The following is a 56519-nucleotide window of genomic DNA, read 5'->3' as shown; positions in this document are numbered from 1 at the left end:
ACTGCCTTAAGTCAAGGAAACCGGCTCTTCGAAAAGATCACGCTTAAACAACAAATTAAACCGCGATCGCAATTCAGCCCAAAATGATCGTACCCGCCACATTCACAGCCCCCTGCCCGACCGGCCGGAATCGCATCATCATCTCTTTGTCGGAGCACGATCTTTTCGAAAGACCGGTTTCCACTTTGCGCTAACGCGGCCCTTCGGGTCCGGATCATGCGCGAGCAACTTTTCCGCCTCAGAAGGCGTTTGACTGGCTTGGACTGGGCGGAACTGGCTTGGACTTGACGGAAATGAGGTGCTATCCAGCCCCGACTTTCCCGTTGCCCGTCAGGCTTTCGCCCGCACGGCAATTTGCATCTCCATCCAGGCGCCAAGCACCTCATTTTCAGGCGGATTTTCATCATGACGAATGTCGATCACTCCCGCATGGCCAACGCGATCCGGGGGCTCGCGATGGACGCCGTCGAGAAGGCGAAGTCCGGCCATCCCGGCCTGCCGATGGGCGCGGCCGACGTCGCCACGGTGCTGTTCACCCAATTTCTGAAATTCGATGCCGCCGATCCGAACTGGCCGGACCGCGACCGCTTCGTGCTTTCGGCCGGCCACGGCTCGATGCTGCTCTATGCGCTGTTGTACCTCACCGGCAATTCACAGATGACGCTGGAGGAGATCAAGCGCTTCCGCCAGGTCGATTCGCTCACCCCCGGACATCCGGAAAATTTTCGCACCAAGGGCGTCGAGACCACGACCGGGCCGCTCGGCCAGGGCCTTGCGACGTCGGTCGGGATGGCGCTTGCGGAACGGATGCTGTCAGCCGAATTCGGCAAGAAGATCGTCGATCACCGTACCTATGTTCTTTGTTCCGACGGCGACCTCATGGAAGGCGTGTCGCAGGAAGCGATTGCGCTCGCCGGCGTGTGGCGGCTCAACAAGCTGATCGTGCTCTACGACGACAACGGCATCTCGATCGACGGTCCGACCTCGATCGCCGACAAGGTCGATCAGGTGAAGCGGTTCAAGTCGGCCGGCTGGGCGGCCGAGCTGATCGACGGCCAGGATCAAAAGGCAATCGCCGCGGCGATTGCGCGCGCGCAGAAATCCAACAAGCCGTCGCTGATCGCCTGCAAGACCACGATCGGCTACGGCGCGCCGCACAAGGCCGGCACAGCCAAGGCCCATGGCGAAGCGCTCGGCGCCGATGAGCTGAAAGCCGCCAAGGAAAACCTTGGCATTTCGCTCGAGCCGTTCTCCGTGCCCGACGACGTTCTCAAGGCCTGGCGCGAGGTCGGGCGCCGTGGCGTTGTGGCGCACCAGGAATGGCAAGCGCGTTTTGCCGAACTGGGAAGTCGCAAGCGCGCCGAGTTCGAGCGCCGCCTGCGGCACGAGCGCCCCGCTTCGCTGGCAAAGGCGCTGCGGGCGCACAAGAAGGCGCTGCTCGAAAATCCGCTGAACGTCGGCACCCGCAAATCCTCCGAGGCCGCGATCGAGGCGATCGCCGCCGCGATGCCGATGGAATTCGTGGCAGGCTCTGCCGATCTCACCGGCTCCAACAACAACAAGGCGAAATCGGCGGTGGATTTTTCGGCCAAGACCCCGAAGGGCCGTTTCATCCATTACGGCGTCCGCGAGCACGGCATGGCGGCGGCCTTGAACGGCATCTTCCTGCACGGCGGCTTCGCCCCGAACGGCGCCACCTTCCTGATCTTCACCGACTATGCCCGGCCTGCGATGCGGCTCGCCGCACTGATGGGTACCGGCGTGGTCTATGTGATGACCCACGATTCGATCGGGCTCGGCGAAGACGGCCCGACGCATCAGCCGGTCGAACATCTCGCCGCGTTGCGGGCCATTCCCAATATGCGGGTGTTCCGACCGGCCGATGCCGTGGAGGTCGCCGAATGCTGGGAACTTGCGCTCAACCGGACCAGCGGACCCACCGTGCTGGCGCTGACCCGCCAGAACCTGCCGCAACTGCGGACCTCCGCGCCTGCGGACAATCCGTGCAGCCATGGCGGCTATGAGCTGGTTGCGGCACAAGGCGAGGCCAGGGTGTCGCTGTTTGCCACCGGTTCCGAGGTCGAGATCGCGGTCGCCGCGCAGAAACAGCTGGCCGAACGCGGCATTCCGGCGCGGGTCGTCTCCGTGCCTTCGCTCGAGCTGTTGCTCGAACAGCCCGCCGAGCGTCGTGAAGCTGTCATCGGCAAGGCGCCGGTCAAGGTTGCGATCGAGGCGGCGGTGCGCTGGGGATGGGACGCCGTGATCGGCCAGGATGGCATTTTCATCGGCATGCACGGTTTTGGCGAAAGTGGACCGGCCAAGGACCTTTTCAAGCATTTCGGCATTACCGCGGAGGCGGTGATCAACGCAGTTCAAAAGCGCTTGGGTTAAGCATGATGAGGTGAGGCTTTCGCCAGGTTTGAGATCCACCTCTCCCGTGGGAGAGGTCGATTTGCGCAGCAAATCGGGTGAGGGGACAAGGTTCCTCGATAGAGCGTACGCCCTCACCCGGCGCTGCGCGCCGACCTCTCCCCCGGGAGAGGTGAAGTGGAGCCGAAACACCGCCCGAACGGTTGAGCTTGCCGGCAAAAAGGACTAGCTAACTTTTATCTAGTCCAGCCTCGTCCGGCCGAACCGGGCGATCCGCCGTCCAAATCTCCGAGGGAAAGCGTATCCCCCCGGGGACGACACCACTTTAGAGGAGAAACGAGCCATGGCAGTCCGGGTCGCGATCAACGGATTTGGCCGCATCGGCCGCAACATTCTGCGGGCAATCGCCGAGGCCGGCCGCAAGGATATCGAGGTCGTCGGGATCAACGATCTCGGTCCGGTCGAGACCAACGCGCACCTGTTGCGCTACGACTCGGTGCATGGCCGCTTCCCCGGCACGGTGACGGTCGAGGGCGATTCGATCAGCCTGAGCAACGGCGCGACCCACAGCGGCAAGATCAAGGTTTCCGCCGAGCGCGATCCCTCAAAACTTCCGTGGAAGCAACTCGGCGTCGACATCGCGCTGGAATGCACCGGCATCTTCACGGCGAAGGAAAAGGCTTCCGCTCATCTGGCCGCGGGCGCCAGGCGCGTGCTGATTTCGGCGCCGGCCGAAAACGCCGATGCGACCATCGTCTATGGCGTCAATCATGACCGGCTTACCAAGGATCATCTCGTCGTCTCTAACGGCTCCTGCACCACGAATTGCCTCGCCCCCGTTGCCAAGGTGCTCCACGACACTGTCGGCATCGAGAGCGGGTTCATGACCACGATCCACGCCTATACCGGCGACCAGCCGACGCTCGACACCCTGCACAAGGATCTCTATCGCGGCCGCGCCGCCGCGATGTCGATGATCCCAACCTCGACGGGAGCTGCCAAGGCGATCGGCCTGGTGCTGCCGGAACTCAACGGCAAGCTCGACGGCGTTGCGATCCGGGTGCCGGTCCCCAACGTCTCGGTGGTCGATTTGAAGATCGTGGCCTCGCGCAAGACCAACAAGGAAGAGATCAACGAGGCGATGAAGCGCGCCAGCGAGCAGCAGCTCAAGGGCATCCTCGGCTACACAACCGCGCCCAACGTCTCGATCGACTTCAACCACGACCCGCATTCCTCGACGTTCCACATGGACCAGACCAAGGTGCAGAACGGCACGCTGGTGCGGGTGATGTCCTGGTATGACAACGAGTGGGGTTTCTCCAACCGCATGGCCGACACCGCCGTGGCGATGGGAAAGAAGCTGTAGGGAAGAATCACCTCTCCCATAGGGAGAGGTCGATTTGCGCAGCAAATCGGGTGAGGGGTTGAGGTCTTCCGCGAGAATAGCTCCCCTCACCCGGATTGCTTCGAAATCCGACCTCTCCCCGCTGGGGAGAGGTGGACCGAATTCCGCAGATCGACTGTCGGGCCGCCTCGGTCCTCCGTAATCGTGGTATCCAATGAAGCAATTCCGCACTCTCGATGACGTCGACGTCAAGGGCAAACGCGTGCTGCTGCGCGTCGACCTCAATGTCCCGATGGAGAACGGGCGCGTGACCGATACCACGCGTCTGGAGCGCATCGCGCCGACCATCCTCGAACTCTCCGCCAAGGGCGGAAAGGTGATCCTGCTTGCGCATTTCGGCCGGCCGAAGGGGCGCGATCCCAAGGAGTCGCTCAAGCCGGTTGCAGCGGCGTTGTCGCAAGTGATCAAGAAAGAGATCGCGTTTGCCGGCGATTGCATCGGCGAAGCCGCCGAAAAGGCGATCGCTGCGATGAAGGACGGCGATGTCCTTTGCCTGGAAAACACCCGCTTCCACAAGGAAGAAGAGAAAAACGATCCGGCCTTTGTCGCCAGTTTGGCAAAACTCGGCGACATCTGGGTGAATGATGCCTTCTCGGCGGCGCACCGCGCCCACGCCTCGACCGAAGGTCTCGGCCACAAGCTGCCCGCCTATGCCGGCCGCACCATGCAGGCCGAACTCGACGCACTGAACAAGGCGCTCGAGGCGCCGACCAAGCCCGTCATCGCGATCATCGGCGGCGCGAAGGTTTCCACCAAGATCGATCTGCTTGAAAATCTGGTCAGCAAGGTCGATGCGCTGGTGATCGGCGGCGGCATGGCCAACACCTTCCTGCATGCGCAAGGCGCAGGCGTCGGCAAGTCGCTGGCCGAAAAAGACCTCGCCACCACGGCGCTGCGCATCGTCGAGAAAGCGGCCGCCGCCAATTGCGCCATCATCCTCCCCGTGGATGCGGTGGTGGCGTTTCAATTTGCCGCCAATTCGCCATCTCACGCCTATGGTCTCGATGCCATACCGCCCGACGGCATGATTCTCGACGTCGGGCCGCAATCGGTGGCGCGAATTCGCGCAGCGATCGATGATGCGGCAACCCTGGTCTGGAACGGCCCGCTCGGCGCGTTCGAGATGACGCCGTTCGACCGCGGCACCGTACTCGCGGCAAGACATGCAGCCGAGCGGACCAGGGCGAAAAAGCTGATTTCGGTGGCCGGTGGCGGCGACACGGTGGCGGCGCTGAATCAGGCCGGGGTGGCCGCCGATTTCACCTATGTTTCGACCGCTGGCGGGGCCTTCCTGGAATGGATGGAAGGCAAACCCCTGCCCGGCGTTGAGATTCTAAAAGTACGCTACCTCGGGATGAAATGAGGTCAGACCCACAACGTCGGAGGTGCATACCCTCTCCCCTTGCGGGAGAGGGTGCCGCGCGAAGCGAGGCTGGTGAGGGGTCTCTATCACGGTGACAAACCCCTCACCCGGCTCGAATTTCGCTGCCGCTCATTCTCGCCACCCTCTCCCACAAGGGGAGAGGGTGGCATGTCCACCGCCCTTTTTTCATGCCCGTCTCGTCACGCGCTGATCCAACGAATATTGCACGTCAGCGCCAACACGGAGAACAGTACCTATGGCTAGGATCACGTTGCGCCAATTGCTCGATCACGCGGCGGAGCACGAATACGGCGTGCCGGCCTTCAACATCAACAACATGGAACAGGCGCTCGCGATCATGGAGGCCGCCTCCAGCCTCGACGCTCCCGTCATCATCCAGGCCTCGCGCGGCGCGCGCTCCTATGCCAACGACGTCATGCTCCGGCACATGATGGACGCCGTCACCGAAATCTATCCGCAGATTCCGGTTTGCGTGCATCTCGACCACGGCAACGAACCGGCTACCTGCATGACCGCGATCCAGGCCGGCTTCACGTCGGTGATGATGGACGGCTCGCTGAAGGCCGACGGCAAGACGCCGGGTGACTGGGATTATAATGTCGGCGTCACCAGGAAGGTCACCGACATGGCCCATCTCGGCGGCATCTCGGTGGAAGGCGAGCTTGGCGTGCTCGGTTCGCTCGAGACCGGCATGGGCGACAAGGAAGACGGCCATGGCGCCGAAGGCAAGCTCTCGCACGATCAGCTTCTGACCAATCCGGACGAGGCCGTGAAATTCGTCAAGCAGACCCGGGTCGACGCGCTGGCGATCGCGATGGGCACCTCGCACGGCGCCTACAAATTCACCCGCAAGCCGGACGGCGATATTCTCGCCATGAACGTGATCGAGGAAATTCACCGCAAGCTGCCGAACATGCATCTGGTGATGCACGGCTCATCATCGGTGCCGCAGGATCTGCAGGACATCATCAACGCCAATGGCGGCAAGATGAAGCCGACCTGGGGCGTGCCGGTCGCCGAAATTCAGCGCGGCATCAAGAACGGCGTGCGCAAGATCAATATCGACACCGACAACCGGATGGCGATGACCGGGCAAATCCGAAAGGTGCTCAAAGAGCACCCGGAGGAATTCGATCCGCGCAAATATCTCAAGCCCGCGATGGAAGCGATGACCAGGCTGTGCAAGCAGCGGCTTGAAGAATTCAATACCGCAGGCCAGGCCAGCAAGATTCGGAAGGTGCTCACCCCTGCCGAGATGGCCAAACGCTACGCCAAGGGCGAACTCGATCCGAAAGTTGCCTGAGTCGGCGGCTCTCTCCTGTCCCTCCCCCTTGCGGGGAGGGTCGGCGAGCGAATGCGAGCCGGGGTGGGGGTTTTCAATCACCCCTCTCAGCATTAAACCTTCTCGATGACGTTGGCACCCCCACCCGACCGTCGCTTCGCGCATAGCCGATGCGAAGCAGCGGCGTTCTTGCTATTTAAGGACGGCGACCGAAGGTCGCCTATGCACCCTCCCCGCGCCGCGGGGGAGGGATGAACTTGCGTCTATTTTATCGGGCAAATGCACCCAACCCACCGGAGGATGTTCCAGATGAATATCACCGATCTCAACAAAATCGCTGTCGCCATGGTAACCCCGGGCAAGGGCATCCTTGCCGCCGACGAATCCACCGGCACCATCAAGAAGCGCTTCGACGCCATCAAGGTGGAATCGACTGAGGACAATCGCCGCGACTATCGCGAGATGCTGTTCCGCTCGCAGGAGGCGATGAGCAAATATATCTCCGGCGTCATCCTCTACGATGAGACCATCTGGCAGAACGCCAAGGACGGCACGCCGCTGATCAGGCTGATCGAGCAGGCCGGCACCATCCCCGGGATCAAGGTCGACGAAGGAACGCAGGCACTGCCGAACTGTCCGGGCGAACTCGTCACCGTCGGCCTCGACAGGCTCGCCGAACGGTTGAAGAAATATTACGAGCGCGGCGCGCGCTTTGCGAAGTGGCGTGCGGTGATCGATATCGGCAATGGAATTCCCAGCAAGACCGCGATCCGCGTCAACGCCCATGCACTGGCGCGCTATGCCGCGCTGTGCCAGGCCGCGCAGATCGTGCCGATCGTCGAGCCGGAGGTGCTGATGGACGGCGATCACGATATCGACCGCTGCTATGAGGTGACGAGCTACGTTCTCAACAGGACGTTCCAGGAGTTGCGCGTGCAGCGCGTCGCGCTCGAGGGCATGGTCCTGAAACCCAACATGGCGATCGCCGGCAAGAAATCCGCCAGGCAGGCTTCTGTGCAGGAAGTCGCCGAGAAAACCGTCCGCCTGCTCAAGACTTGCGTGCCGGCGGCCGTGCCCGGCATCGCCTTTCTTTCCGGCGGACAGTCGGACGAGGAGGCGACCACGCATCTCAACGCCATCAACGCGATTCCCAATCTGCCGTGGCCCGTCACCTTCTCCTATGGCCGCGCGCTGCAAGCCGCGCCACAAAAGGCATGGTCGGGCAAATCCGAAAACGTCGCCGCCGGACAGCGGGCCTTTGCCCATCGCGCGCACATGAATGGGCTGGCGAGTACCGGTAAATGGGCGAGCGATCTCGAAAGGAAGGCGGCCTAGTGGAGTGGATTTGGCATTCGTTAGGTACCTGGCCGCAGACTCGCAATGCGAATGTCAAATCCGAAACTCCACTGGAAACTTATATTGCTAATGGTCCTATGATTCTAACATTGGCAAAAGTGGCCGCCAAAACGGGAGGCGAATGTTAGAATCGGGGCCACCAATGCGGCTAATTTGAAGTTCCTGCCGGTTTCTCCGCAAGTTCGTCACAGGAACTTCAAATTCAAAGCCACACTGGAAACAATTAGTTGCTGGAGCTCCTGTGATTCCGAAGTTCGCATCAGAGGTGCCCCAATAGTGTGCGAACTTCGGAAATCGGAGCCCTGGATTTGGCTGTAAAGCCTGTTTCGTCCCGTCCCCAGCCGCGCCTTTATCTCGCAACGCCGCTTGTGGAGGATCCGCAAGCCTTGCTGGAAAGCCTGCCGCAACTGCTTGCGCAAGCCGATATCGCCGCCGTGTTGCTGCGGCTGAAACTTGTGGACCAGCGCAGCATGATCTCCACCGTCAAGGCGCTTGCGCCCGCGATCCAGGATGCGGGCGCGGCGCTGTTGCTCGATGGAAATGTCGAACTGGTGGCGCGTGGTGGCGCCGATGGCTCACACGCACGCGGCATCGAAGCGTTGAAGGATGCCTTGCCGACGCTGAAGCCAAACCGCATTGCAGGCTGCGGCGGACTGAAGACACGGCACGATTCGATGACGGCGGGCGAACTCGGTGCCGATTACGTGCTGTTCGGCGAGCCCGATGAACGCGGGCAGCGGCCGTCGGTCGATGCGATCGCCGAGCGGCTGCAATGGTGGGACGAACTGTTCGAGCCGCCCTGCGTCGGTTTTGCGGAAACTCACGAAGAGGCCGGCGAATTCGCCCGCGCAGGCGCGGATTTCGTGCTGGTCGGCGACTTCATCTGGGCCGATCCGCATGGCGCTGCGGCCACGCTGAAACAGACCGAGCAGACGATCCGGCAAGCGCATGCGGCGGTTTTCGCAAATGCCAGAGCAGAGCGGGGATGACGCCGGAATGAACATGCTGCGCCCGATCCTCGCGCTCGCATTCGTCCTGGCATTGACGGCAGGCGCGGCGGCGCAAACGCCGCCAGCCAACCAGGCGCCACCGGACTCGAGCAAGCCCGCGGCAAGGCCGAAGGCAAGTCCGGCACCGGCTGCAAGGAAGCCCGCCACGCCGCCACCTGCCTCGCCCGCCGCAACGGCGACGCCTGCCCCCGATGATCCCAATGCCGATCTCGTCTATGGCGCCTATCAACGCGGTTTCTACAAGACCACGTTTGATCTTGCGACCAAACGCGCGCAGGAGAATGCCGACCCCAAGGCCATGACCATGCTCGGCGAGCTCTACGCCAACGCGATGGGCGTCAGGCGCGACGATGCGAAGGCTGCCGAATGGTTCAAGCGCGCCGCCGACCTCGGCGATCGCGAGGCCATGTTTGAACTCGCCATGCTTCGGCTCGCCGGCCGCGGCGGCGCGGTCGATCGCGAGGAAGCGGCGAAATTGCTGGCCTCCTCCGCCAAGCTCGGCAATCCAAAGGCGGCCTATAATCTCGCCTTGCTCTATCTCGACGGGCAGACGCTGCCGCAGGACCTGCGCCGCTCGGCGGAACTGCTTCGCATCGCTGCGGATGCGGGCAATCCCGAAGCCCAATACGCGCTCGCAACGTTTTACAAGGAAGGCACCGGCGTGCCCAAGGACGCCGAAAGGGCGGCGAGCCTGTTACAGGCGGCTTCGCTCGCCGGCAATGCCGATGCCGAAGTCGAATATGCGATCGCGCTGTTCAACGGCACCGGCACGCCGAAGAACGAGGTGGCCGCGGTCGCGCTGTTACGAAAGGCGGCCAAACAGAACAATCCGGTCGCCCAGAACCGCCTCGCCCGCGTACTTGCCAGCGGACAGGGCACGCCGGTCGACAGGGCCGAGGCGCTCAAATGGCACACCATTGCGAAAACCGCCGGCAAGGGCGATCCCGAACTCGACAACGCGCTTTCCAATCTCAGCCCGGAGGAACGCGCCCGGGCGGAAGTAGCGGTGCGCAGATGGTTCGGCAGCAAATGATCTACCTTGACGCCGCCGCAGCCACAGGGCACGCACATCTCTCATTAGCTCTCCCCGCCTGGGAGACGTCGGTGAGGGGTCTCGAACCTCACTGAAACCGCGACCCTCACCCGAGCCCTCTCCCGAAGGGAGGGCGCACCAATTTCGCTGAAACAAGTTGCCGAGATCATGCTGCACTCAGCCCTTATCAACGTCATGGTGAAAGCCGCGCGCCACGCCGGCCGCAGCCTCAAGCACGACCTGGGGGAAGTGGAAAATCTCCAGGTGTCGCTCAAGGGGCCGGCCAATTTCGTCTGCCGCGCCGATCGCCGCGCCGAAGAGATCCTTTACGAGGACCTCGCCAGGGCGCGGCCGGGTTACGGCTTCATCGGCGAGGAAGGCGGCACGCGCGAGGGCGCCGACAAGACCCACACCTGGATCGTCGACCCGCTCGACGGCACCACCAATTTCCTGCACGGCATCCCGCAATTCGCGATCTCGATTGCGCTACGGCGCGAGGACACGGTGATCGCGGGCGTGATCTACAATCCCGCCAATGACGAGCTTTACATCGCCGAGCGCGGCAAGGGCGCCTTCCTCAACGATCAGCGGCTGCGCGTCGCCGGCCGGCGCAAGCTCTCCGATTGCGTGATCGCATGTGGATTGCCGCATATCGGGCGCGGCGACCACGAACTGTCGCGCGCCGAGATGGCCGAGCTCCAGAACCGGGTGGCCGGTCTGCGCCGGTTTGGCGCAGCCTCGCTCGACATGGCCTTCGTCGCCGCCGGCCGCCTCGACGGCTACTGGGAACGCAACCTTCAGCCTTGGGACATGGCCGCGGGGCAGATCATGGTCCGCGAGGCCGGCGGCATCGTCTCCGGCATTGCCGGCGATGACGACCCGCTCGTCACCCGCAACGTGATCTGCGGCAACGAATTCGTCCACGCGGAGCTGGTGAAGATTTTAAAGCCGCTGGGAGGCTGACAAACCGCCGACCGATGAATGTCCGCTGATAGCGCGGAAAAGCGGACGTCCTGATTCAGGCGAGCACGGTCCACATTCCGGGCTCCTTCAGGAAAAATACGCGTCCCACATCATGTTGCGGAACACGAGCGAGGGATCAAACCGGCGCTTTGCGGCAACGAATTCCTCCGTGCGCGGATAGATCGAGCGCACCTGATCACGCCGCGCATGAAGACGGTAAGGAAGATAGAAGCTGCCGCCCAGACCTTTCACGCCTTCGATGAGCGCCTCCGTCATCGTTATCATGTCGGCTTCCCCCTCTGGACTGATCTCCTGCGAGAACGACATGACGGCTGCGATGCGCTTCTGCGGCGCGTAGGCCAGCACCGCAACCGGATCGGCATCGACGTATCGCAGCGTGGCGTTGAGGAATTCGGCCTTCGCCTTCGGAACGATGGCCCGGCACAGATCGACAAAGCCGGTGAAGCGATCCGGCGGAATGAAGTATTCGTGCAGGATATCGGTCCGGCTGGAATCCCCCGAAGCAAGGTTGACCACCGGCTCGATCATCAACGCGTTGCGGGTAGCCGGGCTCGAGATCGACGGATTCACGGAGGCCTCGATGAACCAGCGAAAATTCTTGGCCCATTCGCGCCCAGTCTGGAACCGGTAGAGATTGCGCGAGACCCCGGTCAGCGCACCGTGATCAACCACGGCCGGAAGGGGTGAAGGCTGTTTGGCGGCCGGGCGAAACACGATCATCAAGGCCTCGTCGAACAGGCTTTCGCGCGCCACCGACAGCCGCCCATAGGCCATCCGCACGGTGGGGTCGTTCTCCACCGCATTGATGAAGGCTTCAGCGAACCGCGACGGGTTCATCCGAACATAAGAGGGCTCCAGAAGCGCGTTCGGTACCATGTCGAGCTCGAGATCGACGATCGCGCCGAATAGCCCATAGCCTCCGAGCGCGAGCGCAAACAGTTCAGGTTCCTTGGTGCGCGAGCATTCGGCCAACTGTCCGTCGGCGAGGACAATCTGCGCCGATCGCACTGTCGAGCCGAACGGACCAAACCGCGTAGGCCAACCGTGTGAGTTGACGCAGAACGTGCTGCCGACCCCGAAGTCGCTATTGGACTGCATCACGGCCGGAGAGAAGCCATGCGCATCGAGCGAACGGATCACCTCGAACCAGCGCATCCCCGCGCCGACGCGATACGTCATCCGCGCACTATCGATGTCGATGTGCCCGCCGGTGAGCGTAATGGCGATGCCATCCTTCGGGATCGACTGGCCACCCATCGAATGGCGAGCCGTTCCGATCGCGAAGGAACGCTTCTGGGCCACGGCGGCAGCAATCTCCTGACGGATTCGGCCGACCAGATCGTCAGAGGGGGCCGCCTTCAAGGCGATATGCCTCGCCACCGGCGTCGGGTTCAGCCGGCTGGCGTCGTTGATGATAGACCTTGGAGAATACTCGGCACGGGCCGGCAGCCTGCCACAAACCAGTGCCGTCGCAAGTCCTCCCTTGAGGACGGATCGTCTCGACAGCGTCAATCGAAATCTCTCAAAAAGTCCCGGCTAAGTCACGGCTAGCCTAGCTCAGCAATCCATGACGGCAATAAAGCGGGCCTGCGATCCTGCGTCGATGAGAAAGACAACGTCGGCTAGTTTACTATTTCCAGAAAACCCGTCTAGGTTGAGTGAAAGGGAACGTCGGGTTGCCTTTCGAAAACGGTTTGGCCGCTTCCGATTCGATGCCTGCCGTCGGTATCGCGATATGCAGCCCGAGCCGGAGCGACCGGATCATCGCTAAGGCCGCGCGCATCTATTGCCTCGCGTTTGGTCCCAATCCCATCGGCCACAGCGCGCTCGCCGCGCCGACGAGTCCGATTGCGAAAGTCCAGATCGTATCGACCCGACCGGCGTTGCCGGTGCGATGCTGGACCAGCCATCCGCCCGCAATGGTAATCGAAAGCAAAAGCGCAATCCCCGCGAGCGCCGCGGGGCCGGAAATCATCCAAAATCCCTGTTAACCGCCTGAGGCTTCAAAGCTTTGCACCAATACGCGCGAGACGCCGGCCTGGCTTCACGCGGAAGTTCCAGGCGTTTCTTTCGATCTACCTTAAGCGGCCTTTTTTCTCGGGCGCGCTGTGCCATATTGTTGCCACCCCAAAAGCGGCTTCTCGCAAGGAAGATACCAGCAATGGCTCAAGGCCCCTCCACCCGCGCCTCGATGGAAATCGAATTGACGAAGCTTTCCTTCCCCCGGATTTTCCTGGTGCGGATGCTGGTGTTCCTCGTGCTGTGCGCGTTGATCACGATCGTACTCTACAAGCAGATCGTCGCGGCCTTTTTCGCCAACCCCGGCCTCAACGCGCTGATCTGCGCGGTGCTTTTGATCGGCATCATCCTGTCGTTCCGCCAGATTATCCGCCTCTATCCGGAAGTCGCCTGGGTCAATAATTTCCGAATCGCCGATCCCGGGCTTGCCATCGACCGCCATCCGACACTGCTGGCGCCGATGGCCGCGATCCTGGGTGGCGAGCGCAGCGGGCGGATGACCATCTCGCAGCAGACCATGCGGCACCTGCTCGATTCCATCGCCACGCGTCTCGACGAAGCGCGCGACATCTCCCGCTACATGACCGGCCTTCTGGTATTCCTCGGACTGCTCGGCACCTTTTGGGGCCTGATCGAGACCGTGGGCTCGGTCGGCAAGGTGATCGATGGTCTGAAGGTCGGCGGCGACGCCGGCGCGCTGTTCGACACGCTGAAGGAAGGCCTTGCCGCGCCGCTCGGCGGCATGGGCATTTCGTTTTCATCCTCGCTGTTTGGTCTTGCAGGTTCGTTGATCCTCGGCTTTCTCGACCTGCAGTCGAGCCAGGCGCAAAACCGCTTCTACACCGAGCTCGAAGACTGGCTGGCTTCCACGGTACGCAACTATGCCGGCGAGAAGGGATCGAGCGGTGAATTGCAAGCCGCGGTCGACCGGTTGCGGCAGTCGCTGGAAGAAGGCGGTGCAAGCCGCGGCACCACGGCTGCGATGGCCAATCTGGCCGAAGCCATTCAGGGCCTCGTCACGCACATGCGCACCGAGCAGCAGATGATCCGGGAATGGGCCGACGGACAGGGCGAGCAGAATCGCGAGATCAAGCGGCTCCTGGAGCGACTCGCAAGGCAGCCCGAGAAAAGTTAGAGCATGATCCGAAAAAGTGGGAAGCGGTTTTTCCTCGCGACAAACACAGAACGCGTTTGCGCGGAGATCATGCTCAAACAAAAATAGTAACGGAACCCGAGCATGCTGGACCATGTCACGATCGGTGTCAGGGATGTCGGTCGGTCGAAGGAGTTCTATGACCGGGCGTTGCGTCCGCTCGGGATCACGCGCCTTTATGCAGAAGGCGATCGGTTCGCCGGCTATGGCGTGCAGCCCAAAGCTTTCTTCTGGATCGGAAGGCGTGGAACTTCCCAGACCGGCGCACACATAGCCTTTGCGGCGGATGACCGCGCAACCGTGGACCGGTTTTACGAGGAAGCGATCGCGGCAGGTGGCAAGGACAATGGACCGCCGGGAATGCGCCCGAATTATCACCCGAACTACTACGGCGCGTTCATACTCGATCCCGACGGTCACAATATAGAGGCCGTTTGCCACGCTCCGAATAAGAGGTAGATATGATTTCTTGCCGCATCGCAAGAGTGGCGCCCCCTCGCCCGGATCGCTATCGCGATCCGACCTCTCCCCGCTGGGGAAAGGTGGTGCGAACCTGGGATAGATTCCACGCCGGAGAAAACTAAATGGCCCTGGCACGTGTGCGACGCGAATCCGGTTTCAACTACTGGCCGGGCTTTGTCGATGCCTTATCGACGCTCGTGCTCTCGATCGTGTTCCTGCTGTCGGTATTCCTGGTGGTGCAGTTCTTCTTGTCGCAGGAGGTCAGCGGCAAGGACAAGGCGCTCATGCAACTCAATGCCAAAATCGCGGAGTTGAACGATCTGCTTTCGCTGGAGAAGCTCGGCAAGATCAACCTGGAGGACGCGCTCACGCAGGTGCGGGCAGGTTTGGCTTCGGCCGAATCCGAGCGCGATCGCGTCAAGGGCCTTTACGAAGGCCTTGCGGGAGCCGGCAACGACGCCGCGGGTCGCGCCGGCGAACTCAACAAGGCGCTGGACTCCGAAAAGCAGGTAACGGCGCGCGCGCTGGCACAGATCGAGGTCTTGAATCAGCAGATCAGCGCGTTGCGCCGTCAGCTCGCCGCGCTCGAAGAGGCGCTCGACGCGTCCGAGAAACGCGACAAGGAATCGCAAACGCGGATCGCCGATCTCGGTCAGCGGCTCAACGTCGCGCTGGCGCAGCGCGTCCAGGAATTGTCGCGCTACCGCTCCGAATTCTTCGGCCGGCTGCGCGCCATTCTCGGCAACCGCCCCGATATCCGGATTGTCGGCGACCGCTTCGTGTTCCAGTCCGAAGTGTTCTTCGACACCGGACAGGCGCAGCTTTTGCCCGAAGGCCGCGCCGAGCTCGACAAGCTCGCGGCCGCGCTGATCGACCTCGACAAGCAGATCCCGAGCGAAATCGCCTGGGTGCTGCGGGTTGACGGCCATACCGACGTGCGGCCGATCAACAGTCCGCTGTTCAAGTCGAACTGGGAGCTGTCTTCGGCGCGCGCGATCTCGGTGGTGCAATATCTGATTTCGCTGGGTGTGCCCGCGCAACGGCTGGTCGCGGCCGGCTTCGCCGAATTCCAGCCGCTCGATATCGGGGTGACCGAAGAGGCCTACAAGCGCAACCGCCGCATCGAGCTGAAGCTGACGGAACGGTAATGGTGGCTTTTAGCGCGTTCAATCAACCTGGTCGTCATGCCCGGCCACAGCAGTCTGCTTTGCGCAGACTGCGTAAACTTGTCTGCGCTGCCGGGCATCCACGTCTTTCGCTCGCGCAACAAAACAAGTCGTGGATGGCCGGGACAAGCCCGGCCATGACGGTCGGCGTTTGACCTCAGACTTCACCCTGCGGCCCTATCGCGCCTCCGACGAGGAGGCCGCAATCACGTTGTGGCTGACAAGCTGGCAAGAGGCCTATCCGGCAATCGATTTCGCCGCGCGCTTGCCATGGTGGCGCGAGCGCTGGCGCAGCGAACTGGTGCCGAATGCGGCGATCATCGTCGCACAGCAGGAACACAGGCTGCTCGGATTTGTCACCATCGACCAACAGGGCTATCTCGACCAGCTCGTGGTTGCGCCGGATCGTTGGGGCTCGGAGCTTGCGACGATGCTCCTTGACGAGGCGAAGCGGCTTTCGCCCGTATCCATCACGCTGCTCGTCAATACCGACAATGCGCGCGCGATCCGCTTTTACGAGCGCAACGGCTTTGTGCACAGGGGCGAGGACGTCAACCCGGTTTCGGGCCGTCCGGTAAAGAAGATGGAATGGAAGGCGGCGTGAGAGGCTGGATCATGATCTTTTCGGAAAACCGGTTTCCGCTTTGCGCTGACGCGGCCCTTCGGGTCCGGATCATGCTCTGGGAGGTCCGATGACGCGAACCGCATTTGCGATGGGCTCGGCGACGTTTCTGGCTGTCATCGTCGCGGGATTTTTGTCGGCCGTGTGGGTCGATCGGCATTATGCCGCCGCTGGCTCGGCGATGACGTCCGCATCGGCCTGCGTCAGCGATGACGGCTCATGGAACAACTGGATCTGGGCGAACGTGCCGATGCTTTCGCCGAAATGCCCGAAGCGCTAGCGCGTCATCCTTGTCATCCCTCCCCCGCGGAACGCGTGGGGATGGCGGGTTGCCCTGGCTTTGGCAACTAGCCTGACTGGCGCTGGCCGCTCACTGTGCCCTTTACGCGTGTGGGACTTTTGCTGTTACTTGCGCGCCTGCTGGACATTGGGGAGTAGAATCAAAGAGGCAAATGCGGTTGGCGGTAAATAACAAATCTCTGGCGTGAATTCGCAAGAAGCAACCCTCAATCTCCTCTTTAAGAATGCCGGGCTTGTTTTCAGCAGGACATTTTGAGTGCCAGATATTTTGATCCGCTGTCCGGTGACAGGCGAATTCGTGCCCACCGGACTGGACACCGAAACGGTCGTCTTTGAATCATTACCCTCTATCGCAGTCCCGCTTGAATGCCCGTCTTGTGGACAGACACATTGTTGGAAACCAGCAGAGGGATGGGTGGACGACGGGTCCAAACCACCGCACTGAACAGTCAACCTCCCGCAGCTTTCACGCGCCCTCGAACTGCAGCCGCGCCAGCCGCGCATAGAGCCCGCCGGCCGCAACCAGCGACGCATGGGTGCCCTGCTCGACGATGCGGCCCTGATCCATCACCATGATGCGATCGCAGGACAGCACCGTGGCAAGGCGATGCGCGATCACGAGCGTGGTGCGGTGACGCATCAATTCCTCGAGCGCGGTCTGCACCAGCGTCTCGGACTCCGCATCGAGCGCGCTTGTCGCCTCATCAAGCAGCAACAGCGGCGCATCGCGCAGGATGGCGCGTGCGATCGCGATGCGCTGGCGCTGGCCTCCCGAGAGCGTGACGCCGCGCTCGCCGAGCGGCGCATCGAAGCCGCCGGGCAGGCGGCGGATGAATTCGCTGGCGTGGGCGAGATCAGCGGCGCGCTCGACTTCGGCGTCGCTCGCCTCGGGCCGGCCGAAGCGGATGTTTTCGCGCGCGCTCGCGGCAAAAACCACCGGTTCCTGCGGCACCAGCGCGATGTGCTTGCGCACCTCTCCTGGATCGGCGGCGCGGATCGGCACGCCATCGAACGAGATCGTGCCGGAAGCCGGGTCGTAGAAGCGCAGCAACAGGTGAAACAGGGTGCTCTTGCCGGCCCCTGAAGGGCCGACGATCGCGACTTTCTCGCCCGCGCGCACCGAGAACGAGACGCCGTCCACGGCAAGCGTGCCGGGGCGCGTCGGATAGGCGAAGCTGACCCCCTCGAGGCCGACATCGCCGCGCGCAGGTTCCGCCAAGGCGCGAGGCGACGACGGTGCCGCTATCGCCGACTTGACGCGAAGGATTTCGAACAAACGCTCGGCTGCGCCCGAAGCGGCCGAGACTTCGCCCCAGACTTCGCTGAGCTGGCCGAGCGCGGCGGCGGCGAACGCCGTATAGAGCACGAACTGTCCGAGCCTGCCCGCGCTGATCGCCCCGGTCATCACGTCGTTGGATCCGATCCAGAGAATCACCACGACGCTGGTGAAGACGATGAAGATGATGATGGCGGTGAGCACGGCGCGCGCACGCGTCGAATTGCGGGCCGCCTCATAGGCCTGTTCGACTTCGCCACCAAAGCGCGCATTGGCGAGCCGCTCGCCGGTATAGGCCTGCACGGTGCGGATCGCGCCGACCAGTTCGGCGGCATAGGCACTGGCTTCCGCCAGCGTGTCCTGCGCATTGCGCGACAGCCGCCGCACCCATCGCCCGAACGCGACCAGCGGCAGCACGATCAGGGGTATGGCCAGCAGCACAAGGCCGGAAAGCCTCGGGCTCGTGATCACCATCATCGCCGTGGCGCCGACAAACAGCATGAAATTACGCAACGCGATCGAGACCGAAGCGCCGGCGGCGGATTTGATCTGGGTGGTGTCGGCGGTCAGACGGGAGATCAGTTCACCGCTGCGCGAGGAATCGAAGAAGGCCGGCGACAGCGACATCAGATGCGAAAACACGTCGCGCCGCACGTCGGCGACGATGCGTTCTCCGATCGTCATCACCAGGTAATATCGCGAGGCGCTGGCGGTCGCGAGCACCGCCACGACCGCGATCATGACGCTGAAATAGCTGTTGATCTTGGCGATGCCTTCCGGCGTGAAGCCGAAGTCGATCATCCGCCGCACCGCGACCGGCACGATCAGGGTGGTCACCGCGGCAATCGTCAGCGCGACGAAAGCAAGCGTGACGCGACCGCGGTAACGCGCCACATAGGGCGCAAGCGCAAGCAAGGGGCGAAGCCGCGCGCTGCGCCCGGCCGGCGATGTCGCCAGCGCCTCTTCAAGGGCCGAAGCCGTCGTGGCAGATGTGTCTGAAGCCAATTCCTTAGCCGACGCCGGTTTGTCACCCTGCTCTTCAAGCCGTTCTACTGCGCTCATGAGATCTTTGAACCACTCGCTCTGCCATCCCCAGATAGGTCCGATTCCAACATTCGCATCCCGTTGCTGCGGACACTTTTCTCGAATGCTGGAACCGAACGACCACTAGCACTCAACGGGGCGGTGCAGGCAAATCGAAAAATCGACCCGATCGAGGCTGACACTCGGCTTGTTTTGACGGGTGCCTTGCGCTATAGAGCCGCCCAAATCCGCCACCAACAGTCGAAACACGGGCGCCGGCGCGCCGAAGGACCTGTCATGAAAGCCGAAATTCATCCGAATTATCATATGATTACGGTCGTGATGACCGACGGCACCGAGTACCAGACGCGCTCCACCTGGGGCAAGCAGGGCGACAAGCTCAACCTCGACATCGATCCGAAGTCGCATCCGGCCTGGATCGGCGGCGCCCAACAGATCATCGACCGCGGCGGCCGCGTTTCCCGGTTCCAGAAGAAGTTCTCGGGCTTCCTCAAGAAAGAGTAAGCCTGCCCGCCCTAATCCAGCAGACCAAGCGCGCCCCTGGCCTATCGCCGGGGGCTTTTTGTTTTGGGTTACTCGCGGTCATCGCGAGGAGCGCAGGCGACGAAGCAATCCAGTCTTTTGTCATTCCGGGATGCGCCGTAAGGCGCAGGCCCGGAATCCATACTCCCGATCGTGGCTATGGATTCCGGGCTCGCTCGTTTCACTCGCGCCCCGGAATGACTGAGCGTTGGAATTGCGGCTTACTGCTCGAAGGCCGCCTTCAACCGGTTGAGCTGCGGCACCAGCGGGTTTCCGATCGGAGGGCGCTCGGTGGGCGGGGCGTGGATGGTGGCGTCGAGACGGCGCACCCTCGCCTGCAGCGACATCGATCGCGCAATCAGGTCCTGCAGCTGCGGCGGCAGCTTTTCGATGGTTTCGCCCGGCCCGGGATCGGCGGCAGAGAGTTTGACCTTGGTCTTTTCGCGATTGGCCTGGGTCAAGGTCATTTCGCCTTCCTTCACCGCGCGGTGAAGCAGGAGCCAGGAGGCGAGCTGCATCAAGCGGGTCGTCAGGCGCATGCTTTCGGTGGCGTAAGTGAGGCTGACGGCGCGGTCGAGCGCCTTGGCCTCGGCGCGACCTGCCCCGTCGAGATAGGCGGCGGTCTGCTCGACCAGATCCATCCCTTCCCGGAACAGGTTTCCGAACGCTGCCGAATTGGTCAGCTTTTCGCTGAATTGAACGAGCGGGGTTTCGCCCTGCGAACGGTCCGACATCGTTAACGCCTCACGCCACTGGTTACGCCGGCCGGCCGGTTACGGCAGATTTGACATCGGCTTCAGTATCGCCTGCGAATCCTGACGAGCGAATGTCAAATCCAAAACCGCTGCTCAAATCCTCAATTGCCGGTGTCCCTTTTTGTTCTGACCTTCGAAAAGAGCTCACTGCAGCAACACGAACGTCAGAACCCGGACACCAGAACGCGGCCGTTTATGATGAACAAATCATTGCGCGCTCGTGCACGAGAGTCCAGCCGCAACCATTTTTATGGTTTCCAGCGTCCTTTCTTTCGAAGATCGCCGCACCGCGCTCGCAGCCGCTTGCGGACTTTCCGAACAACAAGGCGTCCCGGCAATTTGATGACTTGAGTGCCGTTTATCGGCGGCACATTGCGGCGCGAATTGGGACCGAAGTGGCGAATCGCGAAAAAAAGAGCCGCCGTTTCCGGCGGCTTTTGAAGTTGATAACAGGGAGGCGTCAAACAGAGTGACAGGAGCCACTCGGTGTCCAAAGAGGACGGCCCAAGTCATACCTGAGAAAGCTTAATCGATCGTAAACGAACAATTTTTTTCAGGGATTGTTTGCCATGTCGGCCATTGGCCGAGTCGGGGGAGCACTCCAGCCGGTCGTCCCCGCGCACGCGGGGACCCATAACCACCTATATCGGTCATAAAAACCTATATCGGTCATAAAAGGAGTGTCGACTAACTCGCTACCCAAGGTGAGCACAGGGCGTACCGGTCCCGGCTGGCGCTCGTTGCACTCGCTTGGCCGGACGACAAGACTTACGACTTGAAGAAGCTGTTGGCGGCGTCCTTCGAGGCGCGCTTCCTGGCGGCGGCCGCCTGCAGGCGCTCGATCTCGGACGAGAGCAGCACGATCCGCTCGTTGAGTTCCTCGACCGAAAGCAGCGAGAGGTCCTGCCCGATCTCATGGGTGACCTTCTTTCTCGGCCTGTCGTCGTCCTCGCTCGCCATGTACCCTGCTCCGCGCCGCAAAGCGAGACCTTGCGGTTGCCAGCCCGAACGGCACTCTGTAATCAGATGCTTCCCTGAAACTCCCGCTTCCGGAAAACTCTAGCGTCCCGGTTCCGACGTTCGTTGACTTTGCCACACACACTTTTACGAACGTCGGAACCAGAGGGACACTGGCAACTCTGTGATTCTAGTGTGGCTTTGGATTTGACGTTCCTATAACGCATTCGCGGCGAGACTGATAGGAACGTCAAATCCGCCGCACTGGCGTCTGGCCGAGAACAAATCATGGAAAAAGTCCCTTCGCAAATGACCGTGATCGCGATCAGCAAGCCCGGCGGTCCGGAAGTGCTTCTGCCCGAAAAGCGCACCGTGCCTGCGCCAGGGCCGAACGAGATCCTGATCAGGGTCGAAGCCGCGGGCGTCAATCGGCCCGACGTCGCCCAGCGTTCCGGTTCCTACCCCCCGCCGCCCGGCGCGAGCGACCTGCCCGGCCTTGAAGTCGCCGGCGAAGTGGTCGCGCTCGGCGAGGGAGCCGGAAAGCACAAGCTCGGCGACAAGGTGATGTCGCTGGTGGCCGGCGGCGGTTATGCGCAATATTGCATCGCGCAGGACGCGCAGGCGATCGCGGTGCCCTCGTCGCTTTCCATGCTCGAGGCCGGCGCCACGCCGGAAACACTGATGACGGTCTGGCACAATGTATTCGAGCGCGGCCGGCTTCAGGGCGGCGAGACCATTCTGATCCATGGCGGCTCGTCGGGCATCGGCACCATGGCGATCCAGCTTGCGAAGGCGTTCGGCTCGAAAGTGATCGTCACCGTCGGATCGAAGGACAAGGCCGACGCCTGCCTCAGGCTCGGGGCCGATCACGCCATCAATTACAAGGCCGAGGATTTCGTTGCAGCCGCGAAGAAGATCACGTCGGGGACTGGTCCCAACGTCATTCTCGACATGGTCGGCGGCGACTACGTCGAACGCAATTACGATGCCGCCGCGACCGATGGACGCATCGTCCAGATCGCACTGCTCGGCGGACCCACGGCAACCGCCAATTTTGCCAGGCTGATGGTGAAAAGGCTGCACCATACCGGCTCGACGCTTAGACCCCGAAGCAATGCGGACAAGGCGGCCATGGTGGGTGCGATCGAAGCCAAGGTGATGCCGCTGGTGCGCCAGGGGCGCATAAGGCCCGTGATGGACAGCACTTTTCCGCTGGAAAAGGCTGCAGACGCGCATCGGCGGATGGAGAGCGGTGAACATATTGGCAAAATTGTGTTGACCGTTTAACGCTCGCGACGGATCGCGGGCCGGAAAGTCTTTGAATTCCTTCGCATTCGTGTCATCTATCCGGCACCGCGGGGCGAAAGGACCTTGGGCGGCAAAATAATGCTGATTGCGGAGAATGGACCTTGCGTCTGATCAGGTGCCTGACAGCGGCCCGTGCCCGCTTTCCGAAGTTCGCCCGACGTCGCCGCATTCACGTTTCGCGAACTTCGGAAGGTCATGGGCACTAAAAACATGACCAGAGTTCCGCTTTTCGATGTGAAGTTCCGGGTTCGAATGCGCCCCCGGTGGTGCTGGGACATCAGATCGGCGGCACTTGTGCTCGGCCTCTTGATGTTTGCGGCGACGCCGGCGCGTGCCATCGACGCCGTCAGCGTCCGCGGCGACGTGTCGGCGATCGACCTGACCGCGGTGCTCGATCATCAGCGCAGCGACACCGACCGCATTCAGGTCTCCACCGCACCCGGCACCGACGGCATCGTCCGCCGCATTGAAGTCCGTGCCCGCGAAGGCGGTCAGAACTGGGTGGTATTTGCGCTCGCCAACAATACCGACGACCAGCTCGATCGTCTGATCGTTGCGCCTCACTACCGCATCGTGTCGTCTGGCCTGTTGTGGCCCGATCTCGGCCTGTCGCGCATCGCAACCATCACGCCTTCGATCGGCGACCGCCCGGAACGGCAGGAGAGCGCGACCGCCGACATTTTCCGCATCACGCTCGATCCCGGCTCCGTCGTGACCTATGTCGCGGAGCTGCGCACCGATAAATTGCCGCAGCTCTATCTCTGGGAGCCCGACGCCTACAAGGACAAGGTCAATTCCTTCACGCTCTACCAGGGCATCGTGATCGGCATCTCCGGACTTCTGGCGCTGGTGTTGACCATCCTGTTCGTGGTCAAGGGCAGCATCATGTTCCCCGCCGCCGCCGCGCTCGCCTGGGCGGTGCTGATCTATATCGGCGTCGATTTCGGCTTCTGGGGCAAGGTGCTCGACATGTCGAACAATGCCGAGCGGGTCTGGCGCGCGGGCGGCGAGGCGATTCTGGCGGCTACCCTCCTGGTGTTCCTGTTCGCCTATCTCAATCTCAGCCGCTGGCACGTGCGCTATTCGCACATCACGATCGGATGGCTGGTTTTTCTCGGCTCGCTGGTTGCGCTGGCGCTGTTCGATCCGGCCGTCGCCTCGGGCATTGCACGGATATCGCTGGTCCTGATCGCCTTCGCGGGCTTTGCGCTGATCGTCTATCTGTCCACCCACGGCTTCGACCGCGCGGTGCTGTTGATCCCGACCTGGTTCCTGCTTGTGGTCTGGGTGATCGCGGCCAGCATGACGGTGGCCGGCAGCGTCACCAACGACATCGTCGGCCCGGCGCTGCTCGGCGGCCTGGTGCTGATCGTAATGCTGATCGGCTTCACGGTGATGCAGCATGCCTTTGCCGGCGGCGGCGCCACCACCGGTATTGTCTCCGACGTCGAACGCCGCGCACTGGCCTTGACCGGGTCGGGAGACCTGATCTGGGACTGGGACGTCTCCGCCGACAAGGTCTTCACCAGCCCCGAGACGGAAAGCCTTCTCGGCCTCAAACGCGGCGCGCTGGAAGGCCCGGCCGCGAAATGGCTCGAAGTGCTGCATCCGCTCGACCAGGATCGTTTCCGCGCGGCGCTCGACAGCGTGCTCGATCAGCGCCGCGGGCGGCTGGTGCAGGATTTCCGCCTGCGCACGCCGGACGGACATTTCATGTGGTTTGCGCTCAAGGCGCGCCCGGTGGTCGGTTCCGACGGCGAGGTCTCGCGCGTGGTCGGCACGCTCACCGACGTCACCGAGACCAGGAACGCCGAAGAGCGCATGCTTCATGACTCGGTGCATGACAACCTCACCGGCCTGCCGAACCGAAAACTGTTCATCGACCGGCTGAATGCGGTCGCCAATTTCACCAGGACGGTGCCGAACCTGCGGCCGACGCTGATGGTGATCGACCTCGACCGCTTCAAGCAGGTCAATGATTCCGTCGGCATCGCGGTGGGGGATTCGATCCTCCTGACACTGGCGCGGCGGCTGACCCGCATCCTCAAACCGCAGGATACGCTGGCGCGGCTCGCCGGCGACCAGTTCGGCCTGATCCTGATGTCGGAACAGGACCCGGGACGCATCACCGCCTTCGCCGAAACCATTCGCAAGACTGTCCGCGCGCCGATCGCCTTCAACGACCGCGAGATTTTCCTGACCGCATCGATCGGGCTCGCGCTCTCCGATCCGCAGGTCGCGCTCTCCGACGAGATCATCAAGGACGCCGAGCTTGCGATGTACCACTCCAAGCGGATCGGCGGCGACCGCATCGACGTCTACAAGCCGGCGATGCGGGCGCGGAAAACCGACCGCCTGACGCTGGAGTCCGAATTGCGCCGCGCCATCGAGCGCGAGGAAATCACGATCCTGTACCAGCCGATCGTGCGGCTGGAGGATCGCTCGATCGCTGGCTTCGAGGCCCTGGCGCGCTGGGATCATCCGAAACTCGGGCGCATGTCGCCGGTGGAATTCATCTCCATCGCCGAGGAGATCGGCCTGATCGTCGATCTCGGCATGTTCGTCCTCGATCAGACCGCCAAGCAGCTTTCGATCTGGCAGCGCGCGATGCGTTCGCGCGAACCGATCTTTGCCAGCGTCAACGTGTCCTCGCGCCAGTTGCTTAGGCACGATTTGATCCACGATGTCCGCACCGTGCTGTCGCGCTCCTCGGTGGTGCGCGGCACGCTAAAGCTCGAATTGACGGAATCACTGGTCATGGAGAATCCGGAACACGCCGCGCAGATGCTGACGCGGATCCGCGAACTCGGCACCGGACTTTCGCTCGACGATTTCGGCACCGGCCATTCGTCGCTGGCCTATCTGCAGCGCTTTCCGTTCGACACCATCAAGATCGACCAGTCCTTCGTCCGCACCACCAGCCGCGGCACGCGCCCGGTGATCCTGAAATCGATCGTCGCGCTCGCCCATGATCTCGGCATGGAGGTGGTCGCCGAGGGCGCCGAGACCGATTCGGACGCGGTCGAGCTTTACCAGCTGGGCTGCGAATACGCGCAAGGCTTTGCCTTCGGCGAGCCGATGGATGCGGACGCCGCGATGCGGCTTTTGACCGAAGTCCGCCTCGAGGCCGCAAGCTAGAACGGCACCCGCGCTACGCGCGCGGCCGCAATCCGCCCGAAGACATCCCCGTGAAATCCGGTTGCCGTTTCGCGCTGGCCCGCCCGACGCGCAACTCCTCGACGAACGAACGATTCGGCCTCCCCCACCTCACAGGCCGCGGGAATCCGGTATCCGTAAAGTGATATTTCAAATGTAAATTTGAATTTTACTTTCGTGCGCGACGGCTGTATAGTGGAAATCGGGGAATGCAGGCGGCCCACGTGCGGCATGCAATTCACAGATCGTTGCGCATCGGGGACGGAGGTCGAACATTCAACGCGTCATCAGATATCATCCGTTGTTGGTGGCCACGCATTGGCTGCTCGCCGTGCTGTTCACCATCGCGCTGGCGGGGGCGCCCTGGTGCTGGTCAAGATCCCGAACACCGACCCGATGAAAGTCGACGGGCTACGCCAGCATCTTGCCGGCGGCACTCTGCTCGTCGTCCTGATGTTGCTCCGACTGGTCGTGCGTGTGCGGACGGCGCACCCGGCGCGAGCGTCAACCGGAAGTCCGGTACTCGACCGGGTGGCCTGGCTCTCACATCGCATGCTTTATGTGCTGGTGTTCTGCCAGGCGGCCAGCGGCCTCACCCTGGCGCTGCAAGCCGGCTTGCCGGATGTCCTGTTCGGCGGTCACGGTGCGCTGCCGGCTGACTTCTGGGTATTTCCCATGCGCCCGGTCCACTACGTGATTTCCCGCCTGTTGATGGCGCTGATCGCGCTGCATGTGGTTGCTGCTCTCTATCACACCTTCATTCTTCGGGACGGGTTGCTCGGCCGGATGTGGTTCGGAAGGCGCTACCCCAGGATCGAAGTCGAACGAAGGAGACCCGACCTTGATTGAGCAGTTGAACGGCAGGGTGGCGCTGGTGACCGGCGGCACCGACGGAGTCGGAAAAGAAATCGCCCGCGCGATGGCTCGACGAGGCGCCCGATTGATCATCGTCGGTCGCGATGCCGAGAAGGGCGCCCGGGCACAACAGGAGATTCGCGCCTTCTCCGGCAATAAAGACGTTGATTTTGTCCAGGCGGACCTGAGCCTGATGCGGCAGACGCGCCGCCTCGGCGATGAGGTCGCAAAGGGATGGCCCGCAATGCACTACCTGGTGCACAGCGCGGGCGTCGTACGGGGTCGCCATTTGGTAACGGCCGAAGGCATCGAGTCGAACTTTGCGACGAATTACCTGAGCCGGTTCATGTTGACCGTTCGCCTCCTTCCGGCTCTCCAGGCCGCAGGTCAGCCAGGCAAACCGGCGCGGATCGTCATGGTCGCCCATCCCGGGTTTGAGGGGACGATTCACTACGACGACGTCAATCTGACGACGAACTTCGCGATGATCAGGGCGTTCAAGCAGTTTCACTATGCTAACGACGTCTTTGCCGTCGAACTGGCGCGCCGACTGACCGTCTCCGCTCAGCGTCCGTCGGTCACGATTTCATGCCTTCACCCCGGTCCGACCAAACGAATATCGACAGCGAAATGCCGCTATGGATGAAGCTGATGGTGCGTCATGTGATCCATCGATTGATTTCTCGTACGCCGGATGTGCCCGCTGCAGCGGCGTTGAAGTTGTTGTTGGCCGAGGAGTTCGAAGGTGAATCCGGGGCGTTGTTCTCGATGGTCGGTAAGTTCAAGCGTCTGCCTTTATCCCGGAATCTGCAGAATCGGGAGGAGGGCGAGCGGCTCTGGGCCTTGAGCGAAGCGCTGGCCCAATCGGCCTTGGGCCAGACGGCGCTCGCGTCTGCGGGTTCGTAGGGTTGGCACATGAAGACGGTTGTTATCACGGGAGCTAATGCGGGCATTGGCTTTGCTACCGCAAAGTATATCGCCGGCCATTCCGACTGGCAGGTTGTCCTGGCTTGCAGGAGCTCCGCAAAGGCTGAAGCTGCCTTGGAGGAAATTCGAAAAATTCATCCACAAGCGTCCGTCAGCACCTTGCCCCTCGACTTGCTTTCATTGCAGTCCATAAGAGATTTTGCTGCCTCTCTCGAAAAGCAGGAGCTGCCGCCGTTGCATGGCCTCGTGCTGAATGCTGGCGGCATCAACATGAAGGCCAAGTCCCTGGAATTTTCCAAAGATAGCTTCGAACATATTTTTCAACTGAATTTCCTCGGCCATTTCGCGCTCACCAGCCTTCTGGTCGGGAAAATGCTGGCACCGGCGCGCATTGTTTTTGTATCGAGCGACCTGCACGACCCGGCGGCTACGAAAATGGGAAAAATTGCCTCGCCGAAGTTCGGCGCGGCCGAAGATGCGGCTTACGGCCGAGGAATATTCGCTAAAATGAGTCCGATGGCGCGTTACGGCACGGCCAAAATGTTTGCAATGATGTGCGCTCTCGAACTGGATCGCAGACTGACGGGACAGGGAATAAAAGGCAACACCGTGAATTCCTGGTCCCCCGGCGTAGTGCCAACGACGGAGTTTAGCAACGAAGCGCCGCCGCTTCGAAGGAAAATCATGAAATTCGCGCTGACGTCCACGCCATTCGTGAGGTTCATGGGATCACATCTTTCAACGGAAGATGAAGCCGCGCGAGGGCTTGGTGGACTCGTTACGGATGCAAAATTCGAAGGCATCAGCGGCCGTTATTTTGACGGCTTCAAGGAAATCCTTTCCTCGGCAGAGTCGCGGGACGCAACCAAAGCAAGGACGGTCTGGCAACAAGCAAAGGGATTGGCGAAAATAACGGACGAGGCGCTGGCCTTGCCATAACGCTGGAACTCCCAACCAGAGCGCAACCGACCTCGTTTCCAGTATGGCCAGTGAGAAAGACCGCTTTCATCGTCCCTTCCCGGTTATCGACGGTTGCGCGAGCTTATCTCACCTTCATCCGGTCGAACCGGACGTGCCTGCCGTCCGGCAGCCGCGTGGCGATGTAGCCGGCGGCAAGGCAGGCTTCGCGCTGCGGCATCTTTTCCTGCGGGCTGCGCAAGGTCTCCCACCACGACGCCCGCTGCGCCGCGCGCGGCAGCGCAGCGCCGATGATCTCCTCGATCTGTTCGAAACTCAGAACCAGTTCGGGGAGCTTCTGTTTCGCCAGATAGTCGCGCAGCGCGTTGTAGTCGTTCACTTGCTTTCCCGGCTCGAATGATCCCGCCAGGCCATCCCGGCGTCGACGTCGGAGAGGTTGGGCGATGCTCCCCAATTCATGGTTCAGAGCACGGCGCAAAACCGTGGTCAACTTTCGGCGGCAGCGATCGTGGCTCGCCGTCTCCGGCATCCTGCCTCCGGCAACGAAGCATTAACCCAAGCACTGGGCTCGCGATTGTCATTTAAGCCAACCGCAACCATTCCGGGTGCAACGCTGACTGCCCCGGGAGCAGGAAAATGCCATTCGCAAAGCGCAGAGATGGAGCCAGTCGACCGTGGCGGCTGTCAGCCAAGCTGCTGATCGTGTTCGCGCTCGTCACTGTGATCGGCTTTTCCGCCATCTGCGTCAGCGTGATGCTGGAGATGCGGCGGGGCGAGGAAGAGCTGGCGCGTCAGGCGCTCGAGAATCTCGCATCGAGCATTGATGCGGATATCGGCCGCAACGTCGAGCTATACGATCTGTCGCTGCGTGATGTCGCCACCGACATGCAGTTGCCGGAGATCAATCAGGTCAGCAGGCCGCTCCGGCAACTGATCCTGTTCGATCACGCGGCGACCGCGAAACATTTCGGCGTGATCCAGGTGTTCGATGCCGCGGGACGACTGACCGTCGACGCATCGACCTTGGACCCGATCCCTGAAGATCGCAGCGACGAGGAATATTTCAAAATTCACCTCCAAAATCCCGACCTTGGGCTTTTCATCAGCCGGCCGATACTGCACCACGGCGCTTATGCCATCGTGCTCAGCCGGCGCATCACCGGCGAAGATGGACGTTTTCTCGGCGTGGTCGCTGGCTCGATCCGCTTCAGCTATTTTCATGAGCTGTTCGGCCGCCTGAAACTCGGCCCCAACGACATCATCTCGGTTTTTCGCAAGGACGGCACCGTGATCATGCGCACGCCGTTCGATCTGGATATGATCGGCAAGAACCTCGGCGATCTACCCACCGTGAAACGTGTGATGTCGGAGCCGAGCGGATCGTATACGGGAATTTCCTATTCGACCCATCGGCCGCGGCTTTATGTCTGGCGTGACAGCACAAGGCCGCTCGTCGTTCTCGTGGGCAAGCAGTGGAGCGATATCTACGAACTCTGGCGCATGGAGATGACCCGGATCGGCGCGCTGATGTCGGCGCTGATTCTTTTCGTGCTCGGGGTGACCTTGTTTCTGGCCCGCGAAATCGGGCGCCGCGCCGCCGCCGAGGACAAGCTCGAGGAACTTGCCACGACCGATGCGCTGACGGGCCTGCGAAACCGGCGCAAGTTCGATGCCGTGATCGACGCCGAGTGGCGGCGCGCGGCACGGCAGAGGAAGCCGGTCGCATTGCTCATGATCGACGCCGACTATTTCAAGACCTACAACGACACCTTCGGACACCAGGCCGGCGACGAGCTGCTGGTCGGGATTGCGATCTGCATTTCGGATTCGGTGCAGCGCGCCGGCGATTGTGTGGCGCGCTATGGCGGCGAGGAATTTGCGATATTGTTGCCCGGACTCTCGCCTGCCGAGGCTCTCGGGGTGGCCGAAACCATCCGCCTGAAGGTCGAGCAATGGTGTGGCGAGAGCGCGATCACCACCGTCAGTGTCGGGGTTGCGAGCCTCGTACCCGGCGGCTCCGCCGACTGGAACCGGCTGGTGAAGGCCGCCGATCAGGCGCTGTACGCGGCCAAGGCCAGTGGCCGCAATCGATGCGTGCTTGCGGGCGCCTCGAATTTGTCGCTGGTGGCCTGAGGGGCTGTTCCGTCGTTCCGGGGCGGCTCGTAAAGCCGAACCCGGAACCTCGAGATTCCGGGTTCGATGCTTCGCATCGCCCCGGAATGACGACGTGAGCTTGGGCGCTCCCGTCGTCACTTGCCCAGATATTTCTTCAGATCGGCGCGAAGTCCGTCACGCAGCTCGGGCCGTGCCATGGCGTAAGCGATATTGGCGCGCAGGAATCCGGCCTTCGAGCCGCAATCGTGCCGCTCGCCCTTGAACTCGACGCCATAGAATTTCTGCTTTTTCGCCAGGCCAATCATTGCATCGGTGAGCTGGATTTCGCCGCCGGCGCCATGTTCCAGGGTTTCCAGGACATTGAAGATTTCCGGCTGCAGGATGTAGCGCCCGGTGATCGAAAGGTTCGATGGCGCAGTTCCCTTGCGCGGCTTTTCCACCATCCCGTCGACCTCGAAAATATTGCCGTCGCGCTTGCCGACGCCGCAGATGCCGTATTGGTGGGTGAGATGATCGGGCACGGCCTCCACCGCGATCAGGTTGGAGTTCTTGTCGAGCCGTGCCGCCGCTTCGATCATTTGCGCCAGACATCCCGGCGTGTTGAGCACTAGCTCATCGGGCAGCACCACCGCAAACGGCTCGTGACCGACGATGTCGCGCGCGCACCACACCGCGTGGCCGAGCCCGAGCGGCGCCTGCTGCCGTGTGAAGCTCATCGCGCCGGCTTCCGGCTGATCGCGTGCCAGGATCTCCATCTCCGCCTTCTTGCCGCGCGCGGCAAGCGTGGCATCGAGCTCGAACATCCGGTCGAAATGATCCTCGATCACGCCCTTGTTGCGGCCGGTGACGAAGATGAAATGCTCGATGCCGGCTTCCCTGGCTTCGTCGACGACATACTGAATCAGCGGCTTGTCGACGATGGTGAGCATTTCCTTTGGCATAGCCTTGGTGGCTGGCAGGACGCGGGTGCCGAGACCGGCGACTGGGAAGACGGCTTTGCGGATTTTCATCGGGATCGGGACTGGGTTGCGAGGGCGGAAAGAAAGCAGATTTTGATCGCACTAGTAGCCGCTTTGCGGCCGAGAACAAAGGCGGATGTGAGATAAAGGTTTCCGCGCCAGGCGCTCTTTTTTCACCCCAAAGCCGCCTGACGCAAAAATTCCGCCTTTGTTAAGTTGTTGGAAACCGTTACCAGTGCGGCGAATTTGAAGTTCCTATCGGTATCGCCGCGAGTTCGTGATAGGAACTTCAAATTCGAAGCCGCTACTCAAATCAACAAGTTGCTGGAGCTCCTTTGATTCCGAAGTTCGCATCAGAGGTCGCCGCGATAGCTTGCGAACTTCGCAATCGGAGCTCCAGGCCTGCTGCCTGAATGCCTTTCGGGTGCGACATGACAGGACCAGCAACAAGGCCGGCGAGGAAACGAGCGGGCACAGTACTGCTTGCGGCGATGCTGCTGTGGGTGGGACAAGCGCGCGCGCAATCGAGCGGGCCGCTCGACTTTCTCGGTAACATCTTCGGCGGCTCGTCGTCGAAAGCAAGCCAAACCCCGCAAGCGGTGCCCACGCCACCGGCCTCCGCGAGCGCCGGGCCGCGGCCGTGGAGCGGCGAGGACGGCGCCTCCGGCCATCCCCTGATGACGGCGAGCGCGATCCGCGAGGCGGCGGCGAATTTCGACAATTGCATCGCCTCGATGTGGCCGGACGCGGCGCGACGCAACATCTCGCAGGACAGTTTTGCGCGGTTTAGCGCCGGCCTTGCGCCCGATTTGCGCATCATGGATCTGATGGATTCGCAGCCCGAATTCACCAAGTCGATCTGGGACTATCTGGATATCCTCGTCAACGACAACCGCCTCGCCAAGGGCCGGGAGATCCTTGCCAAATACAAGGTACAGTTCGACGCGACGGAGAAGGCCTATGGCGTAGACCGCCACGTGATCGCTGCGATCTGGGGCATCGAGTCGAACTACTCCACCCAGATCGGCGATCGCAGCGTTCTGCAGTCCACCGCAACGCTGGCCTGCATCGGCCGCCGCCAGAAATATTTCCGCGATGAGTTCCTCTCCGCGCTCGAAATCCTTCACCACGGCGATTTGCGCCCCGAGCAGATGCGCGGCTCCTGGGCGGGCGCGTTCGGGCCGACCCAGTTCATGCCGACGGCGTTCAAGCGTTATGCGGTCGATGCCGACGGCGACGGCCGGCGCGACGTAGTCGACAATCCCGCCGATCTGATCGCCTCCACGGCCAACAACCTGAAGAAGGACGGCTGGCAGACCGGCAAAGGCTGGGGCTACGAAGTCGTGGTGCCGAAGGGTTTCAATTACATGCTGGCGGATCGGGCCAGGAGCATGACATTCGCGCAGTGGGAACACCTGGGCATCACGCGCGCCAATGGTCAGCCATTCCCGGCTTCCACCGACAAGGCCTATCTGCTGGCGCCCGCGGGTGCCGAGGGACCGGGCTTTTTGATGCTGCAGAATTTCCGCGTGATCATGAAATACAATCCGGCGGAGGCCTATGCGCTCGCGATCGGCCATTTCGCCGACCGGCTGCGCGGCGGCCCGCCCTTCGTGCAACCCTGGCCGCGGCAGGAGCGGGAATTGTCGCGTGCCGAGCGGCTGGAATTGCAGCAGCTTCTGGCGCAGCGCGGGTTCTATCGCGGCACCCCGGACGGCCAGTTCGGCGGCGAAACCAGGGAGGCGCTGCGCGGCTTCCAGGCCTCGGTCGGCGCCCCGGCCGACGGGTTTGCCTCCTCGGAAGTGCTCGAGCGGCTGCGAGGACGGTGATTCCGGGGCATCCGGCCTCGAAAGTAATCCTGTTTGTTTACCGCACGAAATCCGGTTCCCGGCACAACCTGGCCGTATTAAGCGTTCTAAGGTAGCTGGTGACGGCCGCCTCCGGGCGCAGGAAATGTGTCCGCTTACGGTCGAATTCAGTTATCCTAGCTACCGTTCGAACCACACGATGCGATTGGGCCGCATGCCGAGGAAAAAGTCCTTTTTGCACTTGTTTACTGAAGGCGGCCCGATGGTCGCGTTGGCCGCTGCGATCGCTCTTTTGGTCGCTGTGGTGGCGCCTGCGTCCGCGCAGTGGAACTGGTTCGGCGGCCCGCCGGGCCAATCGCAGCAGCAAAACCAACGGAGCTGGTTCGGCCGCGACTTCTTTGCGCCATTTCAGCAACAGCAGCAGCCGAGGCGAGTCGAGGATTTTTCCAAAGCGCCGCCGCCGGCCAAGCGCGACACCATCCCCGAACGCAATGTTCTGGTGCTCGGCGATTCCATGGCGGATTGGCTCGCTTATGGTCTTGAGGATGCCTATGCCGAGCAGCCGGACATGGGCGTGATCCGGCGGCACAAGACCGTCTCCGGCCTCATCCAATATCAGCCCAAGGGCGAACCGGCGGACTGGGCGGCCGCGGCCAAGACCATCCTTGCGGCAGAAAAGCCCGACATCATCGTGGTCATGCTCGGTCTCAACGACCGCATCGCCATGCGCGAGGTGGCGGCAGAGAAATCCGACGCCAAGCCGGGCGACAAAAAGGGCGACAAGAAGGATGCCCGCGCCAAACCGGATTCCAGGTCCGGCGATAAGCCCGGCGAAACCAGGCCCGCGGGCAAGAGCGACGACGCGGCCGATGCCGCTGCCAAGCCCGACGACAAGGCAGCCGATGCCGAATTGGCCGACGATGAGGAGAAGGGCGAGAGCCAGCCGAACGTCACGCCGGAAAGAAGCTCGCGTTCGCCCACTGGCCTGGTCCAGTTCCGCGACGAACGATGGGTCGAACCCTACAACAAGAAGATCGACGAGATGCTCGCGATCCTGAAAACCAAGGGCGTGCCGGTGCTGTGGGTCGGCTTGCCGGCGGTGCGCGGCGCCAAGGCGACGTCGGACGCGCTGTTTCTGGATTCGCTCTACCGCGAGGGTTCGGCCAAGGCCGGCATCACCTATGTCGATGTCTGGGACGGGTTCGTCGACGAGGCCGGTCGCTTCCTGCAACAGGGCCCCGACTTCGAGGGCCAGATCCGCCGCCTGCGCTCCTATGACGGCGTGTATTTCACCAAGCCCGGCGCGCGCAAGCTCGCCCATTATGTCGAGCGCGAGATCACGCGCCTGCTGGCGGGGCGCTCGGCGCCGTTCATGCTGCCGACCGAGCCGCTGACGCCAGATGCCAACGCGCAGCCCGGACAGCCAGCACCGCGTCCGCTCGCGGGCCCGATCCTGCCGCTGGTCGCTTCCTCCGTCGGCACCGATCAACTGCTCGGTGGTCCGGGATCGCGCCCGGCCGCGGTCGATACACTGGTGGCGAAAACCCTCGTCAAAGGCGAGCCGCTGGCAGCACCGGCGGGCCGCGCCGATGACTTTGCCTGGCCGCGGCGCGAGGTCGGACGCGAGCAGGTCAAGGGCGAAACGCCGGTAGCTGCCATCACTCCCGACGGCACGCCTGCGGCAACAGCGCCCGCCCCGGCCCAGAAGCCAAAGAAGCCGAATTCGGTCCAGCCGGCCGCCCCCACGCCGGCTCAACCGGCCCCGCCGGTTCAATCGGCTGCCCCGACGTTCGGGAATTTCTTCGGCTTCGGAAGCCCGCCGCCGGCGCGTCAACCGCAACCTTCGCCGCGCACCCAAGGCGTGCCGCGACCGCCGGCCAATGTCGGGCGCTCGGCAGCCGCGCCGCCGGCGCAGCAGGCGCCGCCAGCTAATGGCAACCTGACGCGATAGGCCCGTTCTTTCGGCAAAAAGCCCACGAGCGCTGATGTCAGCGCTCGCGGCAAGCATCGTCCTTCAGCAATCAAGTTGGGCACATGGCGTGAAGTCTGGAGCAGCTTGCGCCTCAGCCGTAGTAGCGCCAGCGCGGCGGCGGCCGGCGCGGGCGCGTCATCAGGAGGCCGAGCGCAAAGCCGATGCCACCTGCAAGCAGGAGCGAGCCGAGCGGATTGTCCTGCACTGTCTTTGCCACGGCCTGCGTGCCGCCGCGCAAGGTTTCGCCACTCTGATCGTAGGCGCCCCTGGCGTAGTCGACGGCAGCTTCGCCTGCGTCGCGCGCGGCATCCTTGGCCTGGCCAAAAAGATTCTGCACCGAACCGGCCGCCTCTCGCACCCGACCGGCAGCCTGGGTTTGAGCATCACCGGTCGCCTCACCGAAGGCACCCTCGACCTTTCCAGCGGCATCCTTTGCCGAACCGACGATTCGATCCTTGTCCATCGCGGTCACTCCCTGTTTCCGTGTGTTGATACCGCTGGGCCGGCGCCCCGCGTTCATTTCAGCGAAGTAACCCGGCGAAGCCCGTTCAGGTTCCTTGCTTCTCCTACGTTGGCAGAGCCGACGACCATGTCGAGCCGTTGACTTGAAGAGGTCGGCGAGTAGCCTCTGTTTCATGCGGCGGAACAAGCTGCAGGCCGATCAGGGAGAGGACCCCATGTCCGTGACGATCCGAAAGCTTCACCCGCATTTCTTTGGAGAAGTCTCCGGCGTCGATCTGCGAAAGCCGCTGACGCCGCAGGAGGCACGCGACATCGAAGCAGGCATGGACGAATACGCGGTACTCTTGTTCCCAAACCAGGACATCACGGACGAGCAGCAACTGGCGTTTGCGCTCAATTTCGGCGAGCGCGAGACCTCGCGCGGCGGAACGGTGACCAGGAAGGAAGATTACCGGCTCTCCTCGGGACTGAACGATGTTTCCAATCTCGGCAAGGACGGCAAGCCGCTGCCGCGCGATCACCGCACCCATTTGTTCAATCTCGGCAACTGTCTGTGGCATTCCGACAGTTCGTTTCGGGCTATACCGGCAAAATTCTCGCTTCTGTCGGCGCGAGTGGTGAACCCGAACGGCGGCAACACCGAATTCGCCGACATGCGCGCGGCCTATGACGCGCTCGACGGGGAGACCAAGGCGGAGATCGAGGATCTGATCTGCGAGCATTCGCTGATGTATTCGCGGGGATCGCTCGGCTTTGTCGATTACTCCGAAGAGGAAAGGCAGATGTTCAAGCCGGTGCGGCAACGGCTGGTGCGGACCCATCCTGTGCATCGCCGCAAGTCGCTCTATCTGTCGTCGCATGCGGGCGCGATCCTCGGCATGAGCGTGCCGGAGGCGCGGCTGTTGCTGCGCGACCTCACCGAGCATGCCACGCAGAGGGAGTTCGTCCATGTCCACAAATGGACGGTGCACGACCTCGTGATGTGGGATAACCGCCAGACCATGCACCGCGTTCGCCGTTACGATCAGTCGCAGCCGCGCGACATGCGGCGTGCTACGGTCGCCGGCACCGAGCCCACGGTGGCGCAGCAGGCGGCGGAGTAGGTTGGCGCGATGATTCATGGTTGAATCAGCGGAGGCTGCAACCGCCCTTCCTTCTCCCCTTGCGCGAGAAGGTGGCCATAGGCGGCCTGCGGCCGCCGTTCTTTTAGGACGCCGATGCTTTGCATCGGCCATGCGAAGTCCGCGCCGGATCAGGGGTCACTGTCCGAGCACTCAAAATGGAAATTTTCGGCGGGTAAACCCCTCACCCGGATCGCATCTAAAGCTGCGACGTAGCCGAAGCTTTGCTTCGGCGTCCTCTAAATGACGGCCGCCCTAGGCGGCCTATGCCTCTCCCGCAAGGGGAGAGGTAACACCTTCGATGCCGCTCCAGCTCGACAAAACTTCATCCTGTCCGCCATGACGGCCCAAACCTACGCGTGGCCGGCCTCGTTCGACAGCATGCCGGGATCGATCCCGATCTTGCGCAGCGCGCGGTTATATTTTTCCTCGATATCGTCGCCGAAGATCAGATCGGGATCGGCGTCGCAATGCAGCCATCCATTGTCCTGGATTTCACTTTCCAGCTGCCCGGCCGCCCACCCGGCATAGCCGAGCGCGAGCACGGCATGTTTGGGGCCAGCGCCCCGCGCGATCGCCTTCAGGATGTCGACGGTCGCGGTGAGGCAGATCTCGTCGTCGATCCTCAGCGTCGCATCCTCGATGAAGAAATCGCTCGAGTGCAACACGAAACCGCGCCCCGTCTCCACCGGGCCGCCCTTCAAGACACGCATGGTCTCGGCATTCTCGGGAAGCTTGATCTGATCGGCTTTCTTGATGATCTCGAGCTGCACCAGCAATCCCGGAAAGTCGATGCTGCCCGCGGGCCGGTTGACGATGATGCCCATCGCGCCTTCGGCCGAATGGGCGCAGAGATAAATCACCGAACGCTCAAAGCGGGGATCGCCCATCACGGGCATCGCGATCAGCAACTGACCGTCGAGGTAACGGCCCTCCCCTTCACCGCCAGTGCCGGCGGATTCGCGGCGAACCAAACCCGGTCTTTTGCCTTCAGGGTCCATCCGCTGGGAACCTCGTGCCTTTGTCCATCCTGATATTGGGTCTCGGTTCTGTCAATCAAGCTCGGAAAGCACTGATACAGATCACAGGCAATTCAATGGCCTACAATCTCGCTCTTCTGTAAGGACGGGTCATGATCGTTGAAGTTCCGTTGCGAGCCGCGCTCGGTCTGGCCCTGACCGCATTGATGTCATTGCCTGCCGTCGGGGCGCGCGCCGAGGATGCCTCACCCTGGCAAAAGGCTGCACACTCCGCCGTCCGGCTGCTGGCGGGATCGCGTAGCGGGCCGGTGCTGCTCGGCGGAATCGCCGTGCAGCTCGAACCCGGTTGGAAAACTTACTGGCGTACCTCTGGTGACTCCGGCGTTCCCCCCCGCTTCGACTTCTCCAAATCCGACAATGTCGAGGCGGTGACGGTTCTGTGGCCGGCGCCGATGAAATTCGACGACGGCGGCGGTGGCATATCGCTCGGCTATCAGAACCAGGTCGTGCTGCCGTTGCGGATTGTCCCGAAAAGTACCGACAAGCCGGTAACGCTTCGCGCCGATATCAACTACGCGGTCTGTGAGAAGCTTTGCATCCCGGTCGATGCGAGCGCCGAGCTCGGCTTTGCCAGTGTCGCGAGCACCGAAGACAGCGTGCTGTTCGCAGCGCTCGACACCGTCCCCAAACCGGCCAGTGTCGGCGATCCCAACCCGCTTACCATCCGCGACGTCAAGCGCGAGGGCAAATCCACGGTTCTGGTCGACGTGCTGTCGCCCGATGCGCGCACCGTCAATCTTTTTGTCGAAGGACCGACGCCGGACTGGTCGCTGCCGGTGCCAAAACTGCGCGAACCCGGCCCGCCCGGGGTCAAGCGCTTTGCCTTTCAGCTCGACGGCGTGCCGCCCGGCGTCAATCCGGAAGGCGCGGCGCTGAAATTGACACTGGTCGGCGGCGATCGTTCTTACGAATTCAACATCAATCTGGAATAGGGCTCGAATCTGCAGTAGTGCGCGCGGCCGCCGCGCACGAGCCCGCGGCTCTCATCGCGAGCGAAGCGAGGCGATCCAGTGAGCGGTCAAAGCGGACTGGATTGCTTCGGAGCTCACGCTCCTCGCAATGACATGGATCCAATCCCGGCAGTGACGCTTACGGCCGCGTGGTTCGATCACTCCGCGGTCCAGCCGCCGTCGATCGACAGATTTGTACCGGTGATCTGCGCCGCGTCGTCGCCGCACAGAAACAGCGCCAGCGCTGCAACCTGCTCGGAGGTGACGAACTCCTTGGTCGGCTGCGCCTCCAGGAGCACGTCGTGGATCACCTGCTCCTTGGTCATGTTGCGCGCCTTCATGGTGTCGGGGATCTGCTTCTCGACCAGCGGCGTCCAGACATAGCCGGGGCTGATGCAGTTGCAGGTGACCTTGTAGGTCGCAAGCTCCAGCGCCACCGTCTTGGTGAGGCCGGCGATGCCATGCTTGGCCGACACGTAGGCCGACTTGAACGGCGAGGCCACCAGCGAGTGCGCCGACGCCGTGTTGATGATGCGGCCCCAGCCGCGCTTCTTCATGCCTGGCACGACGGCGCGGATGGCGTGGAACGCCGCCGACAGGTTGATCGCAATGATCGCGTCCCATTTTTCGATCGGAAATTCCTCGATCGGCGAGACGAACTGGATGCCGGCATTGTTGACGAGCACATCCACCGAACCGAAGGTCTTTTCGCCGAGTGCGATCATGCCGGCGATCTCGGCAGGCTTGGTCATGTCGGCCGGCGAATGGACCGCCTTGACCTTGAAGTCGCGCTCGATTCCCGAGCGCTCCCGCTCGATATCCGCCGGCGTGCCGAAACCGTTGAGCACGATATTGGCGCCGGCGCTGGCGAAGGCTCGGGCAAAGGCGAGCCCGATGCCGCTGGTCGAACCGGTCACTACCGCGGTCTTGCCTGACAGGTTAGCCATTTTTTTCACTCCTTTTTGACGGGGCTTTCTTCATCCGAGAGATCGTAGGTCACCATGGTTTCGTCGGATTGCGGTCGTTGCAACCAGTCCTTGTGACGCATCGACAGATGGACGTCGCGCACACCGGCTTCCCAATGTTCGACCATGGCGACATGGGAGAAATCATAGTCCTTGGAGGACGTCTCGTAATTCTTGCTCTTGTAGATAAGGTGCACCACCGTGACGGTGTTCTCCTTGGCGGCTTCGCGCAGCAGGTTCACCGAAGAGTGGTTTTTCAGATCCTCCGGCAGCCTGCCGATCAGATCGCGAATCGCCTTGCGGGCGTTGTGGAGCTGCCGGTTCTTGTCGGTGGTCATGCGCGTGCGGCTTGAGAAGCGGATGTCCTTCTCGCGCTCGGCCGCCTCCAGCAAAGTCTCCGGCAGAGGTCCGCGGGCGCTGAAGAGATCGACCTGGAAGATCAGGAGGTCGTTTTCGGTTTCGGCGTCCAGCACATAGTCGAGCGGCGTGTTGGAGGCCACGCCGCCATCCCAATAATGCTCGCCGTCGATGACGATCGAGGGGAAGCCCGGCGGCAGCGCGCCGGACGCCATGATGTGCTCGGGACCGATGCGCTTGCCGAGCCGGTTGAACTCTAAATTGTCGAAAAACCGGAAATTGCCGGAGGTCACGCCCACCGCGCCGACGCTGAGCCGGCACTGCAGATCGTTGATGCGATCGAAATCGACCAGAAGCTCCAGCGTTTTCCGCAACGGCGTGGTGTCGTAATAACTCTGGGATTGCGGGCTTCCCTTTGGCCACAGCGGGGCCGGCGGCACCCGCGGCGAAAAAAAGCCCGGCACGCCGAAAGTGGCGATCATTGCGGCGCTGGTCTCGTTGAACACCGAGCGCTCACGGTCGCCGCGCGGAATCGGAACCCACGGCATCGGAGCGGAGACGGTCGACCAGAATTCCTTCAGCCTGTCGACGCGCTTTGCCGGCTCGTTGCCGGCGATGATCGCGGCGTTGATGGCGCCGATCGAGATGCCGGCGATCCAGTCCGGCTGGAAATCACAATGGCAAAGCGCCTGATAGGCGCCCGCCTGATAGGAACCGAGCGCGCCGCCACCTTGCAGGACAAGCACGCGCTGCGCCTTCGCGGGCGTGCTTGCTGACGGTTGATCGGCCGGATTCATCATGCCTCCACATCGAAATTATAGGAATGCAGCGTGACGCCTGTGAGCGATGACGTCAATTGGCGAGGAGAGCGGATGGGATCCTCACGCCGGGCGTATCGCGAGCCTCGGTCGAGGCAAGAATGAGGGTCCAGAAAACCTTGTATTTGGTGTTGGGAGCGTAGCTGGCCGCGATGCCCATTTTTGTGACATCACCCTGCAGCATGTTGGCGCGGTGCGGTGGCGAATCGCGCCATCCGGAAAAGGCTTCGGCCAAAGTGTGGTAGCCGGCGGATACGTTTTCCACCGCCGTCGTTGCAGGGTAACCGGCTGCCTGCAGCCGCTTCGGCAGTGGCGCCTTCACGTCGTGGTCGAGCTTGTTGCGCTTCGCCATCGCTTGCGACTGTCCTTCCGCAACCTTCATCAATTCGGGATCGATCACCACGGCGCCAAGGCCATTGTTCTTGCGATAGAGCGAAATCATCGTTGCCGCGGCCTCGGAATCGAGCCTGGCGCCCTCCGCCATGTTGAAATACATGCTGGGTTGCTCGATCGGGGCATCGGCCGCGCAGCCGCCAAGCGCCAGCAGTCCGAGTATCGCGACCAGGCCGCGCATCATTTCAATTGTCCCCCACAACTGATCCGCCAGGATGCCAGGCGGCTTGGCGAAAAGATCACACACTCATTCAATGGTTTAGAGAGCGATTCCGAATGGACAAGCCGTTATTGCCCAGAGGTGCACCCGCGAATGGTGCTTGTTGCATGCCAACCGTGGCTGAATGGTGAACGAACCGCCAAATTTCTGTCGTCATTTCGGGGCGCGCGGGTCCTTCGCAAGCGTCCTGTGAAGTGCGCTTGCACATCAGAGAATCGGAAGATTCCGGCTCTGGTGCCGACGCAATCTCCGAAACATGACGGGCGCAACCCGTCAGGCACACCTGGCTTACGCCATCTTCACCGTGTGAATCCCGCATTCCGTTTTGGCGCGGCCGCGCCAGCGGCCGGCGCGCGCGTTCTCATCCGGCGAGGTCCGCGTCGTGCACGGCATGCACCCGACCGAGAGGAAGCCGGACGCCGCAAGCGGGTGCGGCGGCAGCTTGGCCAGCGTGTAGATCGCCTGGATCTCTTCGCGCGCGACGTTGGCGAACGGATTGAATTTGAGCCGGATACCATCGTCCTCGACCACCGGAATGGCGGCGCGGAGGCCGCCCTGGAAGCGCTTGCGCCCGTTGATCCAGGCCTTGAAAGGCCCAAGCGCGCGTTGCAGCGGCTCGACTTTCCGGATACGACAGCACGCATCGGGATCGGAGAACCACAATTCGCGATTTTGATCCTCGCGCCGCAAAACCTCCTGGTCCGGCTTGATCGAGCGGACATCGCGCAGGCCGAGCGTTGCGACCAGCGTGTCGCGATAGGCCAGCGTTTCCTCAAACAGCCATCCGGTGTCGAGAAAGATCACGGGGATCGCCGGATCGACGTCGGCCATGACCTTGAGCAGCGCCGCCGATTCCGTGCCGAAGGAGGAGACCAGCGCGAGATGTTCGCGGCCGGCGACGCCCAGCGCTGCTTCGATCACCTCGGCCGGCGTGGCGTTTCGAAGAATCTGATCGAACTCGGCCGCCGGCGGCAAAAGCCCGCCTGCGCTTCGTTCCGCGAGAAGAGGCTGCACGACTTCACTCACTGGCGGCGCTCTCCGAGTGGCGCTGCTGCAGCCGCCGGTTAAGCGCGGTGAGGCGCCCGTCGCCGGTCGGCTGATAGAATACCGAATAACGCTTGGCGGTCACCGCAAAGGCCTCGACATCGCTCTGCTTCTTCGCTTCAAGCGTGTCGAATCCGGCGCGCAGCATGAACACGAACTGGTCGCGCAACACCTGGCCCGTGGCGCGCAATTCGCCCTCGTAGCCGTGACGCTCGCGCAACAGCCGTGCCTGGCTATAGGCGCGCCCGTCGCGGAATGTCGGGAACACCAGCGCGACTGCGGCGAGCCGGTCGAGCCATGGCACGAGATCGTCGACGTCGCGATTGTTCGGCCAGATCACGCCCAAGTTGCCCGGGCGCCGCAGCAGCGCTTCCCGATCCTCGAGAAACCGCGCCGCCGAAACCAGAATGGCGCCGTCGCCCGGCAGTTCGGCGCCGTCCGGAACGTGGACGAAGATGTCGGTCGCGATCTTTCCGTTCTTAACGAGTGGCATAGACCCGCTCCCTGAATGGTTCGACGCCGAGCCGCTTCACCGTATCGACGAAAAGCTCGTCGGGGCGTTCGCGCAGCGCCAGATAGGCTTCAACAATGTCCTCAATCACGTCGGCGACTTCGCCGAACGGCACGGCGGGCCCGATCAGAACGCCGAGCTCGGCATTTTCGTCCGCACGGCCGCCGATCGTGATCTGGTAAAATTCCTCGCCGTTCTTCTCGACGCCGAGAATGCCGATATGGCCGACATGGTGATGGCCGCAGGCATTGATGCAGCCGGAAATATTGATGTGCAGGCGGCCGATCAGCTCGGCGGTCTCCGGACTGGCAAATCGCCGGGTCAATTCCTGCGCGATCGGAATCGAGCGCGCGTTCGCAAGCGAGCAGTAATCCAGTCCGGGACAGGCAATGATGTCGGAGATCAGGTTGACGTTCGGTGTCGCCAGCCCGATTCTGTCGAGTGCCTTGAACAACGCCGGCAGGTCGCGCTTGGCGACGTGAGGCAGCGCGAGATTCTGCTCATGTCCGACGCGGATTTCACCGAAGGAATATTTGTCAGCGAGGTCCGCAACCGCGTCCATCTGGTCAGCCGTCGCATCGCCCGGCGGCCCTCCGACGGGCTTTAGCGACAGGGTGACGATGGCGTAGCCCTGGACCTTGTGCGTGAACACCGAATTCCGCCGCCACCGCTCGAAGACGCCATCGTGCGCCGCCTTCTTCAGCTCTTCGGGCATATGCGGCAGCTTTTCGTAGATCGGATAGGAAAAGCGCGACCGCACTTCCTCGATCACGGCATCATCCAGCGTCAGCGCGCTGTCGCCCATCGCCCGCCATTCCTCCTCCACCTCGGCCGCGAATTTCTCGATGCCGAGCTCATGCACCAGGATCTTGATCCGCGCCTTGTAGATGTTGTCGCGACGGCCGTACTGGTTGTAGACGCGCAGAATCGCCTCGACGTAGCTCAACAGATCGCGGCCGTGCACGAACGGCTTGATGGTCTTGGCGATGAAGGGCGTGCGGCCAAGGCCGCCGCCGACCAGCACTTCGAAACCGGTCTCGCCTTGCGCATTCTTGTGCAAGCGCAGGCCGATATCGTGAATCTTGATCGCGGCGCGGTCATGCGCGGAAGCGGTGATCGCAAATTTGAACTTGCGCGGCAGGAACGAGAATTCCGGGTGCAGCGTCGTGTATTGCCGCAGCAGCTCCGACCAGATGCGCGGGTCCTCGATCTCGCCGGGCGCAACGCCCGCCCACTGATCGGAGGTGACGTTGCGCGTGTTGTTGCCCGACGTCTGCATGGCGTGGATGCCGACCTCGGCGAGATCGGCCAGCGCATCCGGCAATTCGGCCAGCTTGATCCAGTTGAACTGGATATTCTGGCGGGTGGTGAAATGCCCGTAGCCGCGGTCGTAGCGCCGCGCCACATGCGCCAGCCGCCGCAATTGCTGCGAGGACAGCGTGCCGTAGGGGATCGCGACGCGGAACATGTAGGCGTGCAGCTGCAGATAGACGCCGTTCTGCAGCCGCAGCATCTTGAATTCGTCTTCGGTGAGCTCGCCGGAGAGGCGCCGCTTCACCTGATCGCGAAACTCCTCAACGCGTTCGTTGATGAGGGTGCGGTCGAGCTCGTCATATGCGTACATGATAAAGGCGGCCTTACGCGGGAACGGGAAGTTCAATGGTGACGCCGCGGAGCCGGATCAGTTCGCGGAGATTCCCGGGCTTGATCGCGCCGCCATCGTTGATATCGACCGGTGCGATGTAGGCGCCGACCGCGCCGATATCGTCGGCAACCGATTCGGCCAGAAGCGCGCGCGCCTCGGCGACGGTGCGCACGATCGCGGCCTCCGCCAACTCGGTCGACCAGCCCTGTGAAGCGTTGCGATAGATCACCGCGCCGTCGAAGGTGCGGTTCGCGGTGACGATGGATGGACCGGTGATCCTGATTTTTTGTTCGAGCGGAGATGTCATTCGGCGGCGACCTGAAAGTAGGAGGCGAGTTGGGTGAGTTCCAGATGGCGCGCGGGCGCCGAGTGCGCGACCACGTCGCCGATGATGAGGATGGCGGGACCGCCGTCGATGCCAGCGACGAGATCGGGCAACCGATCAAGCGTGCCGACGACGGCCTGCGCGTCAGTGCGGGTGACGCGGGCGAATACGCCGACGGGGGTTTGCGGCGAGCGTCCGGCAGCAACAAGACCGGCTCGCACCGAGGGCGCCGCGGTCATGCCCATGTAGACGACGATCGTCATCTTGGTGTCGGTCAGGGTCGACCAGTCGACGGCTTGCGCGTCCCTCGCCTTGTGCGCGGTGAGGAAGGTGATGCGCAGCGCCTCGTTGCGGAACGTCAGCGGCACCTCGAATTGCGCGGCAGCCCCGAGGCCCGCGGTTATGCCGGGAATGACGGAAAAGGCGACATTTGCCTGCCGAAGCGCTTCGATTTCCTCGCCGCCGCGGCCGAAGACAAAGGGATCGCCGCCCTTGAGCCGCACCGCGCGCTGCCCTGATTTTGCAGCTTCGATCAACAGCTGGTTGATCGCCTTCTGCCCGATGCCCGGCTTGCCGACACGACGGCCGACCGGCACGCGCGTCGCATCGCGCCGCGCGCGATCGAGAATTTCTCCCGCCACCAGTTCGTCGTGGAAAATCACATCGGCGTCCTGCAATGCCCGTAGCGCCTTGACCGTGAGCAGGTCCGGATCCCCCGGGCCGGCGCCGATCAGCGATACGCTGCCCTCGGCGCGACCCGATGGCAGCGCACCGGCAAAGCCGGAGGGATCGCGGATTTTCTTGAGCGTCGCTTCGGCTTCTTCACCGCGCCCGGCAAGAACCAGTTCGCCGATTCCGCCATCGATGACGCGCTCCCAGAAGCGGCGGCGCAGGGCGAATTCGGGAACGAGCGCATGGATGGCCTTGCGCCAGCGGCCGATGAAACGCGCAAGCTCGCCGATGCGCGCGGGCAGCACCGCCTCGATGCGCTCGCGTACACGGCGCGCCACGACCGGCGAAGCGCCACCGGTCCCAACGGCGACCACCACATCGCCGCGATCGACGATGGCGGGAAAAATGAAGGTCGAATGCGCAAGGTCGTCCATGACATTCACGGGAAGCCCGAGCGTTCTTGCGCGCGCCGACATCGCCGGACCGATTTCGCCGGCGCCCGCACAAACCACCGCGACGACTCCCGAGAGATCGGCGATCAACGGATCGCCCGTGGCAGGCTCGATGCGTGCCGCATCCGGCGCGGCGATGCCATTGACATCGTGATGGCCGTCAGTCGCGTACCAGCGAACCCGCGCTCCGGCCGAAATCAACAGTCGCAATTTCGCACGCGCCGGATCGCCGGAACCGACGAGCAGCACCAAGCCGCCTTGCAGATCAAGAAATACCGGCAGGAATCGCATGCGACACTCGCTTCCCCAATGTACGGGGTTGACGGAAATTATTTTCTATTTAAGTCTCGTTCAAGCCCTGCAAATAGAAAATTATTTCTTCTCTATTGCAGTGCAACTATAGAATTTTCAACTCCCAGGGCCAAGGGCCGGTAGATGCATCTTCTCGACCATAATCACGCAGCCGACCGGCTGGACCGCGCCTTTCCGCTCGAACCATCCCTGGTCACGCAAAGTTCAACGCAGGCGCGCGGACGCGCGCCCTCGATGGATCACCTCGACGCGCTTGAGGCGCAGAGCATCTACATTTTTCGCGAAGCCTTCGCGCGGCTGAAGAAGCTCGCGCTGTTGTGGTCGCTGGGCAAGGATTCCAACGTGATGATCTGGCTGGCGCGCAAGGCCTTCTTCGGCCGCGTACCGTTCCCGGCCTTGCACGTCGACACCGGCAAGAAATTTCCGGAGATGTATGCGTTTCGCGATCAATACGGCAAGGAATGGGAGCTCGATCTCAAGATCGAGCCCTGCCCGCCGATCGAGAGCGTCGATCCGACCTTGCCGCCGGCCGCGCGGTCGGCTGCGCGCAAGACCGAAGGATTGAAGCTTGCGCTCGCCAAACATGGCTTCGACGGCTTGATCGCCGGCATTCGCCGCGACGAAGAGGCCACCCGCGCCAAGGAGCGGGTGTTCTCGCCGCGTGGCACCGAAGGCGGATGGGACGTGCGCGACCAGCCTCCGGAATTCTGGGATCAGTTCAACGCCTCGCCGCCGCCGGGCGCCCATCTGCGCGTGCACCCGATCCTGCATTGGACCGAGGCCGACATCTGGGCCTACACCAGGCGCGAAAACATTCCGATCATTCCGCTTTATCTGGCCAATAACGGCAAGCGTTACCGCTCGCTTGGCGATGCCGACATCACCTTCCCCGTGGTCTCCGACGCATCGAGCATCGAGGAAATTCTTCTCGAGCTTGAACGCACCAGGGTGCCGGAGCGCGCCGGCCGTGCGCTCGACCACGAAACCGAAGATGCTTTCGAGCGGCTGCGCGTCGCCGGTTATCTCTGACGCAGAACGGGTGTGAGCGCTGCCATGAACATGATCGTCCCGGCGCCGCTAGCGGCGACCCCCAACGGCACCACGCGTCCACAGTTGCGCATCGTCATCGTCGGCCACGTCGATCACGGCAAATCGACTCTGGTCGGCCGGCTCCTGCACGAGACCGGCAGCCTGCCGGAAGGCAAGCTTGAAATGCTCAAGGCCGTCAGCGCGCGGCGCGGCATGCCGTTCGAATGGTCGTTCCTGCTCGATGCGCTTCAAACCGAGCGCGACCAGGGCATCACCATCGACACCACGCAGATCCGCTTCCGCACCGGCTCGCGCGACGTGGTGCTGATCGATGCGCCCGGACACGCCGAATTCCTGCGCAACATGATTACCGGCGCTTCGCAGGCCGACGGCGCCGTCCTGATCATCGACGCGCTGGAAGGCGTGCGCGACCAGACCCGCCGCCACGGTTATCTGCTGCATCTTCTCGGCGTCAAGCAGGTCGCGGTGGTGGTCAACAAGATGGACCGTGTCGACTTCAGCGCGGAGCGTTTCTCCGAGATCCGCGATGAGATCACCACGCATCTTGCCGGTCTTGGCGTCGCGCCCTCGGCGGTGATTCCGATTTCGGCCCGCGACGGCGACGGCGTGGCAGAGCGCACGCCACGAAGCAGCTGGTACCACGGCCCGACGGTCGTCGAGGCGATCGACGCGCTGGAGCCTGCGCGGCCGCTGGAACAGCTTGCACTGCGGCTGCCGGTGCAGGCGATCTACAAATTCGACGATCGGCGCATCATTGCCGGCCGCATCGAGTCGGGCAGCCTGTCCGCAGGCGACGAGATCGTCATCATGCCCGCCGGAAAAATCGCGCGTGTCAAAAGCGTGGAGGGCTGGCCGGCAACACCGGTCAGGGGCGCCCAGACGGCGGGGCGCTCCGTCGGCATCACGCTCGACCGCGAACTGTTCCTCGAACGCGGCGACGTCATTTCCCACGTCGGCTCGAGCCCGCGCGACACGCGGCGGCTGCGCGCGCGCATCTTCTGGCTGCACGACAAGGAGCTCACCAAGGGTGCGCAAATCCTGGCGAGGCTGGGCACGCGCGAAGGCCGGGCTACCGTGGTGGCGATCGAGAAGGCGGTTGATCCCGGCCAATTGTCGAGCGTCGAGAACACCTCGATCGCGCGCAACCATGTCGGCGAGATCGACATTTCGCTGGCGCAGCCGATCGCCGCCGATCCCTACACCGATAATCCGCGCACCGGACGGCTGGTGATTGAGGTCAACGGCCGCATTGCCGGCGGCGGGCTGGTGCTCTCGGTCGATGCCGGGCAACGGGCGGTCCCCGTCGACATCGTGCCGGTGGAATCGGCGCTCCGTCCCGACGAGCGCTCGGCGCGCTATCGCCACAACGGCGCGGTGGTCTGGTTGACGGGCCTGCCCGCTTCCGGAAAATCGACGCTCGCGCGGGCGCTGGAACGGCGCCTGTTCGGCAAGGGCGGTTCGCCGATCCTGCTCGACGGCGACACGCTGCGTGCCGGACTAAACGGCGATCTTGGATTCTCCGAAAAGGATCGCAGCGAGAACATCCGCCGGCTCGCCGAAGTCGCGACCCATCTGGCGCGCAACGGGCACATCGCGATCGTCGCCGCGGTGTCGCCCTCGCGCGAAGACCGCGCCGCCGCGCGCCGCATTTCGGAGGCCGCATTCCGCGAGATTTACGTCTCGACACCTGCCGAAATCTGCGAGAGCCGCGATCCCAAGGGCCACTACGCCAAGGCGCGCGCAGGCGCGCTCGCCTCGTTCACCGGAATCGGCAAGGATTACCAGCCGCCCGAGGCAAGCGAACTGACGCTCGATACCTCGAGGCGTTCGGTTGCGGAAGCTGCCGACGAGATCGAGCGCATGCTGAGCAGGACCGGCGTTCTGCTCGACGAAGTGGTTGATCTGGCTGCCAATATTTGAGCATTGGTTGAGCATTCCCGGGCCGATCGAATAGGCAAAGGAAGGGCTTTTCTTGCGGCCCGCTTTGGCGCTAAAAGGCGCCTGGTTTTCCGGTTCCGACATTCGTATCGTCTTGAGGCGGCCACTCTTGCGAATGACAGAACCTTAGGAACACCAGTAGATAGTAGTCTTCTAGTGCGTTTTGGATTTGACATTCGCTGTATGGGACGCGCTGCGATATTGAGGCGAATGTCAAATCCACCGTACCAGTGCCCTTTGGCGCTTTTTCCCTTGAAATCCCTGACAACCGCGCGTGAGCGCGGTTTCTTGTGAGAAAAATTCACCATGAATCGTATCGACGCCCACGGATTGAAGATCGCCCCCGTCCTGTTTGATTTCATTGCAAAGGAAGCATCGCCCAAAACCGGGATCACGCCGGACGCGTTCTGGGCGGGGCTTGCCGCCATTATCCGCGATCTGGCGCCGAAAAATCGCGAACTGCTCGCCTTGCGCGACGGCCTGCAGGCAAAAATCGACGCCTGGCATCGCGCCCACAAAGGCAAGCCGGTAGATCTCAATGCCTACACGGCCTTTCTGAAGGAGATCGGCTACCTTTTGCCTGAGCCTGCAACGCAAAAGGTCGAGACGGCCAATGTCGACGAAGAGATCGGCAAGATCTGCGGACCGCAACTGGTCGTGCCGCTCACCAACGCGCGCTACGCGCTGAACGCAGCGAACGCGCGCTGGGGCAGTCTTTACGACGCCTTCTACGGCACCGACGCGATCCCGCCTGGGCCGAGCGAAGCCGGCAAGGGCTTCAACAAGGCGCGCGGCGACAAGGTGGTTGCAAAGGCCAAGGCGTTTCTTGATTCGGCTGTGCCGCTTGCGACCGGCAGTCATGCCGATGCGGTTTCCTACGGCGTTGTCGGCGGGAAGCTTGCGGTCAGGCTGAAGGGCGGCAATGCCACCACGCTGAAATCGAACACGCAATTTTCGGGCTACCAGGGCGAGGCGGCGGCGCCTTCGGCTATTCTTCTCGTCAACAACGACCTGCACATCGAGATCAGGGTCGATCGCAATCACGTGATCGGCAAGGACGATCCGGCCGGCGTCGCCGACATCATCCTCGAGGCCGCGGTCAGCACGATCCTCGACATGGAAGACAGCGTCGCCACTGTCGATGCCGAAGACAAGGTGCTCGTCTATCGCAACACGCTCGGCCTGATGAATGGTGCGCTCTCGGCCGATTTCGAGAAGGGCGGCAAGACGCTCACGCGCGCGCTCAATGCCGATCGCGTCTATGCGGCGCCCGACGGCAAGCAAGTCAGACTGCACGGCCGCAGCCTGCTGCTGATCCGTAATGTCGGCCACCACATGTTCACCGATGCCGTGCTCGACGCTGCCGGCAACGAAATTCCGGAAGGCATGCTGGATGCCGCCGTCACCGGCCTGCTCGCGATCCACGACCTGAAGGGCAACTCGACCGTGCGCAACAGCCGCACCGGTTCGGTCTATATCGTCAAGCCGAAGATGCATGGCCCCGACGAGGTCGCGCTGACATGCGCCTTGTTCGATCGCGTCGAGAAGATGCTGTCGCTGCCAGAAAATACGCTGAAGGTCGGCATCATGGACGAGGAGCGCCGCACCACAGTCAATCTCAAGGCCTGCATCCAGCAAGCGTTGAGGCGCGTCGTGTTCATCAACACCGGCTTCCTCGACCGCACCGGCGACGAGATCCACACCTCGATGGAAGCTGGTCCCATGATCCGCAAGAACGACATGAAGGAGCAGCCCTGGATCAAGGCTTACGAGGATTCGAACGTCGATATCGGCCTGATCGACGGTTTGCCCGGGCATGCGCAGATCGGCAAGGGCATGTGGGCCGCGCCCGACAAGATGGCGGATATGCTGGCGCAGAAGATCGTGCATCCGCAAGCCGGTGCCACCACCGCGTGGGTGCCTTCGCCGACCGCGGCGACGCTGCACGCCCTGCATTATCACGAGGTCAACGTGCTGGCGCGGCAGCAGCAACTGGCCAAGGGGGGTGCGCGCGCAAAGCTTGCCGACATCCTCACCATTCCGGTCTCGCAGTCGAACTGGGCGCCCGACGATGTGCGGCAGGAGATCGACAACAATTGCCAGGGCATTCTCGGCTATGTCGTGCGCTGGATCGATCAGGGCGTCGGCTGTTCCAAGGTGCCCGACATTCACGACGTCGGATTGATGGAGGACCGCGCGACCTTGCGCATCTCGAGCCAGCATCTGGCGAACTGGCTGCATCAGGGCGTCATCACCCGCGAGCAGGTGATGGAATCGCTGAAGAGGATGGCGGTGGTGGTGGATGGCCAGAACAAGGGCGATCCGCTGTACCGGCCGATGGCGCCCACTTTCGATGGCGTAGCCTTCAAGGCGGCCAGCGACCTGATTTTCAAGGGACGCGAGCAGCCGAACGGCTACACCGAATACATTCTCACCGCGCGACGCCGCGAGGCCAAGGCAGCAGGCTGATCGTCGCCGGTTTCCGGAACGATCGCAGTTGGCAATCGTTAGGTCCGTCATCTCAATAAATTCAAGGAGAGACGGCGATGGATTGGAACCGCATCGAAGGTAACTGGAAGCAGTTCAAGGGCTCCGCCAAGGAAAAATGGGGCAAACTCACCGATGACGATCTCAACGTCATCGAGGGCCGCCGCGAGCAGCTCGAGGGCAAGCTGCAGCAGCGCTACGGCTTCGCCAAGGACCAGATTCAGAGAGACGTGGACGACTGGTTCAAGACGCTGAAATGATCGGCGCCTGACAACACCGGTATATGCAAGAAGCCCCGGCGTTTGCCGGGGCTTTTTTTTAAGACTTCATCGACCAGAAACGTGAAGGCAGCGCCGGGATGCTGCATCCTGCGGCATCCCGCGGCTCGAAAACCCTGTCGCTCAAAACACCGCGATATATTTGAGCAGCGAAATCACGCCGAGGATGATCACGATGACACGCACGATTTGCTTGGCGCGGCCGTCGAGCGGCAACAGATTGATCAGATAGAGAATGAGAATAACGACGAGAAAGGTGACCAGTACACTTACAAGCATTGGTTTTCCCCCAATACACGCCAAAAGAGATGGCAAGCCCGTTGTCAACGCGCCAGAGCGGCGCTGGTTCCATTCGTGGAACAAACTAAAACATCTGCGAAATCAATGCTTCGCACGACCACCGGTCCGACAACGGCAGGGCGCTGTCTAGTAACTTACGCTGTCCAGAAATTTACACCGAGTAGCCGGGTCACCGAGTTCCTGGGCAGGATCCCCGCGGCCTGACCGGCGCGGCGAAACGACGGCGCTATTGGGCCGCAACGACCGGCACGCGCCGATAATGCGACCGTATCGACTGCGGAGCGGGCGAGAGATTGAGCGCGGCGCCGCGCCGATCCGCGCCGCGACCGGCAACCATCAAACCATCGCCACTGGCGACGATGTCGCCTTTGCGAAGCGTGGGATCGTCTTCGATCCTGATCGAGGCAAGGCCGGTCAGGTCCTTGCCGTTGCAGGTGCATCCCTTCACCAGCTCATCACGATAGCGATAAGCGTTCGGCAGCTCGGAATATGGCTTTCCACCCTCAGTAACGGCGTCATCGATGCTGCTGCCATAGACCACTCTGGTCTCGGCGGTCGGGCATAAATTGCTGCAGGAGGCAGCCTTGCTCTGATTGCCGGATGAACTGATCGGGAAATGGCGGCCGTCGCAAGTGCGCACGCAATAGGCCTGCGAACCGCCCGAATAAGCGTAACCGGGGCGGGGCCGCACCAGAACCTCGCCTTCCGGACCGCCCATTTGACCTTCACTGCCGTAAGGCTGTGGCGTCATCGGCGGCTGCGGCCGGTACCCGAATGGAGTCATCGGCTGTGTCATGGGTTGTCGGGGCCGGTATCCGAAACCGCCGAATAGACCAAAAAAATCCTGTGCCTGCGCGATCGACGTCAGCGACAGCGCCGCCAATATCGCCGTCCCGCAGAATCCCAACCTGCCCGATTTCTTTCCGGAGAGTTGCCGTGCCATGACCTGCCTTGACTCGCGTCGCACCTCGCGCCTTCCGACTGTCGCAACAAACGCAACCGCGCTTGAACGGTTCCGACTTTTCCCCCGACCGACAGCCGCGCCTGTCGATACGGGCGAAGTGATGTTCAGGTTTCGGCGACGGAACCCTTCGCAAGCCTGAAGGGTTAGCTGTTGCTGAGCCTGTCGCGCCGCGTCGCGACTTAATCGTTCATGTTCGAACCACACCGGGGGAGAGCCCGTTGCGTGCCCTGCCCAACGAACGTGCGCATCCGACCGAGTTGGTCGGCGAGCCCCTGACCGACAGCGATGTCGAACGGCCGCCGGTCATTCGCCGCACTGAGCTCGTTGCCTTCGCGCTGGTGTCGCTGCTGGTAATCTGCGTCTTCGCCGTCCTCTCTGCCGCCAAGGCATTCTTCCTCCCGGTGGTCGCGGCCTTCGTGGTCGGCACCATGCTGTCTCCGGCGGCGGGCTTTCTCGAGCGTCGCCGGATTCCACGCGCGGTATCGGCGGTCTTGATCGTGACCGCAGTCGGCGCGGGCGTGACGTTTCTGGTCGGCCTGATCTCTTCGCCCGTCATGCAATGGAGCACGCATCTTCCGGAGCTCGCCGACCGGTTCCGGGAAAAGATGCATATCTTCGACCGGCCGCTGGCGCTGTGGCAGGAGCTTCAGAACATGCTCGGCGGATCCAGCGCATTTCCGACCGCGCCCTTCCAGCTGCCGAGGGTCGAATGGGTGCAGCCGGCGCTCGAATTCCTGTCGCCGACCTTTGCCGAATTCCTGCTGTTCATCGCAACGCTGATGCTGTTCATCGCAAGCTGGCGCGATCTGCGCCGCGCGCTGATCCTGACCTTCACCGGACACGAGTCGCGGCTGCGCACCTTGCGCATCCTCAATGCCATCGAGGAACATCTCGGCGGCTATTTGCTGATGGTCACGTCGATCAATCTCGGCGTGGGCGCGGTGACCGGCATTATCTGTGCACTTGTCGGCATGCCGAATCCGGCAGGCTTGGGCGCACTCGCGGCGATCCTGAATTTCCTTCCGATCATCGGCCCGGTGGCGATGTTCGTGATTCTGATTCTTGTCGGCCTGATCGCCTTTCCCACGCTCGGGGAGGGCCTGATCGCACCGGCAGCCTTTGCCGCGCTTACCTTCCTCGAGGGCCATTTCGTCACTCCTGCCATCATCGGCCGCAGGCTCGAACTCAACGCGCTCGCGGTATTCATCGGGCTTGCGTTCTGGACCTGGCTCTGGGGGCCGATGGGCGGCTTCCTTTCGTCTCCGCTCCTGATCGTGGCCCTGATCTTGCGCGATCACCTGTGGCCGCCGAGCGAGCCGAACCTGCCCTAGTGTCCTGATTCCGAAGTTCGCATCATTGCTTGGGTTCAGAAATCCGCATGATGAATTCGCGGCAGCAATAGTGCGGATTTCTGAGCCGCCACACCAGGTCTTGCTCGAGGAACTTCCCGCAGGCTCCGGCGTTTTTCCCTTCAACCTGACTTCGATGCAGGGAGTCCTTGATGCCCAGTACGGACAGCGAAATGGGAATGCGAAATCTCAGAGACAAAGCAGGCTATGAGCGTCTTGAAAAGGATGTCGCGGCCGTGAAAGACGACATCGCCGCCCTCACCGATCAGATCACCGATGCGTTGGGTTCGTTCGCCGGCTCCGCCCGAAAACAGGCGCGCCGCGGTTACACCCAGGCGCGCGCCAATGTGGATTCGGCGGTCGACGATATTTCGGAACGCGGCAGCGCGATCATGGATGCCGCGCAGGATGCGGCGCTTTCGATCGAGGAGACGCTTGAAGAGGTGATCACGGAGCGTCCGCTGGCGACTGTCGGCGTCGCGCTCGGCCTCGGCTTTTTGATCGGCATAATATGGCGCCGCTAGCAGCGGGGCGTCGAGGCATTGACGCATTTCTGATCGGGGCGTCCGAATGTTTGCGCGCTTAGTCGACGGTTTGAAGGAATCGACCAACAACGCGTTGCGGCTGACGTCGCTCGTGGCAGTCCTGGCGATTGCCCTGTTCATCGTGATCGCCTTCCTGTGCGCGGCAGCCTTCATTTGGGTGCTTCAAAACTACGGCCCGGTCGAAGCCTGCCTGACGGGTGCGGGGATTTTCCTGATTGTCGCCCTGATTACGGCGGCGCTTTACGCGTTCCTGAAGAATCGCGCCCGCGAACGCGAGAGAGAGGCCGTGAAATCGACGCTCCACACCGCGCTCGCCGATCCGATGGTGGTGGCTACCGGCATCCAGGTGATCCGCGCCATCGGGCTCAAGAAGCTGATCCCGCTTCTCGCGGTCGGCGGGTTGGCACTGGGGTTGTTCGCCAGCCGCAATCATTCGTCCGACGAAGCGCCGGTTGAGTAGGTTTTCCGAAACTAGAGGTCAAGTCACGCAGCGGCCGGGCTGAAGCAGCTTGGCGACTTCGGTCAACAGGCTGACCACCGGTTCGCAGGCGACCATCGGCTTGCGGGCGGGCTTGGCCTTTGGCGGCGCAGACGGGCTTTCGGGCCCCTTGGCGACGGGCACGCGGACCAGGAAAGAGGTATCAGAGAAGGCCTGCAGGCGAAGCGAGATCGTCCGTGTCTGCGCCGCGGACCCCGCAACGCCGGCGATCCGGTCGGCCTTGGCCGCGCGATTGATTCCGCCCGCGGGCGCAGGTGCCGTTTCCGGCAGGTCATGGCCGAGCGCAAACTGCGCCGCGCCGAGTGAAAGCGAGAGCGCCATCGCGCCCAATATGCCTGTAGTGAGCTTTGACATCTCTTATTTGTCCGCCGACCCCGTCGCCGGTTCATTCGGCGACCGGCGAATCAAACGCGGTGGGAACAACAAGGGTTCGGCCGGACGGTAATCACTTAACCGTGTGCGAAATTTTTTCTGCCGAGCAGGAACAACGCGGGGGGTCAGCGAGTCTTCTTGGCAGCCGGTTATCCCCCCCTGCCCCATTGACCGGCGACGTAGGGCGCGGCTGTGGTGATGCCAGCCGCGCCCTGCTTTTTTCTTATCCCGTCGATTCCAAAAACAAATAGCGGCGGCTCGCAACGGACCCACCGACCGCGGATAATGGCGCGATGGATCGCTGCCGGTTTCGGTCGAGGGCGATCTGCGCC

53 protein-coding genes are annotated in these 56519 nt (G+C 62.5%); 33 read left to right on the top strand and 20 right to left on the bottom strand.

The window, feature by feature from the left end; all coding sequences use genetic code 11:
- Nucleotides 1–405: 405 nt before the first annotated feature.
- From tkt to VNX23_RS21520, 8 genes are all read left to right on the top strand, one after another.
- Nucleotides 406–2391, top strand: coding sequence for a transketolase (gene tkt / locus VNX23_RS21555; protein WP_325633360.1), 1986 nt, complete (start codon nt 406–408; stop codon nt 2389–2391).
- A 322-nt stretch (nt 2392–2713) separates the two neighbouring features.
- On the top strand, nt 2714–3736 hold the full coding sequence (gene gap / locus VNX23_RS21550; protein ID WP_325633358.1) for a type I glyceraldehyde-3-phosphate dehydrogenase: 1023 nt from the start codon (nt 2714–2716) through the stop codon (nt 3734–3736).
- Nucleotides 3737–3929: 193 nt separating this feature from the next.
- Nucleotides 3930–5138, top strand: a complete 1209-nt coding sequence (locus tag VNX23_RS21545) for a phosphoglycerate kinase (RefSeq protein ID WP_325633356.1) — start codon at nt 3930–3932, stop codon at nt 5136–5138.
- Nucleotides 5139–5394: 256 nt separating this feature from the next.
- On the top strand, nt 5395–6462 hold the full coding sequence (fba, locus tag VNX23_RS21540) for a class II fructose-bisphosphate aldolase (RefSeq protein ID WP_325633354.1): 1068 nt from the start codon (nt 5395–5397) through the stop codon (nt 6460–6462).
- Nucleotides 6463–6750: 288 nt separating this feature from the next.
- Nucleotides 6751–7776: a class I fructose-bisphosphate aldolase gene (locus tag VNX23_RS21535; protein WP_325633352.1), complete on the top strand. Its 1026-nt coding sequence runs from the start codon at nt 6751–6753 to the stop codon at nt 7774–7776.
- 329 nt (nt 7777–8105) lie between these two features.
- The gene (locus tag VNX23_RS21530) at nt 8106–8786 is read left to right on the top strand and encodes a thiamine phosphate synthase (protein ID WP_325633350.1); all 681 of its coding nucleotides are present in this window, start codon (nt 8106–8108) and stop codon (nt 8784–8786) included.
- A gap of 7 nt (nt 8787–8793) precedes the next feature.
- Nucleotides 8794–9840, top strand: a complete 1047-nt coding sequence (locus VNX23_RS21525) for a tetratricopeptide repeat protein (protein ID WP_325633348.1) — start codon at nt 8794–8796, stop codon at nt 9838–9840.
- Between the two features lie 168 nt (nt 9841–10008).
- On the top strand, nt 10009–10803 hold the full coding sequence (locus VNX23_RS21520; protein ID WP_325633346.1) for an inositol monophosphatase family protein: 795 nt from the start codon (nt 10009–10011) through the stop codon (nt 10801–10803).
- A gap of 87 nt (nt 10804–10890) precedes the next feature.
- On the opposite strand, the gene VNX23_RS21515 is transcribed toward VNX23_RS21520, so the two are convergent.
- Entirely contained in the window at nt 10891–12336 is a 1446-nt protein-coding gene (locus VNX23_RS21515; protein WP_325633344.1) for an FAD-binding oxidoreductase, read from the bottom strand.
- A 271-nt stretch (nt 12337–12607) separates the two neighbouring features.
- A complete protein-coding gene (locus VNX23_RS21510) occupies nt 12608–12799 on the bottom strand; it encodes a hypothetical protein (RefSeq protein ID WP_325633342.1) in 192 nt (63 codons plus the stop codon).
- A 186-nt stretch (nt 12800–12985) separates the two neighbouring features.
- Between VNX23_RS21510 and VNX23_RS21505 the strand changes: the two genes are divergently transcribed.
- The 5 genes from VNX23_RS21505 to VNX23_RS21485 all read left to right on the top strand — a co-directional run bounded on the left by VNX23_RS21505 (nt 12986) and on the right by VNX23_RS21485 (nt 16526).
- Nucleotides 12986–13978: a flagellar motor protein MotA gene (locus VNX23_RS21505; RefSeq protein ID WP_325633341.1), complete on the top strand. Its 993-nt coding sequence runs from the start codon at nt 12986–12988 to the stop codon at nt 13976–13978.
- A gap of 102 nt (nt 13979–14080) precedes the next feature.
- Nucleotides 14081–14455, top strand: coding sequence for a VOC family protein (locus VNX23_RS21500; protein WP_325633339.1), 375 nt, complete (start codon nt 14081–14083; stop codon nt 14453–14455).
- Nucleotides 14456–14580: 125 nt separating this feature from the next.
- Complete coding sequence (locus VNX23_RS21495; protein ID WP_325633337.1) at nt 14581–15606, top strand: peptidoglycan -binding protein; 1026 nt, start codon at nt 14581–14583, stop codon at nt 15604–15606.
- 169 nt (nt 15607–15775) lie between these two features.
- On the top strand, nt 15776–16228 hold the full coding sequence (locus VNX23_RS21490; protein ID WP_325633403.1) for a GNAT family N-acetyltransferase: 453 nt from the start codon (nt 15776–15778) through the stop codon (nt 16226–16228).
- Between the two features lie 88 nt (nt 16229–16316).
- On the top strand, nt 16317–16526 hold the full coding sequence (locus VNX23_RS21485) for a hypothetical protein (protein WP_325633335.1): 210 nt from the start codon (nt 16317–16319) through the stop codon (nt 16524–16526).
- Nucleotides 16527–17012: 486 nt separating this feature from the next.
- Here VNX23_RS21485 and VNX23_RS21480 read toward each other — a convergent pair whose 3' ends face one another.
- Nucleotides 17013–18884: an ABC transporter ATP-binding protein/permease gene (locus VNX23_RS21480; protein WP_325633333.1), complete on the bottom strand. Its 1872-nt coding sequence runs from the start codon at nt 18882–18884 to the stop codon at nt 17013–17015.
- 258 nt (nt 18885–19142) lie between these two features.
- Between VNX23_RS21480 and rpmE the strand changes: the two genes are divergently transcribed.
- A complete protein-coding gene (rpmE, locus tag VNX23_RS21475; protein ID WP_325633331.1) occupies nt 19143–19370 on the top strand; it encodes a 50S ribosomal protein L31 in 228 nt (75 codons plus the stop codon).
- Nucleotides 19371–19609: 239 nt separating this feature from the next.
- Here the strand turns inward: rpmE and VNX23_RS21470 are convergent, their stop codons facing one another.
- Nucleotides 19610–20122 (bottom strand): DUF1465 family protein, encoded by a 513-nt coding sequence (locus VNX23_RS21470; RefSeq protein ID WP_325633329.1) that lies wholly within the window; start codon nt 20120–20122, stop codon nt 19610–19612.
- 92 nt (nt 20123–20214) lie between these two features.
- Here VNX23_RS21470 and VNX23_RS21465 point away from each other — a divergent pair, with 92 nt between their 5' ends.
- A complete protein-coding gene (locus VNX23_RS21465) occupies nt 20215–20616 on the top strand; it encodes a hypothetical protein (protein WP_325633328.1) in 402 nt (133 codons plus the stop codon).
- A 295-nt stretch (nt 20617–20911) separates the two neighbouring features.
- On the opposite strand, the gene VNX23_RS21460 is transcribed toward VNX23_RS21465, so the two are convergent.
- Entirely contained in the window at nt 20912–21103 is a 192-nt protein-coding gene (locus VNX23_RS21460; RefSeq protein ID WP_325633326.1) for a DUF1192 domain-containing protein, read from the bottom strand.
- Between the two features lie 285 nt (nt 21104–21388).
- Between VNX23_RS21460 and VNX23_RS21455 the strand changes: the two genes are divergently transcribed.
- The 6 genes from VNX23_RS21455 to VNX23_RS21430 all read left to right on the top strand — a co-directional run bounded on the left by VNX23_RS21455 (nt 21389) and on the right by VNX23_RS21430 (nt 28285).
- Nucleotides 21389–22387: an NAD(P)H-quinone oxidoreductase gene (locus VNX23_RS21455; protein WP_325633324.1), complete on the top strand. Its 999-nt coding sequence runs from the start codon at nt 21389–21391 to the stop codon at nt 22385–22387.
- A 330-nt stretch (nt 22388–22717) separates the two neighbouring features.
- Nucleotides 22718–25546: an EAL domain-containing protein gene (locus VNX23_RS21450; RefSeq protein ID WP_414643048.1), complete on the top strand. Its 2829-nt coding sequence runs from the start codon at nt 22718–22720 to the stop codon at nt 25544–25546.
- A gap of 384 nt (nt 25547–25930) precedes the next feature.
- A complete protein-coding gene (locus VNX23_RS21445; RefSeq protein ID WP_325633322.1) occupies nt 25931–26413 on the top strand; it encodes a cytochrome b in 483 nt (160 codons plus the stop codon).
- Between the two features lie 25 nt (nt 26414–26438).
- Nucleotides 26439–27065 (top strand): SDR family NAD(P)-dependent oxidoreductase, encoded by a 627-nt coding sequence (locus VNX23_RS21440; protein ID WP_325633321.1) that lies wholly within the window; start codon nt 26439–26441, stop codon nt 27063–27065.
- Nucleotides 27062–27325, top strand: a complete 264-nt coding sequence (locus tag VNX23_RS21435; RefSeq protein WP_325633319.1) for a hypothetical protein — start codon at nt 27062–27064, stop codon at nt 27323–27325. The genes VNX23_RS21440 and VNX23_RS21435 overlap by 4 nt, the downstream gene beginning before the upstream one ends.
- 9 nt (nt 27326–27334) lie before the next feature.
- Nucleotides 27335–28285 carry an SDR family NAD(P)-dependent oxidoreductase gene (locus VNX23_RS21430; RefSeq protein WP_325633317.1) on the top strand — a complete coding sequence of 317 codons (951 nt, stop codon included), beginning with the start codon at nt 27335–27337 and terminating at the stop codon, nt 28283–28285.
- A 103-nt stretch (nt 28286–28388) separates the two neighbouring features.
- Here VNX23_RS21430 and VNX23_RS21425 read toward each other — a convergent pair whose 3' ends face one another.
- Entirely contained in the window at nt 28389–28643 is a 255-nt protein-coding gene (locus tag VNX23_RS21425) for a DUF7662 domain-containing protein (protein ID WP_325633315.1), read from the bottom strand.
- A 257-nt stretch (nt 28644–28900) separates the two neighbouring features.
- Here VNX23_RS21425 and VNX23_RS21420 point away from each other — a divergent pair, with 257 nt between their 5' ends.
- Entirely contained in the window at nt 28901–30397 is a 1497-nt protein-coding gene (locus VNX23_RS21420) for a diguanylate cyclase (RefSeq protein WP_325633313.1), read from the top strand.
- A gap of 116 nt (nt 30398–30513) precedes the next feature.
- Here the strand turns inward: VNX23_RS21420 and galU are convergent, their stop codons facing one another.
- Nucleotides 30514–31389, bottom strand: a complete 876-nt coding sequence (gene galU / locus VNX23_RS21415) for a UTP--glucose-1-phosphate uridylyltransferase GalU (RefSeq protein WP_325633311.1) — start codon at nt 31387–31389, stop codon at nt 30514–30516.
- A 380-nt stretch (nt 31390–31769) separates the two neighbouring features.
- On the opposite strand from galU, the gene VNX23_RS21410 reads away from it, so the two are divergent.
- Together VNX23_RS21410 and VNX23_RS21405 are read left to right on the top strand one after the other, a co-directional pair.
- On the top strand, nt 31770–33167 hold the full coding sequence (locus VNX23_RS21410; protein ID WP_414643045.1) for a lytic murein transglycosylase: 1398 nt from the start codon (nt 31770–31772) through the stop codon (nt 33165–33167).
- A gap of 193 nt (nt 33168–33360) precedes the next feature.
- Nucleotides 33361–35097 (top strand): DUF459 domain-containing protein, encoded by a 1737-nt coding sequence (locus tag VNX23_RS21405; protein ID WP_325633309.1) that lies wholly within the window; start codon nt 33361–33363, stop codon nt 35095–35097.
- A gap of 112 nt (nt 35098–35209) precedes the next feature.
- Here the strand turns inward: VNX23_RS21405 and VNX23_RS21400 are convergent, their stop codons facing one another.
- Nucleotides 35210–35581: a CsbD family protein gene (locus VNX23_RS21400; RefSeq protein WP_325633307.1), complete on the bottom strand. Its 372-nt coding sequence runs from the start codon at nt 35579–35581 to the stop codon at nt 35210–35212.
- 214 nt (nt 35582–35795) lie between these two features.
- On the opposite strand from VNX23_RS21400, the gene VNX23_RS21395 reads away from it, so the two are divergent.
- On the top strand, nt 35796–36683 hold the full coding sequence (locus VNX23_RS21395; RefSeq protein ID WP_325633305.1) for a TauD/TfdA family dioxygenase: 888 nt from the start codon (nt 35796–35798) through the stop codon (nt 36681–36683).
- 371 nt (nt 36684–37054) lie between these two features.
- On the opposite strand, the gene VNX23_RS21390 is transcribed toward VNX23_RS21395, so the two are convergent.
- Nucleotides 37055–37702 (bottom strand): YqgE/AlgH family protein, encoded by a 648-nt coding sequence (locus VNX23_RS21390; RefSeq protein WP_325633303.1) that lies wholly within the window; start codon nt 37700–37702, stop codon nt 37055–37057.
- 131 nt (nt 37703–37833) lie between these two features.
- Here VNX23_RS21390 and VNX23_RS21385 point away from each other — a divergent pair, with 131 nt between their 5' ends.
- The gene (locus VNX23_RS21385) at nt 37834–38673 is read left to right on the top strand and encodes a protein-disulfide reductase DsbD domain-containing protein (protein ID WP_325633300.1); all 840 of its coding nucleotides are present in this window, start codon (nt 37834–37836) and stop codon (nt 38671–38673) included.
- A gap of 176 nt (nt 38674–38849) precedes the next feature.
- Here the strand turns inward: VNX23_RS21385 and VNX23_RS21380 are convergent, their stop codons facing one another.
- The 8 genes from VNX23_RS21380 to cysG all read right to left on the bottom strand — a co-directional run bounded on the left by VNX23_RS21380 (nt 38850) and on the right by cysG (nt 46384).
- The gene (locus tag VNX23_RS21380; protein ID WP_325633298.1) at nt 38850–39638 is read right to left on the bottom strand and encodes a 3-hydroxybutyrate dehydrogenase; all 789 of its coding nucleotides are present in this window, start codon (nt 39636–39638) and stop codon (nt 38850–38852) included.
- 5 nt (nt 39639–39643) lie between these two features.
- Nucleotides 39644–40810: a patatin-like phospholipase family protein gene (locus VNX23_RS21375; RefSeq protein ID WP_325633296.1), complete on the bottom strand. Its 1167-nt coding sequence runs from the start codon at nt 40808–40810 to the stop codon at nt 39644–39646.
- A 55-nt stretch (nt 40811–40865) separates the two neighbouring features.
- Entirely contained in the window at nt 40866–41408 is a 543-nt protein-coding gene (locus VNX23_RS21370; RefSeq protein ID WP_325633294.1) for a CAP domain-containing protein, read from the bottom strand.
- 324 nt (nt 41409–41732) lie between these two features.
- On the bottom strand, nt 41733–42458 hold the full coding sequence (locus VNX23_RS21365; protein WP_325633292.1) for a phosphoadenylyl-sulfate reductase: 726 nt from the start codon (nt 42456–42458) through the stop codon (nt 41733–41735).
- A 4-nt stretch (nt 42459–42462) separates the two neighbouring features.
- Entirely contained in the window at nt 42463–42981 is a 519-nt protein-coding gene (locus VNX23_RS21360; RefSeq protein WP_325633290.1) for a DUF934 domain-containing protein, read from the bottom strand.
- Entirely contained in the window at nt 42968–44623 is a 1656-nt protein-coding gene (locus VNX23_RS21355) for a nitrite/sulfite reductase (protein ID WP_325633287.1), read from the bottom strand. The genes VNX23_RS21360 and VNX23_RS21355 overlap by 14 nt, the downstream gene beginning before the upstream one ends.
- A 13-nt stretch (nt 44624–44636) precedes the next feature.
- Entirely contained in the window at nt 44637–44951 is a 315-nt protein-coding gene (locus VNX23_RS21350) for a DUF2849 domain-containing protein (protein WP_325633285.1), read from the bottom strand.
- A complete protein-coding gene (cysG, locus tag VNX23_RS21345; RefSeq protein ID WP_325633283.1) occupies nt 44948–46384 on the bottom strand; it encodes a siroheme synthase CysG in 1437 nt (478 codons plus the stop codon). Before cysG ends, VNX23_RS21350 begins: the two co-directional genes overlap by 4 nt.
- A 255-nt stretch (nt 46385–46639) precedes the next feature.
- Between cysG and cysD the strand changes: the two genes are divergently transcribed.
- The 4 genes from cysD to VNX23_RS21325 all read left to right on the top strand — a co-directional run bounded on the left by cysD (nt 46640) and on the right by VNX23_RS21325 (nt 52140).
- Nucleotides 46640–47434: a sulfate adenylyltransferase subunit CysD gene (cysD, locus tag VNX23_RS21340; protein WP_325633397.1), complete on the top strand. Its 795-nt coding sequence runs from the start codon at nt 46640–46642 to the stop codon at nt 47432–47434.
- A 24-nt stretch (nt 47435–47458) separates the two neighbouring features.
- Nucleotides 47459–49375, top strand: a complete 1917-nt coding sequence (gene cysC, locus VNX23_RS21335) for an adenylyl-sulfate kinase (RefSeq protein WP_325633281.1) — start codon at nt 47459–47461, stop codon at nt 49373–49375.
- A 324-nt stretch (nt 49376–49699) separates the two neighbouring features.
- On the top strand, nt 49700–51862 hold the full coding sequence (locus VNX23_RS21330) for a malate synthase G (RefSeq protein WP_325633279.1): 2163 nt from the start codon (nt 49700–49702) through the stop codon (nt 51860–51862).
- Nucleotides 51863–51939: 77 nt separating this feature from the next.
- Nucleotides 51940–52140: a CsbD family protein gene (locus tag VNX23_RS21325; RefSeq protein WP_325633277.1), complete on the top strand. Its 201-nt coding sequence runs from the start codon at nt 51940–51942 to the stop codon at nt 52138–52140.
- A gap of 141 nt (nt 52141–52281) precedes the next feature.
- Here VNX23_RS21325 and VNX23_RS21320 read toward each other — a convergent pair whose 3' ends face one another.
- Both VNX23_RS21320 and VNX23_RS21315 read right to left on the bottom strand, forming a co-directional pair.
- Entirely contained in the window at nt 52282–52437 is a 156-nt protein-coding gene (locus VNX23_RS21320) for a Thivi_2564 family membrane protein (protein WP_325633276.1), read from the bottom strand.
- A 247-nt stretch (nt 52438–52684) separates the two neighbouring features.
- Nucleotides 52685–53401: a DUF2865 domain-containing protein gene (locus VNX23_RS21315; RefSeq protein ID WP_325633275.1), complete on the bottom strand. Its 717-nt coding sequence runs from the start codon at nt 53399–53401 to the stop codon at nt 52685–52687.
- A 239-nt stretch (nt 53402–53640) separates the two neighbouring features.
- On the opposite strand from VNX23_RS21315, the gene VNX23_RS21310 reads away from it, so the two are divergent.
- From VNX23_RS21310 to VNX23_RS21300, 3 genes are all read left to right on the top strand, one after another.
- Nucleotides 53641–54753: an AI-2E family transporter gene (locus tag VNX23_RS21310; protein WP_325633273.1), complete on the top strand. Its 1113-nt coding sequence runs from the start codon at nt 53641–53643 to the stop codon at nt 54751–54753.
- 170 nt (nt 54754–54923) lie between these two features.
- On the top strand, nt 54924–55295 hold the full coding sequence (locus VNX23_RS21305) for a DUF883 domain-containing protein (RefSeq protein WP_325633271.1): 372 nt from the start codon (nt 54924–54926) through the stop codon (nt 55293–55295).
- Between the two features lie 46 nt (nt 55296–55341).
- On the top strand, nt 55342–55776 hold the full coding sequence (locus VNX23_RS21300) for a hypothetical protein (RefSeq protein ID WP_325633270.1): 435 nt from the start codon (nt 55342–55344) through the stop codon (nt 55774–55776).
- An 18-nt stretch (nt 55777–55794) separates the two neighbouring features.
- Here the strand turns inward: VNX23_RS21300 and VNX23_RS21295 are convergent, their stop codons facing one another.
- Complete coding sequence (locus VNX23_RS21295; RefSeq protein ID WP_325633268.1) at nt 55795–56169, bottom strand: hypothetical protein; 375 nt, start codon at nt 56167–56169, stop codon at nt 55795–55797.
- Nucleotides 56170–56519: the final 350 nt, after the last annotated feature.

It is taken from the genome of Bradyrhizobium sp., assembly GCF_035570375.1.
Lineage (GTDB): Bacteria > Pseudomonadota > Alphaproteobacteria > Rhizobiales > Xanthobacteraceae > Bradyrhizobium.
Note: the sequence above shows the minus strand (reverse complement) of the source record. Positions and strands in the feature narration are given on the sequence as shown.

What these genes read in the sequence shown, in the direction of transcription:
- tkt (WP_325633360.1), top strand. Translation starts at nt 406, where the DNA reads ATGACGAATGTCGATCACTCCCGCATGGCCAACGCGATCCGGGGGCTC.
- gap (WP_325633358.1), top strand. Translation starts at nt 2,714, where the DNA reads ATGGCAGTCCGGGTCGCGATCAACGGATTTGGCCGCATCGGCCGCAAC.
- VNX23_RS21545 (WP_325633356.1), top strand. Translation starts at nt 3,930, where the DNA reads ATGAAGCAATTCCGCACTCTCGATGACGTCGACGTCAAGGGCAAACGC.
- fba (WP_325633354.1), top strand. Translation starts at nt 5,395, where the DNA reads ATGGCTAGGATCACGTTGCGCCAATTGCTCGATCACGCGGCGGAGCAC.
- VNX23_RS21535 (WP_325633352.1), top strand. Translation starts at nt 6,751, where the DNA reads ATGAATATCACCGATCTCAACAAAATCGCTGTCGCCATGGTAACCCCG.
- VNX23_RS21525 (WP_325633348.1), top strand. Translation starts at nt 8,794, where the DNA reads ATGAACATGCTGCGCCCGATCCTCGCGCTCGCATTCGTCCTGGCATTG.
- VNX23_RS21520 (WP_325633346.1), top strand. Translation starts at nt 10,009, where the DNA reads ATGCTGCACTCAGCCCTTATCAACGTCATGGTGAAAGCCGCGCGCCAC.
- VNX23_RS21510 (WP_325633342.1), bottom strand. Translation starts at nt 12,799, where the DNA reads ATGATTTCCGGCCCCGCGGCGCTCGCGGGGATTGCGCTTTTGCTTTCG.
- VNX23_RS21505 (WP_325633341.1), top strand. Translation starts at nt 12,986, where the DNA reads ATGGCTCAAGGCCCCTCCACCCGCGCCTCGATGGAAATCGAATTGACG.
- VNX23_RS21500 (WP_325633339.1), top strand. Translation starts at nt 14,081, where the DNA reads ATGCTGGACCATGTCACGATCGGTGTCAGGGATGTCGGTCGGTCGAAG.
- VNX23_RS21495 (WP_325633337.1), top strand. Translation starts at nt 14,581, where the DNA reads ATGGCCCTGGCACGTGTGCGACGCGAATCCGGTTTCAACTACTGGCCG.
- VNX23_RS21485 (WP_325633335.1), top strand. Translation starts at nt 16,317, where the DNA reads ATGACGCGAACCGCATTTGCGATGGGCTCGGCGACGTTTCTGGCTGTC.
- VNX23_RS21480 (WP_325633333.1), bottom strand. Translation starts at nt 18,884, where the DNA reads ATGAGCGCAGTAGAACGGCTTGAAGAGCAGGGTGACAAACCGGCGTCG.
- rpmE (WP_325633331.1), top strand. Translation starts at nt 19,143, where the DNA reads ATGAAAGCCGAAATTCATCCGAATTATCATATGATTACGGTCGTGATG.
- VNX23_RS21470 (WP_325633329.1), bottom strand. Translation starts at nt 20,122, where the DNA reads ATGTCGGACCGTTCGCAGGGCGAAACCCCGCTCGTTCAATTCAGCGAA.
- VNX23_RS21465 (WP_325633328.1), top strand. Translation starts at nt 20,215, where the DNA reads ATGTCAAATCCAAAACCGCTGCTCAAATCCTCAATTGCCGGTGTCCCT.
- VNX23_RS21460 (WP_325633326.1), bottom strand. Translation starts at nt 21,103, where the DNA reads ATGGCGAGCGAGGACGACGACAGGCCGAGAAAGAAGGTCACCCATGAG.
- VNX23_RS21455 (WP_325633324.1), top strand. Translation starts at nt 21,389, where the DNA reads ATGGAAAAAGTCCCTTCGCAAATGACCGTGATCGCGATCAGCAAGCCC.
- VNX23_RS21450 (WP_414643048.1), top strand. Translation starts at nt 22,718, where the DNA reads ATGTTTGCGGCGACGCCGGCGCGTGCCATCGACGCCGTCAGCGTCCGC.
- VNX23_RS21435 (WP_325633319.1), top strand. Translation starts at nt 27,062, where the DNA reads ATGAAGCTGATGGTGCGTCATGTGATCCATCGATTGATTTCTCGTACG.
- VNX23_RS21430 (WP_325633317.1), top strand. Translation starts at nt 27,335, where the DNA reads ATGAAGACGGTTGTTATCACGGGAGCTAATGCGGGCATTGGCTTTGCT.
- VNX23_RS21420 (WP_325633313.1), top strand. Translation starts at nt 28,901, where the DNA reads ATGCCATTCGCAAAGCGCAGAGATGGAGCCAGTCGACCGTGGCGGCTG.
- galU (WP_325633311.1), bottom strand. Translation starts at nt 31,389, where the DNA reads ATGAAAATCCGCAAAGCCGTCTTCCCAGTCGCCGGTCTCGGCACCCGC.
- VNX23_RS21410 (WP_414643045.1), top strand. Translation starts at nt 31,770, where the DNA reads ATGACAGGACCAGCAACAAGGCCGGCGAGGAAACGAGCGGGCACAGTA.
- VNX23_RS21405 (WP_325633309.1), top strand. Translation starts at nt 33,361, where the DNA reads ATGCCGAGGAAAAAGTCCTTTTTGCACTTGTTTACTGAAGGCGGCCCG.
- VNX23_RS21400 (WP_325633307.1), bottom strand. Translation starts at nt 35,581, where the DNA reads ATGGACAAGGATCGAATCGTCGGTTCGGCAAAGGATGCCGCTGGAAAG.
- VNX23_RS21395 (WP_325633305.1), top strand. Translation starts at nt 35,796, where the DNA reads ATGTCCGTGACGATCCGAAAGCTTCACCCGCATTTCTTTGGAGAAGTC.
- VNX23_RS21390 (WP_325633303.1), bottom strand. Translation starts at nt 37,702, where the DNA reads ATGGACCCTGAAGGCAAAAGACCGGGTTTGGTTCGCCGCGAATCCGCC.
- VNX23_RS21385 (WP_325633300.1), top strand. Translation starts at nt 37,834, where the DNA reads ATGATCGTTGAAGTTCCGTTGCGAGCCGCGCTCGGTCTGGCCCTGACC.
- VNX23_RS21380 (WP_325633298.1), bottom strand. Translation starts at nt 39,638, where the DNA reads ATGGCTAACCTGTCAGGCAAGACCGCGGTAGTGACCGGTTCGACCAGC.
- VNX23_RS21375 (WP_325633296.1), bottom strand. Translation starts at nt 40,810, where the DNA reads ATGAATCCGGCCGATCAACCGTCAGCAAGCACGCCCGCGAAGGCGCAG.
- VNX23_RS21370 (WP_325633294.1), bottom strand. Translation starts at nt 41,408, where the DNA reads ATGATGCGCGGCCTGGTCGCGATACTCGGACTGCTGGCGCTTGGCGGC.
- VNX23_RS21360 (WP_325633290.1), bottom strand. Translation starts at nt 42,981, where the DNA reads ATGCCACTCGTTAAGAACGGAAAGATCGCGACCGACATCTTCGTCCAC.
- VNX23_RS21355 (WP_325633287.1), bottom strand. Translation starts at nt 44,623, where the DNA reads ATGTACGCATATGACGAGCTCGACCGCACCCTCATCAACGAACGCGTT.
- VNX23_RS21350 (WP_325633285.1), bottom strand. Translation starts at nt 44,951, where the DNA reads ATGACATCTCCGCTCGAACAAAAAATCAGGATCACCGGTCCATCCATC.
- cysG (WP_325633283.1), bottom strand. Translation starts at nt 46,384, where the DNA reads ATGCGATTCCTGCCGGTATTTCTTGATCTGCAAGGCGGCTTGGTGCTG.
- cysD (WP_325633397.1), top strand. Translation starts at nt 46,640, where the DNA reads ATGGATCACCTCGACGCGCTTGAGGCGCAGAGCATCTACATTTTTCGC.
- cysC (WP_325633281.1), top strand. Translation starts at nt 47,459, where the DNA reads ATGAACATGATCGTCCCGGCGCCGCTAGCGGCGACCCCCAACGGCACC.
- VNX23_RS21330 (WP_325633279.1), top strand. Translation starts at nt 49,700, where the DNA reads ATGAATCGTATCGACGCCCACGGATTGAAGATCGCCCCCGTCCTGTTT.
- VNX23_RS21325 (WP_325633277.1), top strand. Translation starts at nt 51,940, where the DNA reads ATGGATTGGAACCGCATCGAAGGTAACTGGAAGCAGTTCAAGGGCTCC.
- VNX23_RS21320 (WP_325633276.1), bottom strand. Translation starts at nt 52,437, where the DNA reads ATGCTTGTAAGTGTACTGGTCACCTTTCTCGTCGTTATTCTCATTCTC.
- VNX23_RS21315 (WP_325633275.1), bottom strand. Translation starts at nt 53,401, where the DNA reads ATGGCACGGCAACTCTCCGGAAAGAAATCGGGCAGGTTGGGATTCTGC.
- VNX23_RS21305 (WP_325633271.1), top strand. Translation starts at nt 54,924, where the DNA reads ATGCCCAGTACGGACAGCGAAATGGGAATGCGAAATCTCAGAGACAAA.
- VNX23_RS21300 (WP_325633270.1), top strand. Translation starts at nt 55,342, where the DNA reads ATGTTTGCGCGCTTAGTCGACGGTTTGAAGGAATCGACCAACAACGCG.
- VNX23_RS21295 (WP_325633268.1), bottom strand. Translation starts at nt 56,169, where the DNA reads ATGTCAAAGCTCACTACAGGCATATTGGGCGCGATGGCGCTCTCGCTT.